The sequence below is a fragment of the Pseudomonas sp. No.117 genome (assembly GCF_054558395.1).
In genome coordinates, this window is record NZ_BAAJNP010000005.1 from 280377 (window position 1) to 336730 (window position 56354).

Here is a 56354-nt window from a genome sequence, read left to right on the forward strand (position 1 = left end):
CTTGGCCTGCTCCGCCAGTTGCTGCAGCAACAACCGTTGCAGGGCTCGCCGGTGCTGGTAGGTGGCCTCGGCCTGGGTGGCGAAGCGACCTTCGCGCACCGTGCCCTGCTCGTCCACCAGCGCCGGATAGACCGTCATCGACAGCCCGGCCACCTGCTGCTGGGTCTTGGCCGCCACCTGGGCGAAGGCCTTGGCCTCCACCGGGCGCTGCTCCTGGCGTTTCTGCGTTGGCAAGGCCAGCGCCGCCTGGCTTTCCTCGGTGAATCGCGCCGTCACCTCGGCCAGGTCGCGGCCTTCACCCAGGGGCTTGCCCTGGGCATCGACGACTTCGAGATTCATGCGCAGGTGGCGGTCGAGACCCGCCTCGGCTTCCGGCCAGGCCTCGTCGGGGATACGGGCGCCGGTCATGCGTTGTAGCTCGCGCCCCAAGGCCTCGTGCAGCGAGCCTTCGCCGAAGGGGATCTTGTCCAGCGCCGCGCGGACGAAATCCGGCACCGGCACGAAATTCTTGCGCAGCGCCTTGGGCAGGTTGCGCACCAGGGCCACGCAGCGGTCATAGAGCAGGCCCGGCACCAGCCAGTCCAGCCGCTGCGGCGGCAGCTGCGGCAGCAAGGGCGCCGGCACGCGCAGGGTGACACCATCGCGCGGATGGGTCGGGTCGAATTCGTAGGACAGCGGCAGCGTCAGCTCGCCCAGACGCAGGGTGTCGGGGTACTGGGCGGCGGTGACCTCGCTGGCCTCACGGGCGAGGACATCCTCCTCGCGCATGACCAGCAGGTCCGGCTGCTTGGCGCTCTCGCGGCGGTACCAGCTGTCGAAGGTGGCGGTCTGGTAGACGTCCGCCGGCAAGCGCGCGGCGTAGTAGTCGAACAGCGTCTCCTCGTCGGCGAGGATGTCGCGGCGGCGCGCCTTGGCTTCCAGCTCGTCCAGCCGCTCCAGCAGGGCGCGGTTGGCCGCTAGGCACTTGGCGCGGCTGTTGATCTCGCCGCGCACCAGGCCCTCGCGGATGAACAGCTCGCGGGCGGCGGGCGGATCTATGGGACCGAAGTGCACCGGACGGCGGCCGACCACGATCAGGCCATAGAGGGTGACCTGTTCATAGGCCACCACCTGGCCGCGCTTCTTCTCCCAATGGGGCTCCAGATGGGTCTTCTTGACCAGATGCCCGGCCACCGGCTCGATCCAGTCCGGCTCGATCTTGGCCACCATGCGGGCGAACAGCTTGGTGGTCTCCACCAGTTCGGCCGCCATGATCCAGGTGGGCTTCTTGCGGCCGATGACGCTGCTGGGATGGATCCAGAAGCGCCGTTGGCGGGCACCGAGGTAGTCGCCGTCCTCGCTCTTCTGGCCGATCTGGCTGAGCAGGCCGGCGAGAATGGCCTTGTGCAGGGCTGCATAGCCACGGGCACGTTGCGCCGCCTCGCTGGCCTCCGCCTGTTGCTGGGCCTTGGCATTGACTCTCTTGTCGGTGGTGAGCACCGGCTTGTCGCTGGCTACCGCGGCTGCCGGCTGGTCGGCCTCGGCCTTGCGCGCCTTGAGCCCGAGTTCGCGGCACAGCAGGGTCAGTTGGCGATGGGCGTCGCGCCACTCACGCAGCCGCAGGTAGTTGAGGAAATGCTTGCGGCACCAGCTGCGCAGGGCGTTGGAGCCCAGTGCCTGGCGCTGTTCTTCGAAGCCGTGCCAGAGATTGACCAGGGCGGCGAAGTCCGAATCCGGGTCTTTCCACTGGGCGTGGGCCTGGTCGGCCTGGGTCTGGCGATCCGCTGGCCGCTCGCGCGGGTCCTGCACCGACAGGGCACTGGTGACGATCAGCACCTCGGCCAGACTGCCCTGCTCCGTGGCCTCCAGCAGCATGCGCCCCAGGCGCGGATCGATGGGTAGCCGCGCCAGTTGCCGGCCCAGCGGCAGCAGCCGACCCTCGACGTCCACCGCCGAGAGCTCCTGCAACAGGGTGAAGCCGTCCTTGATCGCCTTGCCATCCGGCGGCTCGATGAAGGGGAAATCCTCGATCCGGCCTAGGCGCAGATGCAGCATCTGCAGGATCACCGCCGCCAAGTTGGTGCGCAGGATCTCCGGATCGGTGAAGGTCGGCCGGCCGAGGAAGTCTTCTTCGCTGTAGAGGCGGATGCAGATGCCCGGCTCAACCCGGCCGCAACGGCCCTTGCGCTGGTTGGCACTGGCCTGGGAAATGGCTTCGATGGGCAGCCGCTGGACCTTGGCTCTATAGCTGTAGCGACTGATGCGCGCCGTGCCGCTGTCGATCACGTAGCGGATACCCGGTACGGTCAGCGAGGTCTCGGCGACGTTGGTGGCCAGCACGATCTTGCGCCCGGGGCGCGGCTGGAAGATCTTCTGCTGCTCGGCCGGGGTCAGCCGCGCATAGAGCGGCAACACCTCGGTGAATTTCAGCTGGGCCTTGCGCAGCACCTCGGCGCAATCGCGGATCTCGCGCTCGCCCGGCAGGAATACCAGCACATCGCCCGGACGCTGGCCGACGCTGCGCTCGTGGGCCTCGATCTCGTCCAGGGCCTGGAGGATACCCTGGTCCACCGAGAGGTCGTCCACCAGGCGCTCGCCGTCTTCGTCCACCTCCGAGCTGAGGGGGCGGTACCAGGTCTCCACCGGATAGGTACGGCCGGACACCTCGACGATGGGCGCGCCGTCGAAGTGCTTGGAGAAACGCTCCAGGTCGATGGTCGCCGAGGTGATGATCAGCTTGAGATCGGGCCGGCGCGGCAGCAGGGTCTTGAGGAAGCCCAGCAGGAAATCGATGTTGAGACTGCGTTCGTGGGCCTCGTCGACGATGATCGTGTCGTAGCGTTCGAGGAAGCGGTCGTGCTGGGTCTCGGCCAGCAGAATGCCGTCGGTCATCAGCTTGATCAGGCTGGCGTCGGTGCTCTGGTCCTCGAAGCGCACCTGGTAGCCCACCAGCTCGCCCAGCGGCGATGCCAGCTCCTCGGCCACCCGGGCGGCCACGCTGCGCGCCGCCAGACGCCGCGGCTGGGTGTGGCCGATCAGGCCGCGCACACCTCTGCCCAGTTCCAGACAGATCTTCGGCAGCTGGGTGGTCTTGCCCGAACCGGTCTCACCGGCGATCACCACCACCTGATGCCCGGCGATGGCGCGCTTGATCTCCTCGCGTTTGGCGGCGATGGGCAGGGCGTCATCGTAGCGGATGGTCGGCACGCTGGCACGCCGTGCCTCGACCTTGGCGCAGGAGGCCTGGAACCGCTCCAGCCACTGGGCTTCACGGGCCGGGTCGGGTTGCTTCTGCAAGGCCTGGAGCTGGCGTCTCAGGCGATGGCGGTCGGCGTTGAAGGCCTGATCCAGGTTGGCGGCAAGACGGGCAACGGAGGGGGTATCGGTCATGAAACTCTTTCGACGGCGGTCGCTTGGACCGGTAAGTGTAAAAGAGTTGGGGGGTGCGGCGGGGCTTTACAAGAAGATGGCGGGGAAAAGAAGCGAGGAAAGCGCCCCGGCGCGACGGACGTCGCGCAGGGGCTGCCAGGGGTCAGCGCTTGGCCTGGGCGCTGGCCATATTCAACTTGGCGGGCGGCGTACGCAGGGCCATGTCCAGAGACTGCAGGGCCTTCCAGGCGTCCTGCTGCAGGTCGGCCGGGTCGGCGTGATCGAACTTGATCTTGTCCGCCGCCGCCGGCAACGGCGGGCGGGTACCGTAGATCAGCGCATAGAACACCGAAGCGGTCAGGTAGGTGCCGGTGAAGGACGGATGGCTGCCATCGGGCAGGAACAGCCCAGGTGCCGGCTGCTCGGCCAGGGCCTTCTGCCAGGCCTGGCCCACGGGCGCCAGCAGCGCGCCAGTTTCCTTGGCCAGGGGGGTGTAGACGCTGTCCAGCTGCGCCTGCATGGTGGGGTTGTTCTGCCGCGCCCAGGTCAGGTAGAGGATCGGCTGGGCGCCATCCTGGCGGGCCAGGTCAGCGATCAGGCGTACGTACTGGCGGGTGAGGTCGGGATTCTTCACCGGCATCATGCTGTGGTCCTGGATCACCACGTAGTCGTACTTGGCCTTGGCCAGTTCGTCCTGTACGTCGTGGCGTTTCCAGTGCTCCTCGAGGCTGGCACCGCTGAAGGTCACGTGCTTGACGTCCAGCGGGCGCGGCTGACCGGCATCGACGGACATTTGACGGACCATGGCCGGCAGGTCGTTGACGAAGGTGTAGCTGTTGCCCACGAACAGGACGCGGATGGGTTCACCGGCCTGCGCCTGGCCAAGCACGGTGGAGCCCAGCAGCAAGAGACCCAGCAAGGCCTGGCGTACGCGAATTCGCATGGTGTGTCCTCGAGAAGAGAGGTCGGAGGTCATGACGGCAAAATGCCGCCTGCGGTTTATACCCGAACCTCTTGCGAAAACCATGCTTGGTGAAGGGCCGTGCCGCTACCAGTCGACGAGAGGTAGCGGTACGGGGGACGTGCAGGCGCTCTGTTACGCCTTCTTGAGTTCGGCGTCACGCAGTTCGCGCCGCAGGATCTTGCCGACGTTGGTGGTCGGCAGGCTGTCGCGGAATTCCACCAGCTTGGGTCGCTTGTAGCCGGTGACATGGTCATGCATGTGCTTGAGCACCTGCTCGGTGGTCAGGGACGCACCGGGCTTGGGCACCACGAACACCTTGATCTTCTCCCCCGCGACCTCGTCGGGGAGGCCGATGGCCGCGCACTGCAGCACCCCGGGCAGCTGGGAGAGCACCTCTTCCAGTTCGTTGGGATAGACGTTGAAACCGGACACCAGGATCATGTCCTTCTTGCGGTCGACGATGCGCAGGTAGCCATCCGGCTCGATCAAGGCGATGTCGCCGGTGCGCAGCCAACCCTCGGCATCCAGCACCTCGGCGGTGGCTTCAGGTCTCAGCCAGTAACCCTTCATCACCTGGGGACCCTTGACGCAGAGTTCACCGGGGGTATCGAAGCCCAGGGCCACGCCGTCGGCGTCCACCACCTTGCAATCGGTGCCCGGTACCGGTACGCCGATGGTGCCCAGCCGGCGCCGCTCCAGCGGATTGAAACTCACCACCGGACTGGTCTCGGTCATGCCGTAGCCTTCGCAGATGCCACAGCCGGTCACCTCTTCCCAGCGCAGGGCCACGGATTGCTGCAAGGCCATGCCACCGGAGAAGGTCACCTTGAGCTGAGAGAAATCCAGCTGGCGGAATTCCTCGTTGTTGCACAGGGCGGCGAACAGGGTATTGAGGCCGACGAAGCCGTTGAAGCGCCACTGCTTGAGTTCCTTGACCAGCGCCGGCAGGTCGCGCGGATTGGTGATCAGGACATTGTGGTTGCCCTGGATCAGCATGGCCATGCAGTGAATGGTGAAGGCATAGATGTGATAGAGCGGCAGCGGCGCGATCATCACCTGGGCGCCATCGCCCAAGTACTTGGTCATCAGCACCTGGCACTGCAGCATGTTGGCCACCAGGTTGCGGTGGGTCAGCATGGCGCCCTTGGCGATGCCGGTGGTGCCGCCGGTGTACTGCAGCACGGCGACGTCCTCCCCCGCCGGATCGGCATCGACGAAATCGACGTGCTCGCCCTTGGTCATGGCATCGACGAAGCGGATGGAATGGGGAATGCGATAGGCCGGCACCATCTTCTTCACGTGGCGCACCACGGCATTGACCAGCAGCCGCTTGAAGGTCGGCAGCAGGTCGCCGACCTCGGTGACGATGACGTGGCGGATGTCGGTCTGTGGCAGCACCTGTTCGGCCAAATGCGCCATGTTGGCCAGGCAGACCAGCGCCCGGGCGCCGGAATCCTTGAACTGGTGCTGCATCTCGCGGGCGGTGTAGAGCGGGTTGGTGTTGACCACCACCAGGCCGGCGCGCATGGCGCCGAAGACCACCACCGGATACTGCAGGACATTGGGCATCTGCACGGCGATGCGATCGCCCGGTTGCAGGTCGGTATGCTTTTGCAGGTAGGCGGCGAACTGGCCGGATAGCGCATAGAGCTCGCGGTAGCTCAGGGTCCGGCCCAGGTTGCTGAAGGCCGGACGGTCGGCGAAGGTCTGGCAGGCCTCGCGAAATACCGCCAGGACGTTGCGATAGCGTCCCGGGTCTATGTCTGTCTGGATGCCCTCAGGATATTTGTCACTCCAGAAATTCGGCATCATGCAGCCCGCTCCTGCTCTTGGTTATTGTTCGTGGGAGAGTGCCGTGATCAGCAGTGAACCGGCCCTGCGAGCCTAGCAGCTTTGCCTTGCCCGCAACAGCATCAATATGCGCCCTTAACGTCATCTTATGACCGTATGGTCGATCTCGGTCATCCTATCTGTAGGCTTTTCCCCGAGCCGATTAGCCTCGGGCCCTGAGCCTGGGTAGAATGCCCGGCTTCGCGGCGTCTGCCGCCCTTTCACAGCTGCCGGAGCGCGTCATGAGCCTGACCGAAAACATCCCTTATGAAGCCCTGGAGATCGGCCAGAAGGTGTCCGTGACCCGCACCATCGAGCAGCGCGACGTCCTGTTGTTCGCGGCCGTCTCCGGCGACTGCAATCCGCTGCACCTGGATGCCGAATTCGCCGCCAAGACCCTGTTTCGCGAGCCCATCGCCCACGGCATGCTCAGTGGCGCCCTGATCAGCGCGGCGGTGGCCTGCAATCTGCCCGGCCCGGGCACCCTCTACGTCGACCAGACCATGACCTTCGAGAAGCCGGTCAAGCTGGGCGATACCCTGACGGTGGAAATCGAGGTGTTGGAAAAGCTGCCGAAATTCCGCGTCAACCTGGCCACCCGGGTGTTCAACCAGCATGGCGACAAGGTCGTGGACGGCGTGGCCAAGGTGGTCGCACCGCGCAAGGCGGTGCAGGTCCAGCAGGTGGAGCTGCCCCCCGTCACCGTCGGCTGAGACGCCCTTCTCCGCCTCAGCTCAGGTCGGCGAGGCCGCGCTGCAGCGGGGCCTGCAGGCTGAAGTCACTGAAGGCCACCTCCATGCCGCCGCGCTCGGGGGTCCCGCACACCGGACCGACCCGATATTCCGCCGCCGCCGGCACACTGGCCAGCCGCAACAGCGGCCAGCGCTGGCCATCGAGCGACGCCTGCACGCGCAGGGTGCCCTGGGTCAGGGTGATCCTCAGCCAGACCTCTTCCCGTTCGCCCAGCGGCGCACCCAGGGCCAGGTCGGAACGGCCCAGGGTCAGGACGCTCAGCAATTGCGGGGTGTCGTCGAAATAGCCGATGCCGGCGCGCAGCCAGTGCTGATCGTCGATCCGCACCATCAGCCCGGCATGATCGCCCTGGTTCTTGCAGCGCGCGGCGACCCGCACCTGGGCGGTGAAGCCGCTGGTGACCCGGGCGCCGAAGAAATGGCCGCTGTGGCGTTCGCCACCGTCATGGGTCTGGCGCCAGAAGTCACTGTGGCGATCGGTGATGACCCGCAACCGGTCGGCCTCGGCCAGCCAGGTTTCGGGTTCGTTGAGCCAGTGGCAGATGTCGAACATGGGGCTCTCCTTGCGTGCTGGCGCTTGGAGTGCGGATCGCCCCGCAAGTTCGTCTAGCAGCCGCCTTTGAGGATGGCCGCGGCGATCTGGTTCAGGCCGATTTCCTGCTCCACCGCGCCGAGCTTCATGGCTTCCTTGGGCATTCCGTAGACCACGCAGCTGTCTTCGTCCTGGCCCAGGGTACGGCCACCGGCGTCGCGTAACTCCTTGAGCCCCCGGGCACCGTCGTCGCCCATGCCGGTCATGATGATGCCGAGGGCATTGCTGCCGGCGGCGCGAGCCACCGAGCGGAACAGCACGTCCACCGAGGGCCGATGGCGGCTGACCGGTGGCCCGTCGATCACGTCCACCTGGTATTGGGCGCCGCTGCGCTTGAGCAGCATGTGGCGACCACCGGGAGCGATGAGCACGCGCCCGGGCAGTACCCGGTCGCCATGGCGGGCTTCGCGCACCTCCAGCTCGCAGAGGCGGTCCAGCCGCTCGGCGAAGGCGGCGGTGAAGCGCTCCGGCATGTGCTGGACCACCACCATGCCGGGGCAGACCCGTGGCAGCGTGGTGAGCACCGCTTCCAGCGCCTGGGTGCCGCCGGTGGAGGTGCCCAGGGCGACGATACGCTCGGTGGTACGCGCCATGGCCGGGCTACCGCCGGCCGGCAGGATGGCATCGGCGCTGAGCTTGGGCGGCGGCACCACCGGTGCGGCGCGCGGCGCCAGGCGCTTGGGATTGGCCCGGGCGGCCGCCTTCACCGCGCTGGTGAGGTCGTCCGAGGCATCCTTGAGGAATTGCTTGAGATTGGCCTGGGGCTTGGTGACGATGCTGACCGCCCCGGCAGCCATGGCCTGCAGGGTGGTGGCGGCACCCTTCTCGGTCAGGGTGGAGCAGATCACCACCGGCGTCGGGCGCTCGGCCATGATCTTCTTGAGGAAGGTGATGCCGTCCATGCGCGGCATCTCCACGTCCAGCACGATGACGTCGGGCCATTGCTTGCGCATCTTGTCCTGGGCGAACACCGGGTCGGCGGCGACGCCCAGCACCTCGATGGCGGGATCCTCGGCGAGACTCTGGGCGAGTACCTGCCGCACCACGGCGGAGTCGTCGACGATAAGGACCTTGATCTTGTTCATGGAGTGAGTCTCTTGAGCGGCGGGGCATAGCTTAGCCCCACCTGTTGCATGAGCACCTGGCCGTCGACGAGGTCCAGGGACAGTTTGCGATGGCCGACCCCGCGGACATGGCTATGGACGGGGTGCAATCCGGCCGCGGCGAGTTGCGCCAGGGCGGTGTCGACGTTGAGGTCGCCGATGTTCTTGACCCGCCCGTGCAGGAGCTGGGGAAACATGTTGCCGCCGCCATAGAGGCGCACCTGGTAGCCCGCCAGGTCGCCCCCGTGCCGGGCGATGGCCGCGCACATGAGGGCGAGGGATTCGTCGACGTAATGACCATCGGCCAGGGCGCCTGGCACGGGGCGCTGGCGATTGGGCAGCAGCGCATGGGTCATGCCGCCCAGCCGGCGACCGGGATGCCAGAACACGAAGGCCACGCAGGAGCCGAGGATGGTGCGGACGCGCAGCTCGCCCGCGCCGAAATACCATTCGCCAGGACGCAGGAAGAGCTCCGGCCGGGCAGACATGCCTAGAGCGGACGCTGATAGATGGAGGGACTGACCATCTTCAGGGAATCGGTCACTCCGTTCAGGCTTTCGGAATGGCTGACGAAGAAGTAGCCACCGGGGCGCAGATGGCGGACTAGCCGCGACACCACCTGGCGCTTGGTCGGCAGATCGAAGTAGATCATCACGTTGCGCAGGAAGATGATGTCGAAGGTGCCCAGTTCCGGCAGCGCGTTGTTCAGATTGATCTGCCGGAAGGCGATCCGCGCGGTCAGCCGCGGATCGACCAGGAAGGTGCCGTCGTTGTCGCCCACGCCCTTGAAGCAATAGCGCCGCAGCAGCGCAGGCGGGATGTTCTCGGCTTCCGCGAGCGGGTACTGGGCGCCGCGCGCCTTGGCCAGCACCCGGGTGCTCAGGTCGGACGCGACGATCTCCCACGGCCGCTCGCCCAGCCCCTCGGCCAGGGTCATGGCCAGGGTGTAGGGCTCTTCGCCGGACGAACAGGCGCCGCTCCACAGCCGCAAGGGCTGGCGGCGATCCCAGTTCGGCAGCACCTGCTCGCGCAGGAAGTCGAAGTGCTTGGGCTCGCGAAAGAAATAGGTCTCGTTGGTGGTCAGCAGATCGACCGCGATCTGGCACTCCGCCTGGTCGCGCTGGATCAGCTGGAAATAGGCATCGTAGCTGGGTGTGCCACGCTGGCGCACGCGCTTGGCGAGCCGGCCGCTCACCAGGGGGCGCTTGGCATCGGACATGCTGATGCCGGCGACCCGGAAGATGAAGCTGCGAAATTGCCGGAATTCGCTGTCGCTCAGGGCGGGTAGTTCCATGGGCCGGTACTCAGGCAGCCGTCACGGCGGCGAGCTGGGCGAGATCGTCCTCGCCCAGGACCCGGTCCATGTCCAGCAGGATGACGAACCCCGCACCCTGCTTGGCCATGCCGAGGATGAAGTCGGTACGGATGGCGGCGCCGAAGCGCGGCGCCGGCTCGATACCGTCGGCGGCGATCTCAAGCACCTCGCAGACGGCGTCCACGACGATGCCGAACACCTGCGGGTCGCCGTCGACCTGGATCTCCAGCACCACGATGCAGCTGCGTCGCGAGGTCTCGGTCACCTGGTGGCGAAAGCGCACGCCGAGGTCCATAACCGGCACGGCGGCGCCGCGCAGGTTGATCACGCCACGGATGGCGGGTGGCAGCATGGGCACCGTGGTGACCGCGCCGTACTCGATGATCTCGCGCACGCAAGCGGTGTTGACGCCGTAGAGATCACCGGCGAGCTGGAAGGTGAGGAACTGACGGGACAGCATCATGCATGCTCCTCGAAACGGGCGAAGCCGGCCGGTGCGCGGCCCTGCGGGACACGCCGCGAGGTGTCGAGCAGCGCCGAGGTGCGCTCGGCCAGGCTGGGGCCCGGACGGTTGTTGGCGGGACGCACGACCTGCTGCGTCACCGGCGCGCCGGCCAGGGTGAAGTATTCCATCAGTTGCTGCAGCTGCTCGGCCTGGCCGCTCATCTCTTCCGCGGTGGCGGCCAGCTCTTCCGACGCCGAGGCGTTCTGCTGGGTGATCTGGCTCAGTTGCAGCATGGCGCCGTTGATCTGCTCGACCCCAGCGCTCTGCTCTTCGGAGGCGGCGGTGATTTCCTGGACCAGGTCGGAGGTCTTGTTGATGGAGGGCACCATCTCGTCCAGCAGCGAGCCGGCACGCTCGGCCAGGGCCACGCTGCTCTTGGCCACGGTGCCGATCTCCTGGGCCGCCACCTGGCTGCGTTCGGCCAGCTTGCGCACCTCGGCGGCCACCACGGCGAAACCCTTGCCGTGCTCGCCGGCACGGGCGGCCTCGATGGCGGCGTTCAGGGCCAGCAGGTTGGTCTGGTAGGCGATGTCGTCGACGATGCCGATCTTCTCGGCGATGGTCTTCATGGCCACCAGCGTCTCCCGTACCGCCTGGCCGCCCTCCTCCGCTTCTCGCGCGGCCTTGCCGGCCATGCCGTCGGTGACCTTGGCGTTCTCGGTGTTCTGGGCGATGGAGGCGGACATCTGCTCGATGCTGGCGCTGGTCTCCTCGACCGACGCCGCTTGCTCGGTGCTGGCCTGGCTCATGCTCTGGGCGGTGGCCGAGACCTCTTCGGAGGCGCTGGCCAGGCCATCGGCCGAGCTGCGCACATCGCTGATGATCTGTGCCAGGGTGGTGGTCATGGTGCGCACCGAAGCGAGCATGCTGGAGGTGTCACCCGCGCGGGTCACCACCGCGACGCTCAGGTCGCCACGGGCGATGCGCTGCACCACCTCGGCGGCATAGGCCGGCTCGCCACCCAGCTGGCGCACCAGGCTGCGGGCGATCAGGTAGCCCAGCAGCAGGGAGACCAGCATGGCGACGGCGCCGATCACCATCATCAGGTTGCGGGCGTCGACATAGGCGGTGGTGGCCTCCTCACCCGAGGAAATCATGCGCTGGGCCTGGTGCTCATTGAGCGCACTGGCCGCGGCGACGAGTTCGTTATTGTTCGGTGCGAACACATTCAGCAGGAAATCCCGTGCCTGGCCGCGGTCGACGTCCAACAGACGGAAGAATTCGGTGTACTTGTCCTGCAATCGCTGGCGGGTCTCGATGATGGCGTTGAGCCGACGCTTGCCTTCATCGCTCTGCACTCTTTTGCCCAGCTCGGCGAGGATGTCGGAGTTCTCGGCCCGTATCCGCTTGATGTCTTCCAGGTTCTTGGCCCGCGCCTCGACAGCGTCCTGCAGCAGCAGGTTGCGCATCAGCCGTCCGGAATCCAGGGTATTGCGCGACAGCGTATTGGCCAGCACGGTGAGCGGGAAGTTGCGCTGCGACATGGTGTCGGCCGCCTCCTTCATCTTCTCCATGTTCAGGATCGCCACGCCTATCGTCAGCATCAGCATGAAGATGGCGGCTCCGAAGCCGATCGCCAGCTTGGTCGAAACGCGAAGTCTGTTCAGCATGGTGGAGGCGCCTCCGGCGCCGGTTGCAACGGTATCGAGAAAGAGGCGCCACCTGCGGTCGACGCCGGAATTCAGCTGGGCGGAGCGGTCAGGAGACAGCCTGGGCGAGGCTGGCCAGTTCGTGCACGTCCAGCACCCGGGAGACATCCAGCAGGGTCACGAAGCCGTCGGCGGACTTGACCATGCCGGCGATGAAGTGCGGCGCCAGGCGACTGCCGAAGGCCGGCGCCGGACGGATGTCCGCGGCGGCGATCTCCAGCACCTCGCTCACCGCATCCACCACCACGCCCAGCACCTGGGTATCCTCGGTATCGCTCACCTCGAGGATGACGATGCAGGTGCGCGGTCCGACGCGGGTCGGCGCGCCCCCGAAGCGCGCTTCCAGATCGACCACCGGCACCACGGCGCCGCGCAGGTTGATCACGCCGCGAATGCAGGCCGGCATCAGGGGCACCTGGGTCAGTTGGCCGAACTCGATGATCTCGCGAACCGCGAGGGTATCCACCGCGTAGGTCTCGCCCTTCACCACGAAGGTCAGGTGCTGGTGGCCCAGGTGTTCGTGAACGATGTCGCCAAGGGTCAGGGCATTCATGACGCCGTTACTCCGGGAAGCGGACGTAGCCGTCCGGCAGGCCGCCGGCGGCCAGCTGGGTACGGCGCGGGGCCGGCTGGGCCGTGCGGGCCACGACCGGCCGGGCCTGCTCGATGGCACGCTCGAGGTCCTGGACCACCCGGCCATCACCAGTGTTGAAGAAGCCCATCAGGCGCTGCAGCTGCTCGGCCTGGCCGCTCATCTCTTCCGCGGTGGCGGCCAGCTCTTCCGACGCCGAGGCGTTCTGCTGGGTGATCTGGTTGAGTTGCAGCATGGCGCTATTGATCTGAGTGACTCCGCTACTCTGTTCTTCGGACGCCGCGGCGATTTCCTGTACCAGATCGGAGGTCTTGCTGATGGACGGTACCATTTCGTCGAGCAGCGACCCGGCGCGCTCGGCCAGGGCCACGCTGCTCTTGGCCACGGTGCCGATTTCCTGGGCCGCCACCTGGCTGCGTTCGGCCAGCTTGCGCACCTCGGCGGCCACCACGGCGAAGCCCTTGCCGTGCTCGCCGGCACGGGCGGCCTCGATGGCGGCGTTCAAGGCCAGCAGGTTGGTCTGGTAGGCGATGTCGTCGACGATGCCGATCTTCTCGGCGATGGTCTTCATCGCCACCAGGGTCTCACCGACCGCTTCGCCACCTTCGTTGGCCTCCCGCGCGGCCTTGCCCGCCATGCCGTCGGTGACCTTGGCGTTCTCGGTGTTCTGGGCGATGGAGGCCGACATCTGCTCGACGCTGGCGCTGGTCTCCTCGACCGAGGCAGCCTGTTCGGTGCTGGCCTGGCTCATGCTCTGGGCGGTGGCGGAGATCTCTTCCGAGGCACTGGCCAGGGCGTCGGCCGACAGCCGCACGTCGCCGATGATCTGGTTCAGCTTGCCCACGGTGCCATTGACCGACTGCTTGAGGTCCAGCAGCTGGCCCTGGTAGTCCCCGCGCACGGTACGGCTCAGGTCGCCCTGGGCCAGGCCGGCCATCACGTCCATGGCCTCGCTGACCGGCGCCACGATGGCGTCCAGGGTGCCGTTGATGCCGGCGACGATGCGGCGGAAGTCACCCTGGTGGGCGCTGGCATCGGCACGGGTGTCCAGGCGCCCGGCCATGGCGGCCTGGCTCAGCTGGTTGGCGTCCTCCACCAGGCGCTGGATGTTGCCGCGCACTTGCTCGAGGTTGTCGTTGATCACCGCCTTCTGGCCGGGGAAGCGTTCCAGGGCCACCGACAGGTCGCCCTCGCCGAAGCTCTTGACGCAGGCCATGGCCTTGCTGGAGTCGCTGAGGTGTCCGGCGACCATGCCGTTGACCCCCTCGGCCATGTCGCGGAAGGTGCCCTGGAAACGCTCGGCCGGGATGCGCACGGCGGTTTCGCCGCGGTCATGGGCCGCGGACATGCTGCTCATCTCGCTGATCAGGCCACGCAGGGTGGTGACCATGTTCTGCATGGCCGCCATCAGGCTGGTCTTGTCGTCGGCGCGCAGCTTAATGTCGTCGGGCAGGTCGCCGGCGGCCACGCGGCCGGCCAGGGTGGCGACCGCGGCGGGTTCACCGCCCAGCTGCCGCAGCAGGTTGCGGGTGATGAAGAAGCCCAGCAGCGCGACGGCGAGCAGGGTCGCCAGGGCGATGGACAGCGCCAGCCAGGTGGCCTCGACCTTGGTCTTCTGGGCCAGCTGCACGCCCTGTTGCGCCAGGGTCTGGTTGTAGGCGACGTGCTCGTCGATGGCCTTGTTGATGGTGGCGAGGACGTCGCGGCGGCTGGTCATCAGCGCCTGGGCGTCTTCGTTGCGATTCTGCCGCGACAGGGCGACGACCTGTTCGCCCAGGGCGAACAACGCCACGAAGCTGGCGCGATCGGTGGCCAGCAGCCCGCGGTCGCGGTCGTCGGACACCAGCGTCTCGTACCTGTCCAGGCTCTGGCCGATACGGTCCTTGGCGCTGGCCAGGTCCTGCTCCACCGAGCTCATGCCATCGGCACTGGTGGAGAGCACGTGGCGATAGATGCCCGCCACGTAGTCGGAGCGGCTGTCGTTGACATCGCCGAGGGCCTTGAGGCTGGGGACGGTGTTGTCGTTGCCATAGTTGGCCGCCTGGAACACCTGGTCGATCTCGTATTGCCCGGTGCCGGCCAGCACCAGGATGCCGAGGAGCGCAGACAGCACCAGCAGCAGCATTTTCTTGATGACGGTCATGTCGATGGTCTCGAAAAAGGCCACCCAGGGGGGAGGCCGCAAGGTAGGGAATCAGGAGTCGAAGGGCACGTAGCCTTCGGGTGCATTACCGGAGGTGCCATTGCGTAACGCTTTGCCGGAGGCGCGTGTCACCCTGGGCCGCGAAGCCTCCAGTGCCCGCTCCAGGTCTTGCACGACCCGGCCTTCGCCGGTGTTGAAGAAGCCCATCAGGCGCTGCAGCTGCTCGGCCTGGCCGCTCATCTCTTCCGCGGTGGCGGCCAGCTCTTCCGACGCCGAGGCGTTCTGCTGGGTGATCTGGCTCAGTTGCAGCATGGCGCCGTTGATCTGGCTCACCCCACTGCTCTGCTCTTCGCTGGCGGCGGCGATTTCCTGCACCAGGTCCGAGGTCTTGCCGATGGAGGGCACGATCTGGTCCAGCAGGTTGCCGGCGCGCTCGGCCAGGGCCACGCTGCTCTTGGCCACGGTGCCGATTTCCTGGGCCGCCACCTGGCTGCGTTCGGCCAGCTTGCGCACCTCGGCGGCCACCACGGCGAAGCCCTTGCCATGCTCGCCGGCACGGGCGGCCTCGATGGCGGCGTTCAGCGCCAGCAGGTTGGTCTGGTAGGCGATGTCGTCGACGATGCCGATCTTCTCGGCGATGGTCTTCATCGCCACCAGGGTCTCACCGACCGCTTCGCCCCCTTCGTTGGCCTCCCGCGCGGCCTTGCCGGCCATGCCGTCGGTGACCTTGGCGTTCTCGGTGTTCTGGGCGATGGACGCCGACATCTGCTCGACGCTGGCGCTGGTCTCCTCGACCGACGCCGCTTGCTCGGTACTCGCTTGGCTCATGCTCTGGGCGGTGGCGGAGATCTCTTCCGAGGCACTGGCCAGGGCGTCCGCCGACAGTCGCACGTCGCCGATGATCTGGTTCAGCTTGCCCACGGTGCCGTTGACCGATTGCTTGAGGTCCAGCAGCTGGCCCTGGTAGTCACCGCGCACGGTACGGCTCAGGTCGCCCTGGGCCAGGCCGGCCATCACGTCCATGGCCTCGCTGACCGGCGCCACGATGGCGTCCAGGGTGCCGTTGATGCCGGCGACGATGCGACGGAAGTCGCCCTGGTGGGCGCTGGCATCGGCACGGGTGTCCAGGCGCCCGGCCATGGCGGCCTGGCTCAGCTGGTTGGCGTCCTCGACCAGGCGCTGGATGTTGCCGCGGACCTGCTCGAGGTTGTCGTTGATCACCGCCTTCTGGCCGGGGAAGCGTTCCAGGGCCACCGACAGGTCACCCTCGCCGAAGCTCTTGACGCAGGCCATGGCCTTGCGCGAATCCTCCAGGTGGCCGGCAACCATGGCGTTGACGCCCTCGGCCATGCTGCGGAAGGTGCCCTGGAAGCGCTCCACGGGGATGCGCGCGTCGGTTTCACCACGATCATGGGCCTGGGACAGCTGCACCATCTCCGCGACCAGCTGCTGGATGTTGCCGCGTACCTGTTCGAGGTTGTCGTTGATCACCGCCTTCTTGCCGGGGAAGCGTTCCAGCGGCGCGGCCAGATCGCCTTCACCGAAGCTCCGTACGCAGGCCATGGCCTTGCTGGAATCGCTCAGGTGACCGGCGACCATGGCGTTGACGCCCTCGGCGACGTTGCGGAAGGTGCCCTGGAAACGTTCCAGCGGGATGCGCGCATCGGTCTCGCCGCGGTCGTGCTCGGCGGCCATGGTGGTCATTTCCTGCACCAGGCCGCGCAGGGTCAGCACCATGCGCTGCATGGCCGCCATCAGGCTGGAATCGTCGCCCTCGCGCAGGCGCAAGTCATCCGGCAGATCGCCCGCTGCCGTCCGGTTGGCGACCTTGGCCACCGCGGCTGGCTCACCGCCCAGCTGGCGCAGCAGGTTGCGGGTGATGAAGAAGCCGAGCAGGCCGACCGCCAGCAGCGTCGCCAGGGCGATGCCGATGGAAAGGACGGTGGCCTGGCTCATGGTATGGCCGGCAATCTGCGCCTGCTCGCTACCCAGCTTCTGGTTGTAGCCGCGGTGCGCATCGAGGGTATCGCCGACATGGTCGACGATCTTGCGCTTCTCACCGAGGATGCGTTTGACCTCCTCGTCCTGGCTGGCTCGCGACAGCGGCAATACCAGGGCGACCAGATCGTTCAATTGCGCGATCGCCTGGCGATCGTCCTGCAGCATGCGCCGATCGGTCTCGTCGGAGATCAGCGGCTCATAGTCCTTGAGTGCCTTCTCGGTCAGTTGTTGCGCCTCGGTCAACTCCTTCTCGACATCGCGCGTTGCCGCCTCGCCGTCCGCCGCCAGATGGCGGTAGATACCGGTGATGATGTCGGCGGAATGGGCGTCGATGGCGTCAATACCCAGAATGGAGGGCACGGTGTTGTCGTTGCCATAGTTGGCACGCTCGTACACCTGGCTGAGTTGCTGGTAGGCGATGCCCGCCAGGAGAATGATCCCCAGCAGCGCGGAGAGGACCAGCAGGGACATGCGTTTGGTGACGGTCATGGGTCGACTTCTCGGAGGCGATCAGGCCAGCGCCGGAGCGTGGGTGGCCAGGGTGGTGGAGGACGCCTCGCCGATCAGGCCGGGCACGTTCAGGATCAGGGCCACCGCACCGCTACCGAGGATGGTGAAGCCCCCCAGACTGCGGTTGTGGCCGAACAGCGGGCCGAGCGGCTTGATCACGGTCTGGAATTCGCCGAGCAACTGGTCGACCACCAGGCCGGCGCGCTGGCCGGCATAGCGCACCACCACCACGTTCTGCCGCCGCGGCGGCTCTTCCTCGATGGCGAACAGCTGGCGCAGGCGCAGCACCGGCAGCACCTCGCCGCGCAGGTCGAGATAGTCGTTGCCGCTGGCCTGGACGCTGGCCGCCTCGGTCAGCTCGATGCACTCCTCCACCGCCTCCAGCGGCACCACGTAGGTGGCCTTGCCGACGCCGATGAGGAAGCCGTCGATGATCGCCAGGGTCAGCGGCAGGCGGATGGTCACCTTGGTGCCCCGGCCTTCCTCGCTGGTGAGGTCGACGCTGCCGCGCAGAGCGGTGATGTTCTTCTTGACCACGTCCATGCCGACGCCGCGACCGGACAGGTTGCTGATCTGCTCGGCGGTGGAGAAGCCCGGCTCGAAGATCAGGTTGAACACGTCCTTGTCGGCCAGCACCTGGCCCTCGGCGATCAGGCCGCGCTCGGTCGCCTTGCGCAGGATGCGCTCGCGGGCCAGGCCGCCGCCGTCGTCGGTGACCTCGATGACGATGCTGCTCGACTCGTGATAGGCATGCAGACCGACGGTGCCCTGGGCCGGCTTGCCGCGGGCCAGGCGCAACTCGGCCGACTCGATGCCATGGTCCATGGCATTGCGGATCAGGTGGGTCAGCGGATCGCCGATCTTCTCCACCACGGTCTTGTCCAGCTCGGTCTCGCCGCCGCTGATCTGCAGGGCGATGTCCTTGCCGATCTCCTTGGAGACGTCCCGCACCACCCGTTGGAAACGGTTGAAGGTGGTGCCGATCTGCACCATGCGCAGGGTCAGGGCGGTGTCGCGCACCTCCTCGACCAGCCGCGAGAGCACCCCGGTGGACTCCACCAGCGCGGCCAGGCCGCTCTGCTGGGCGATGAGCTGGGTGCCGGCACCGGCGATGATGAGTTCGCCGATCAGGTCGATGAGCTGGTCGAGCTTGGTCGCGTCGATGCGGATCAACTGGCCATCGCCGGCGCTGCCGCTACGTTGTTCCTTGACCTTGCGCTGCTTGTTCAGCGCCGCGTCCACCACCGGCGAATTGACCAGGTGCGCCTCGACCAGGGCCTCGCCGATGGGCTTGCGCGGTGTCGCCGGATCGGCCTGGCGGCGCAGGACCTCGTCCAGCTCGGTGGCGGTCAGGGTGCCGCAGCGCACCAGGATCTCGCCCAGGCGCAGGTCTTCTTCGGGCAGCGCCTCGATCAGCTGGCAGTAGTCACTGCTGCGGCTGTGCGGCGGCAGGATACGGATCTGGCTGTCCTCGCGGACGAATTCGAAGGCCGCCTCGATGGTGTCCTTGTCGGCATCACTGTCGAAGGCCACCTCGAACCCCAGGTAGCAGGTCTCCGGGTCCATCTCGGCGGCCGCGGGGATGGCATCGGTCAGGGTGACGATAGTGACGATGCGACCGAAGCTGTTGAGATAGCGCACGAAAGCCAGGGGGTCCATGCCGTTGCGCAGCATGTCCGGGCCGAAGCGCAGCGACAGGTGCCAATGACCGGCCGCCACGCCATCCGCGGGCGGCAGCGCGGCGCGGGCGGTCGCGGCGGGCTCGAGGGCCTTGGCGCTGGGTTGCAGGTAGTGTTCGAGGCGCTGCACCAGGGCGGCGCCGGCCGCCTGGAATTCGGCCTCGGGCTCGCTGCCGGAGGAGACCCGGGCGATCAGGCCGTTGAGGTGATCGCAGACCTCCAGGAAGAGCGCGGACAGGGTGTCGTCGAAGGCCAGCTCGCCGCTGCGGATGCGGTCCAGCACGCTTTCGGCGACATGGGTGAAGGCCACCACGTGATCCAGGCCGAACAGGCCGGCCGAGCCCTTGATGGTATGGGCGGCGCGAAAGATGGCGTTGATCAGCTCGGCGTCGTCCGGCGCCTGCTCGATCTGCAGCAGCGCGGCCTCCATCTGCTGCAGCAGCTCCTCGCTCTCGGCGATGAAGGTCTTGAGGATCTCGTCCAGATTCATGCCGCGACCCCTTCGGCCGCCGTGGCCGTGAAGAAATCGGCGAGGCCGGCCAGCGCCAGCAATTCGGTGATGGCCGGGCTGGGATCGACCAGCTCGAGGCTGCCACCCAGACGTTGCGCTTCCCGGTGGGCCAGCAGCAGCAACTGCAGCCCGGCCGAATCGAATTCGTCGACCTCGGCCAGCTCCAGCGCCACGGTGACCCCGGCGGAGAGGGGCTCCATCAGCAGCGGCTTGCTGTCCGCCGCGGTATAGATGGTCAGCGGCCCGACGAAGGGCAACCGGGTACGAACGACGTCGTTCATGGGGGTAGCCTCCGGGGCTATCAGGGCATGATCAGCTTGGAAACGGCCGCCAGCATCTGCGCCGGCTGGAACGGCTTGACCATCCAGGCCTTGGCACCGGCGGCCTGGCCGGCGGCCTTCTTGGCGGCGTCGGATTCGGTGGTGAGCATGATCACCGGGGTGAATTTGTAGGCCGGTAGCTTCTTCGCCGCAGCGACGAAGGTGATGCCGTCCATGTTGGGCATGTTCACGTCGCTGATGATCAGGTGGACCTTGCGACCGTCCAGCTTGGTCAGGGCGTCCCGCCCGTCGCAGCCCTCGATGACGTCGTAGCCGGCGCTTTTCAGCGTCATGGACACCACCTGACGGATGGAGATGGAGTCGTCGACGATCAGAATGGTCTTGTTGCTCATAGCAGCTTCCTTAGAAGAACGTGATATCGGATTCAGCGGTGGCGGCCGGTCGCTTGCCGTGGTGCACGGCGACCTGCTCGGCCATGGTGTAGGTACGGGCCAGGGCGGCGAGCCAGGCCTTGGTGTCGAGGGGCGGCAGCGGCTGGCCGCTGGCGGCCAGGGCACGGCGTTCGACCACCAGGCGCTCGAGGCGGGCCTGGTCGTCACGGATATGGCCGAGCATCTGGCTGACCCGGTCCTGGAATTGCAGCGCCACCAGCACCTCGCCGATGGTGCCGCCGACCGCCGCGGCGTTCTCGGCCAGGGCGTCGCTGCGCTCCACCACATCGCGCGTGGTGCCGCCGAAGGCGCCGATGACCTGTTCGATGGTCTCGCCGGACTGGTTCAGGGTGCCGGTGTCTCGCTCGGCGTGGCGTTGCGACAGCTCCAGGGTGCGGGCAATGGCGCCATTCACCGTTTCCACGGTTTCGCCGATCTTCTGCCCGGTATCGCCGGAGAGGGTGGACAGCTTGCGGACCTCGTCGGCGACCACGGCGAAGCCGCGCCCGGCTTCACCGGCACGCGCCGCCTCGATGGCCGCATTGAGCGCCAGCAGGTTGGTCTGGCGAGCCACGTCACCGACGTCCTTGGCCATGCTCTTGAGCTGCTCGGTGAGCCCGGCGAGGCCATTCACCTCGTTGAGCAGGGCACCCTTGCTGGACAGCGCCTCGCGCAGGGACTGCAGGATGCCATCCAGCTGGTTCTGGCTGCTGGCCATCAGGTTGACCAGGCGATCACCCGCGCCCTGATCGTTACCGGTCACGCTCTCGATGCGCCCCGCCAGCTCGGCGAAGCGGCTGGTCAGGCTGACGATCTCCTGCTCGGTATGGGCACGCGCCGCCTCGATCTGCTCGGACCACACCGGCAGCACCGCCACACAAAGGGCTTCGAGGGCTTCGTCACGGCCGCTGGCCGGACCCTGGGCGGCGAGCATTCCGACCGGATGCTCGGCCTGACGCGCCTGGGCGCGACGCAGCTGCCAGAAGCCGAGGCCGACCGCCAGGCCGCCCTGGGCGGCGCCCAGGGCCAGGGTGGTCGGATTCAGGCCACCGGTGAAGAGAATCGCCGCGGCGCCGCAGGCACCGAGCAATGCAGGCGCGAAGGTAAGGTCGACGAGCGAGGGGGAAGAAGAGGCGTTTTCCACAGGAGGATACCGGTCTAGACGCCTGCAAAGGCGGGAAGGTCTGACCGGGTTATCAGCGTCGAATCGCTAAACTTTAGCCGCGGACGAAGAAGTTATTGCGATAGCCTAGTGCCACCATGCAATATTTTGCCACACTTCTTCAGAAATCTTCCCGCCGTTTCGCCCGTGCTAGACGCCCTGCCATGGCGCCCGCTTCCTCCAATACCTCTCGCACATAGCCCAGGTGCAGACTGGCGGCGTCGCGGGCGCGCTCGGCTTCGCCAGCGACGATCGCCAGGTACAGCGCCCGGTGCTGCTCCAGCAGCCGCTCGCGGGTTTCGCCACGCTGGGCCTGCATGCCGCCGATATTGGTGACCATGTGATGCCGCAACAGCTCGAACAGGCTGCGGATGCTGTGCAGGTAGACGGCGTTGTGGCTGGCCTCGGCGATGGCCAGGTGGAAGGCCGCGTCGGCCTCGCCCTCCTCTTCGCAGGTCAGCGTCTCGCGTCGCTGGTAGCAGGCCTCCAGTCGCTCCCAGGCCAGGGTCAGGCGCGCCAGGTCCGGCTCGGTGGCCCGCTGGGCGGCGTAGTAGGCGCAGGCGCTTTCCAGGGTATGGCGAAACTCCAGCAGATCGCGGCGGGTTTCCTCGCGGCTTTCCAGCAGCGGCAGCAGGGGATCGGTAAAGGCGCTGTTGAGCGCCTGGGTGACATAGGTACCGCCGCCCTGGCGGCTGGTGAGCAGGCCGCGCGCCACCAGTTTCTGGATCGCCTCCCGGAGCGAGGGCCGCGAGACCCCGAAACGCTCGGCCAGGGCACGCTCGGCCGGCAGCCGTTCACCGGGCCGTAGGGAGCCCTCGGCAATCAAGGCTTCCAGGTGCTTGACGATATCGTCCGACAGACGCCGCTGCTTGACCGGTTGGAACTCCATGAAACCCCTCAAGAAAGCCTTCGGATGCCGCTTCGCACGGGTATGGCACGACCGTTTGGACGACTAAAGTCGCACGATAACCCGTTTGACAGCCGCAAAGACCCCGCTTAACGTGCGGGAAGTCGCCCTTGTAAATTGGTCTTACCAATTTTTGCCACAGGTCGCGATGCTGTGCAACCCCGTCCTGCCGCTTCCCTACAAAAACAATCAAGGAGCACCCGATGGAAACCTGGCAACAGCTCTATCTTCCGCTCGGCAGCCTGGGCCTTTCGGCCTTCGTCGCCGCCCTGCCGATCCTGTTCTTCTTCATCGCCCTGGCCGTACTCCGTCTCAAGGGGCATGTGGCGGGCGCCCTGACCCTGGCGATCGCCCTGCTCATCGCCCTGTTCGTCTACCACATGCCGGTGGACAAGGCGCTGGCGGCGGCCGGCTACGGCTTTCTCTACGGCCTCTGGCCCATCGCCTGGATCATCGTCACGGCGGTGTTCCTCTACAAGCTGACGGTCAAGTGCGGCCAGTTCGACATCATCCGCAGCTCCGTCCTCTCCATCACCGACGACCAGCGCCTGCAGGTGCTGCTGATCGGTTTCTGCTTCGGCGCCTTCCTGGAGGGCGCGGCCGGCTTCGGTGCCCCGGTGGCCATCACCGCCGCCCTGCTGGTGGGCTTGGGCCATAATCCGCTGAAGGCGGCCGGGCTCTGCCTGATCGCCAACACCGCACCGGTAGCTTTCGGCGCCCTGGGCATTCCGACCATCGTCGCCGGCCAGGTCACCGGCATCGACGCCTTCAAGATCGGCGCCATGACCGGTCGCCAACTGCCCTTGCTGTCGCTGCTGGTGCCGCTGTGGCTGATGTTCATGATGGATGGCATGCGCGGCCTGCGGGAAACCTGGAAGCCGGCGCTGATCTGCGGCGGCACCTTCGCCGTCTTCCAGTACCTGACCTCCAATTTCATCGGTCCGGAACTGCCTGACATCACCTCGTCGCTGGCCGCCATGATCGCCCTCACCAGCTACCTCAAGCTGCGCCAGCCGCAGCACGCCACCGCGGGTGCGACGGCCGTGGTTGGTGGTGGTGGCGGCGCGGCCATGCTGGGCGGCGGCGCGGGCTTTGGCAGTGGCGGTCGCCTGCCGCCCGAGCATTCGCTAGGCACCGTGATCAAGGCCTGGTCGCCGTTCCTGATCCTCACCGTGGTCGTGACGATCTGGACCACCAAGGCCTTCAAGGCGCTGTTCGCCAGCGGCGGTGCCCTCTATGCCCTGGTGATCAACGTGCCGGTGCCCTATCTGGACAAGCTGGTGCTCAAGGCGGCGCCCATCGCAGCCACCCCGACGCCCATGCCGGCGGTCTACAAGCTCGACCTGCTGTCCGCCTCGGGCACCGCCATCCTGATCTCGGCGCTGATCGCCATGGCCATCTTCCGCATCAAGCCCTCGACCGCCCTGGGCGTGTTCAAGGAAACCCTGGTGGAGCTGCGCAAGCCGATCCTGTCCATCGGACTGGTGCTGGCCTTCGCCTTCGTCGTCAACTACTCGGGGATGTCCACCACCCTGGCCCTGCTGCTGGCCGGTACCGGCGCGCTGTTCCCCTTCTTCTCGCCGCTGCTGGGCTGGCTGGGAGTGTTCCTGACCGGTTCGGATACCTCGTCCAACGCCCTGTTCGGCTCGCTGCAGGCGACCACCGCACACCAGATCGGCGTTTCCGACACCCTGCTGGTGGCCGCCAACAGTTCCGGCGGAGTGACCGGCAAGATGATCTCGCCGCAGTCCATCGCCGTGGCCTGCGCGGCTACCGGCATGGTGGGCAAGGAGTCCGACCTGTTCCGCTTCACCGTGCGCCACAGCATCGGCTTCGCCGTGCTGGTCGGCTTGATCACCCTGGCGCAGGCCTATGTGTTCACCGGCATGCTGGTGCACTGATCACGCGGTTCCCGGCGGCGGTTCAGGCCGTCGCCGGTCCTCTTATTACCGGGCCAACCCGGAGTGACGCCTGATGAACGACCTCTTCCACAACGCCGCCCCCAACGCCACCCGCACCGCGCCACCCCTGGCGCCGCCGCGGACCTATCCGCAGCAGAAGCCATCCCAGGTCTATCTGTTCGGCACCTGCGTGGTGGACCTCTTCTATCCCGAAGCCGGCATGGACAGCATTCGCCTGCTGGAGCGCGAAGGCCTCCGCGTGCATTTCCCCCAGGCGCAGAGTTGCTGCGGCCAGCCGGCCTATACCTCGGGCTATACCGAGGAGGCCCGCGCCGTGGCCCGTGCCCAGCTGGCGCTGTTCGCCGAACCCTGGCCGGTGGTGGTGCCCTCCGGCTCCTGCGCCGGGATGCTGCGCCATCACTATGCCGAACTGTTCGCCGACGACCCCGAGACCCTGCGGCAGGTGCAGGACCTGGTCGGGCGCACCTATGAGCTGGCCGAATTCCTGCTGCACGTCTGCCAGGTCGACTACCAGGACCGCGGCGCCCCGACCAAGGTGGCGCTGCACACCTCCTGCAGCGCCCGCCGCGAGATGCAGACCCACCTGCACGGCCGCGCCCTGCTCGGCCAGCTAGCGGCTGTGGAGCGCGTCGACCATGACCACGAGAGCGAATGCTGCGGCTTCGGCGGCACCTTCTCGGTGCGGATGCCGGACATCTCCGGCGCCATGGTGGCGGACAAGACCCGCGCCCTGCAGGACAGTGGCGCCGCCCAGCTGATCACTGCCGACTGCGGTTGCCTGATGAACATCAACGGCGCTCTGGAGAAACAACGTGCCGCCCTGCGTGGCGAACACCTGGCCAGCTTCCTCTGGCGCCGTATCGGAGGTGCCGCATGAACGAGATGCTCAAGATCCCCCTCACCGACGTGAGCGAACCACCACCCTTCAAGGCACGCGCGCGTCGGGCCCTGGGCGACGACCAGTTGCGGCGTAACTTCCGCACCGCCATGGATTCGCTGATGACCAAGCGTCTGGCCAGCATGAGCGATGCCGACGAACGCGAGCGGCTGCGCGAGCTGGGCAATCGCATCCGCGCCCGGGCGCTGTCCAAGTTGCCCGAGCTGCTGGAGCGCCTGGAGGCGAATCTGACGCGCAATGGCGTCCAGGTACATTGGGCCGAGACCACGGCCGAGGCCAATGCCATCGTCCAGCAGATCGCCGAGCGCCACGAGGCCAAGCTGCTGATCAAGGGCAAGTCCATGGTCAGCGAAGAGATGGACATGAACCACGTCCTCGGCGCCCAGGGCATCGACTGCCTGGAGTCGGACATGGGCGAGTACATCATCCAGCTCGCCGCGGAGAAGCCATCGCACATCATCATGCCGGCCATCCACCTCAACCGGCAGCAGGTGGGCACCCTCTTCCACGAGCACCTGGCCGAGCCCTACACCACCGACGTCGACGAACTCATCCAGACCGGGCGGCGGGTGCTGCGGCGGAAATTCTTCGAGGCCGATATCGGCATCTCCGGGGTCAACTTCGCCGTAGCCGAGACCGGTACCCTGCTGCTGGTGGAAAACGAGGGCAATGGGCGGATGTCCACCACGGTGCCGCCGGTGCACATCGCCGTGACCGGCATCGAGAAGGTGGTGGAGAATCTGCGCGACGTGGTGCCCCTGCTGTCGCTGCTGACCCGCTCCGCCCTGGGCCAGCCGATCACCACCTACGTCAACCTGATCTCCGGTCCGCGCAAGGCCGAGGAACTGGACGGCCCGCGCGAGGTGCACCTGGTGCTGCTCGACAATGGTCGCAGCCAGGCCTTCGCCGACAGCGAATTACGCCAGACCCTCAACTGCATTCGCTGCGGCGCCTGCATGAACCACTGCCCGGTCTACACCCGCATCGGCGGCCACGCCTATGGCGAGGTCTATCCCGGCCCTATCGGCGCCATCATCACCCCGCATCTGGTGGGTCTGGAGCGTGCGCCAGACCACCCCAGCGCCTCGTCGCTGTGCGGCGCCTGTGGCGAGGTCTGCCCGGTCAAGATCCCGATTCCGGCGCTCTTGCGCCGGCTGCGCGAGGAAAACGTCAAGGCCCCCGAAGCCGAGCCGCACCTGCTGCGCGGCCAGGGCAGCAAGTTCTCCGCCCGGGAGCGCTGGACCTGGCATGCCTGGCAGAATCTCTACACCTCGCCGCTGCTCTATCGTGGCTTCAGCTACCTGGCCACCCGTTTCGGCCGCTTCACTCCTGGCCAACTCGGCCCCTGGACGGAGCACCACAGCGCCCCCAAACCGGCGCGGCGCTCGCTGCACGAACTGGCCCGCGAACACCTGGAGAAACGCCCATGAGCGCCCGCGACAACATCCTCGCAAAGCTACGCGGCAGTCTGCAGGGTACCCAGCCGCTGACCGACGACTTCGACGAAGCCCTGGTGACCGAACCCTGGCGCTATCCACCGGAAGAACGTGTCGCCCGCCTGCGCACCCTGATGGAAACGGTGCACACCGAAACCCATCTGACCACCACCGCGGACTGGCCAGCGCTGGTCGATCGCGTCCTCGCCGAACGGGGTCTGGACCAACTGCTGATCGCCCCTGGCACGCCCCACGGCGCGCGGCTGGTGGAGCGCTGGCAGGGCGACGGCCAGCCGCGCTGGAAGGCCTATGACCGCCCCGTTGAGGAGTGGAAGGCCGAACTGTTCGACGACACCCCGGCCAGCCTCACCGGCACCCTCGGCGCCCTGGCCTCCACCGGCAGCCTGGTGCTCTGGCCGGATCGTCAGGAACCACGCCTGATGAGCCTGGTGCCGCCGCTGCACATCGCCCTGCTCAGGGCCAGCACCGTGGTCGACAACTTCTACGAGTTGCAGCAACAACAGGACTGGCGCAGCGGCATGCCGACCAATGCGCTCTTGATCTCGGGACCGTCGAAGACCGCCGATATCGAGCAGGTACTGGCCTATGGTGCCCATGGGCCTAAGGATCTGGTGGTGCTGATCGTCGAGGATGAGTGAGAGCTTTGCCTATCCCCCTCACCCCAACCCTCTCCCTCAGGGAGAGGGGGCAGTTTCGTGAAGTGCGAGAATCCGGCGATAAACCCGCGTGGAAAACGCTACGCGGTTTTCCACCCTACGGCAGAGGCATGCGTAGGATGGACAACGGCGCAGCCTTGCCCACACATGCGCAGCTCAACCAACAGCAGCGAAACCTGGCAGGCCAACCTTTCCCCTTACCCTCAGAGAGAGAGTAAGGAACTGCATGAGCCGGGCGAACTCGGCGGCAACCCCCGCGTGGAAAACGCTACGGAGCAGGCATGCGTAGGGTGGACAACGGCGCAGCCTTGTCCACGAATTCGGTCTTCCGCGCGCAGCCGAGGCTAGCAATCCGGCCTTACTCCACCTTCCCGATCCGCTGCGGATCCGGCCAGAACAACGCCGCCTGACCCAGCCGCGCACCTTCGACATCGATCAGATTCCACACCACGCCCGCATGGATCTGGAAGGCCTCCCCCGCCTTGTCGACTCGCCAGCCTTCGTAGCCACTGGCATAACCCTGGCGTCCCACCGCTTCCATCAGCCGCTGTCGCTCGTCCCGGTCCTTGGGTGAGGCGCTGAACCTTGAGGGCATGCCGATGAACTCGGCGTGCGGATAGCCAAAGCAGCGCGAGGCCTGCTCGTTGGCGTAGCAGAACAGGGGATCGCTTTCGTTGCCGTGGGCCAGCAAGGCATAGGGCGCTCGCTCGTGCAGCCAGGTCAAGGCCTCAGCCTGGGGTAACCCGGGCGGACGCGGCAGAGACTGGCCGAGCCAGTGGCGATAGGAGGCTTCCAGCAGAGGAAGCAGGGTGAGATCGGTGGCGGACAAGCGTGCTCTCCTCGAAAACCGCGACAGGCATCATCGCATTCAAGAGCACGCAAGCGGGCTTGGGAAGCCCTGTCCGCCCCGAAGTGGTCCGCAGCGCGCGGCGGACCACTGCTAGACCGGTTTTATTTGATCGCGGTCAGGTCGATGCGCACCACGCTTTCCGGCGCGGTATTCATGTATTCCTTGTCGAAGGGCGTCTTCACCGTGGCGTACAGCGTCTGGCCATCCGGGCTGACCAGCAGGCTGTTGGGATTGGGCTTGAGGTCGTAAGCCTTCTTCTCGGCGTAGGTGGTGGCGTCCAGGATCAACAGGCGGCCGGTCTCACGTTGGGTGATGTACAGCTCGTTGCGCTGGGTGTTGAGCTTGATCGCCAGGGCATCGCCCACTGGCAGGCGCTTGATGACCTTGCCGGTGCGGATGTCGAAGACCAGCACGGTCTTGGCCTCGGAATTGTCGGTGACGAACAGTTGGTGGTTCGCGCGATCCTCGGCCAGGTTGAGCAGCAGGTACTTGCCACCGTCACCGGGGGTCCAGCGGTGCTCGATCTTGCGGGTACGCGGATTGATCACCAGCACCTCGCCACCACCGTTGGCGGCATAGAGGCGCTGAGTGTCCTCGGAGTACAGCAGGCCGGTCACCCACTTGCCGGCATTGGGGATACGGGCCTTGAGGGTCAGGGTCTTGGCGTCCACCACCCAGATCACGCCCGGATCGCCGACGCCACCGACGTACAGCAGGCCGTCATGCAGGATGACCTGGCGCGGATTGACCGGATGGCCGTCACGACCCATCTCCTTGAAGGCGAGCCGCTTCTCCACCTTGCCGGTGCGCAGGTCGATGCGGCTGAGGCCGCCGTCCAGGGAGTTGGTGACGAACAGCGTCTCGCCACTGGCATCGGTGGTCAGGGCGAAGTTCTTCAGATCGGTGTGGATCTGCCCGGTGATGGCCAGGGTAGCCGGATCCAGCTGGTAGATCACCCCACCGGTGACGCCCTTGGTCAATTGCGCGGTAGCGGCGTAGACCGACTGCTTGGCCGGGCTGTAGGCCAGCTCGTAGACGCCATAACCCAGCTCGATGCGCTTGAGTTCGGCGGGGGACTGGGGCGCTGCCGGCTGGGCGGCGACCGGAGCCGGTGCGGGGGGCGGCGGGGGCGTCGGTGCCTCTGGGCGAGCGGAGCACGCCGCTACTGCCAGCGACAGCAGCGCCACGGCGCCCAGCGTGGAAACCTTGTTCAAAGACACCGCCATTTGCTTCTCCTACGGATGAGCTGCGAGAGGTCACCATGACCCCTGGAATGATAAACGTTCGCACTATGCCCAAGCAGAGCGAACCAGACAAGGCCGACGCACGCGGCGCCCTACCCTAGCGCTGGACGGAAAGTACCGCTGCGCCGCTCTGGTCCAGGGCTTTCAGCCGCCCCTGGCGATCCAGGCGAAAACGCGAGAAATCCTCGGCCAGGTGCAACTCACCGTGGTAGCAGGCGGCCGCCTCCTGGCGCAGCTCCTCGATGGACGGCGAGCGTGCCGGATCGGCCTGGTAGCGCGGACTGAAATGGGTGAGCAGCAGCGCTGGCAGGCGCTGGGCCGCGGCGAAGCGGGCGATGCCGGCGGCGCTGCTATGGCCCCAGCTCTGCCCGGTCCTGTCGATGTGCGCCTGGGCATAGGTGGCCTCGTGGACCAGCAGCTGGGCCCCGCGACAGGCTTCGGCCAGCAGCTCGGGACGGTCGTTGTCGCCAGCCACCACCAGCCGCCGCTCCTCATGAGCCGCCTGCAGGAAGTCGGCACTGCGTAGCAGGCGTCCCTCATGCAGCACGTCTTCGCCTGCGTGCAGACGCCCCCACAGCGGCCCGTGCGGGACCCCGGCCGCGGCCAGGGCCAGCGGGTCCAGGCGTTGCGGCCGGCGGGTCTCGCGGAAACGGAAGGCCTGGCTGGGCACCCGGTGGGACAGCGGAAAGGCGTCGATCTCCCAGGCGCCCAGTGCAACGCCCCTGAAGGTCTCGAGGGCGTGAAACTGCAGTTCGAAGGGCAGGTGCAGCGCGGTCAGCGCCTGGGTGGCGGCGAGCCAGTCCTGCACCGCCTGGGGTGCGATCAGCGCCAATGGCTGGCTACGGCCGGTCATGGCGGCGCTGGCCAGCAGCCCTGGCAGACCATAGCAGTGATCGCCATGGACATGGGTGATGCAGATGGCGCGCAGGTCCGCCACCGAGAGCGGGGTGCGCAGGAGCTGGTGCTGGGTGGCTTCGCCGCAGTCGACGAGGAACCAGCCCTTGCCCTGATCCTCGATCAACGCAAGGGCCGCGACATTGCGGCGACGGGTCGGCACCCCGGCCGAGGTGCCGAGAAAGAGCAGGTCCATGGCGACTCCGTAAAAGCCCCAGTCTAGCCTGCCGGGCACCACTGTCGCCTGGGCAACAGTGCCCGGGCAGCCTGCTGCCATCCGGACAGCCCGGGCTAGGCAAAGCCCGTCGGGACGGGCATTCCAGGCTGGCAACGCTCTTGCAAAGGCCCTGGCGTCGACCGTTCACCCGCCGAGGATCTTCCATGAATCTGCCCGCTCGCCATCTACCGCCGACCCTCACCGATGCGCCTGACTACGAGCGCCTGGCCGCCCGCTTCCGCCCTGTCTTCGCCCGCATCGCCGAAGGTGCCCTGGAGCGCGAGCGCTCCCGCACCCTCCCCTATGCGCCCGTGGCCTGGCTCAAGGAAGCCGGCTTCGGCGCCGTACGGGTGCCGCTGGAATTCGGCGGTGGCGGCGCCAGCCTGCCGCAGCTGGTCCGGCTGCTGATCGAGCTGGCCGCCGCCGACAGCAATCTGCCCCAGGCCCTGCGCGGCCACTTCGCCTTCGTCGAGGATCGCCTCAACGCCCATGCCAGTGCGTCCCAGGCGGTGTGGTTCGAACGCTTCGTCGCGGGCGAACTGGTCGGCAATGCCTGGACCGAGATCGGCACCGTCAGGCTCGGCGAGGTGATCACCCGGGTCAGCCAGCAGGATGGCGAATGGCGCCTCAATGGCGCCAAGTACTACAGCACCGGCAGCCTGTTCGCCGACTGGATCGACGTCTACGCCCAGCGCGACGACACCGGCGGCGACGTCATCGCCGCCATCCGCACCGACCAGCCGGGCGTCCGCCAGTCCGACGACTGGGACGGCTTCGGTCAGCGCACCACGGCCAGCGGCACCTCGGTGTTCGAGGGCGTGCGGGTGGAGCCGGAAAACCTGATCGATTTCGCCACCCGCTTCAAGTACCAGACCGCCTTCTACCAGTTGGTGGTGCTCGCCGTGATCACGGGCAGCGGCCAGGCGGCGGTCAGGGAATTCGCCCAGGAGGTGCGGGGCCGCACCCGGGTCTACAGCCATGGCAACGCCAGTGCGGCCAGCGATGATCCCCAGGTGCAGCAGGTGGTGGGCAAGGCCTCGGCCTTCGTCTACGCGGCCGAGGCGGCGACCCTGAGCGCCGCCGCTGCGGCCCAGGTCGCCTTCGAGGCCCGCTATGGCCAGGATGCAGCCGCCGAACACCGCGCCAACGTCGCGGCCGAACTGGAATCCGCCCAGGCCCAGTCGGCGGTGGCCGACCTGGTGCTGCGCGCCACCAGCGACCTGTTCAACGCCCTGGGCGCCTCGGCCACGCGCGCCGCCAAGGGTCTCGACCGGCACTGGCGCAATGCCCGTACCGCTGCCTCGCACAATCCGCTGATCTACAAGGAGCGCATCGTCGGCGCCTGGGAGATCGACGGCAGCGAGCCGCCCTTCGTCTGGCAGATCGGTGGTGGCAGCAAGCAGGGCTGACCCTGCCGGTGACCCCCTGCAAAACGGCAGCCCTGGGGCTGCCGTTTCGTCAAGCTCAGAGTAGACGTGCTCGGATCAGGTCGAGAGCTGGCGGGCGAAACGCCCCACCGCGCCGACCACCCGCTGGGCGCCGTCCTGGATCTCCACGATCACCTGTCCAGCCTGGCCCGCCAGCTCCAGCCCCTGCTCGGCCTGGCGGCGACCGTTCTCGATGACCTTCACCGCGTCGCTCGCCAGCTGCTGGTTCTGCTGGACCACGCCGACGATCTCCTCGGTCGCCTTGCTGGTCCGCGAGGCCAGTTGCCTGACCTCATCGGCCACCACGGCGAAACCGCGGCCCTGCTCGCCAGCGCGCGCGGCCTCGATGGCGGCGTTGAGCGCCAGCAGGTTGGTCTGCTCGGCGATGCCGCTGATGGTCTTGATGATGGTGCCTATCACCTGGGACTGGTTGTCCAGCGCCTCGATACCCTTCACCGCCTCCTGCATCTGGTCCGCCAGGGCACGCATGACGTCCACCGTCTGCTGCGCCACCACGGCGCCCTTGCGCGCGGTATCGTCGGTATGCCGGGACTGCTCGAAGGCCACACCGGCCGCCTCGGATACCGCCTGTTCCTGGTGGACCTGATCGGTGATCACGGTGGCGAACTTGACCACCTTGTACAGCCGATCATGGGCATCGATCACCGGGTTGTAGGAGGCCTCCAGCCAGACGTCGCGCCCCTGCGCATCGAGGCGCTTGAAGCGGGCGACGACGAATTCGCCACGGCGCAGGCGCGCCCAGAATTGCTGGTAGGCCTCGGAGCTGGCCTCGGCAGGTTCGCAGAAGATCCGGTGGTGCTTGCCCTTGATCTGGGCCAGGGAATAGCCCATCGCCTGCAGGAAGCGATCATTGGCGTCGAGCACCTCGCCCTCGAGGTTGAATTCGATGACCGCCGTCGACCGGCGCAGGGCCTTGAGCAGGCTCTCGTGCTCGCGGGACGTCTCGATGGTGCGGGTCAGGTTGTTGCAGAACAGCCGGAAGCGCTGCACCCGCCCCTGGCTGTCATGGAAGGGATGCAGGATGCCGCGCAGCCAGGCTTCCCGCCCGTCGCCACGCAGCAGGCGCAGGGCGCCACTGAAGTGCGTGCCCTGAGTCAGGCTCTGCTGCAGCCGCCGACTATACTCTTCACCCTTGGTGTGGGCGGGGATGAGATCCACCAGCGGGCGCCCGAGCACATCGGCGGCGCGGACCCCCATTTCCCTTTCGAAATTGCCGTTCACCGCGCTGATGCGGCCCTTGCCGTCCAGCTCGACGCCCAGCATTTCCTCGTCGAGCTCGGCCTTGAGCTGCTTGAAGGAATCGACCTGCTCGCGCAGGCGCTGCAGTTCTTGTTTTAGTCCCTTGTTGAACATGGCACACCCCTGCTCAGAGGTTGGAGTTAGACCTATAACGGCAGGTCCGCATGGAATCTTTAGCCCAATAACCGAAAAGTGACCGGGCGGTCGCCTGAGAAGATAGAAGGCCATTACCTAATAACAAAAAAATATTTCGTATCGGGGTTTAACCGGCTTTACGTTCTAACGCCTGCCGTACTTCTCAAAGATAAGAGTCCTTCATGTCCGATTCGCTGCTGGAACCTCTCACCCCCCTGCTGGCGACCTTCGCCGCCTCGGCCGCCGAGCGCGATCGCCAGGGCGGGACGCCCAAGGCCGAACGAGATGCCCTGCGCCAGAGCGGCCTGCTGGCCCTGAGCATTCCACGCGAGCTGGGCGGCCTTGGCGCCACCTGGGACGAGACCCTGGAAGCAGTGCGCCGGCTCGCCCGGGTCGACAGCTCCCTCGCCCATGTCTTCGGTTTTCATCACCTGCTGCTGGCGACCGCCCAGTTGTTCGGTCAACCCGCGCAGTGGCGCCCCTGGCTGGAGCGCACCGCCCGCGAGGCCTTGTTCTGGGGCAATGCGCTCAATCCCCTGGACCGTCGTACCCTCGCCCGCCGCCAGGGTGACGCTTGGCAGGTGGACGGTCAGAAGAGCTTTTGCAGCGGCGCCCTGGACTCCGACCTGTTGCTGCTGTCGGCGCTGGAAAACGACGACAGTGGTCGCCTGCTGATCGCCGTGGTCCCGACCCGGCGCGCCGGTATCGAGTTGTTCGACGACTGGGACAACAACGGACAACGCCAGACCGACAGCGGCAGCGCCTGCTTCGACGGCGTGCGTGTCGAACAGCAGGAATGGCTGCTCGATCCCGGTCCGCTGAGTACGCCCTTCGCCTGCCTGCGCCCGCTGCTGGCGCAACTGATCTTCGCCAACATCTTCCTGGGGCTCGCCGAAGGGGCCTTCGCCGAGGCCCGGCGCTATACCACCACCCAGTCCCGCCCCTGGTTCAAGTCGACCGCCAGCAGCGCCACTGCCGATCCCTACGTCCTCCGGCACTACGGTGAATTCTGGGTCGCCCTGGAAAGCACCCGGCTGCTGGTCGAGCGCGCCAACACGGCCTTCGCCGCGGCCTGGCGCCAGGGCACCGAGCTCACTGAAACCGCCCGGGGTGAACTGGCGATCGCCATCGCCACGGCCAAGGTCGCCGCCAGCCGGCACGGCCTCGACCTGGCCAGCCGCCTGTTCGAGGTCGGCGGCGCCCGGGCCACCGCGGGCGCGCTGCGCCTGGATCGCTACTGGCGCAACCTGCGCACCCAGACCCTGCATGACCCGGTGGATTACAAACTGCAGGAACTGGGCGACTGGGCGCTCAACGATGCTCTGCCCACCCCCAGCTTCTACTCCTGAGGAGCCTGCGATGACGCTGCTGACCCTGACGCGCACGCCCGCGGTCCCCCGCTACCGGGCGACCGCCCAGGTCTTTGCCGACCCCAAATCCCGCGAACTGCTCGCCCACCTGGAGAAGATCGCCCCCAGCGACGCCAGCGTACTGGTGATCGGCGAGACCGGCACCGGCAAGGAACTGATCGCCCGCCACATCCACGCCCTGAGCCACAGACACGCCGGTCCCTTCGTGGCCGTCAATTGCGGCGCCTTCGCCGAAAGCCTGGTCGAGGCGGAACTCTTCGGCCATGAGAAAGGCGCCTTCACCGGTGCCCTGGCCACCCGCGCCGGCTGGTTCGAGGAGGCCAACGGCGGCACCCTGTTCCTCGACGAGATCGGCGACCTGCCGCTGTCGGTACAGGTCAAGCTGCTGCGGGTGTTGCAGGAGCGCGAGGTGGTGCGCCTCGGCTCGAGACGCAGCGTGCCGCTGGATGTGCGCATTGTCGCCGCCACCAACGTCCCCCTGGAGCGGGCGGTAGCCGAGGGCAGCTTTCGCGAAGACCTTTGGTATCGCCTCAACGTGGTCAGCCTGCCGCTGCTGCCGCTACGCCAGCGCCAGGGCGATATCCTGCCGCTGGCCCGGCACTTCCTCCACGCCTATGCTCAGGCATCGGTGTCCCTGAGCGCGACGGCGGAGCGCCGGCTGCTGGAGCATCCCTGGCCCGGCAACATCCGCGAACTGGAGAACACCCTGCAGCACGCCCTGCTGCTTAAGCCCCAGGGCCTGCTCGAGGCCGCGGACCTGAGCTTCGTCCAGCGTCCCAGTCTGGTCCCCGCAGCGCCGCGACCGACCGCGGCGGCGCCGGTGGACAACCTGCTGACCGAGGCCTTCGCCCAACTGTTCGAGGAGCAACCGGAAGCCCTGCACGAGCGCGTCGAAGATGCCCTGGTGCGCGCCGCCTACCGCTTCTGCCATCGCAACCAGGTACACACGGCGCGGCTGCTGGGGCTGAGTCGCAACGTCACCCGTGCCCACCTCATCCGCATCGGTGAGCTGGTGGTCAATCATCGCCGCCCGAGCCTGCAACGGCCGGAGCGAGAGGTACGCTTCTCCATCTAAAGGGCGGTCGTCCACGCCGGGTACCCGTCCGGCGTGGGTGCCTCTACACTGACGCTTTGCGTTCGCGAGGCCCCGCATGACCACCCGTACCCTGCTGCACCGCCATTCCGCTCGGCGTGACGACATCGGCGACCTCCAGACCCGCCGGCCGTTGCCGGGTCCCGGCCTGCCCCACCTCGACCCCTTCCTCTTTCTCAATCATCACGGTCCCCAGGTCTATCCGCCGCACAACGCCGGCCTGCCCTTCGGTCCCCACCCTCACCGGGGCTTCGAAACCGTGACCTTCATCCTCGCCGGCTCCCTCGCCCACCGTGACAGCGGCGGCCACGAGAGCGTCATCGAGGCCGGTGGCATCCAGTGGATGACCGCTGGCAGTGGGCTGGTCCATGCCGAGCTGTCGCCGGCCGCCTTCAAGCGCGAGGGTGGTGATCTGGAGATCCTGCAGCTGTGGGTCAACCTTCCCGCCCGTCTTAAGTTCACGCCGCCGGCCTACCATGGCGTGACCGCCGAAGCCATGCCACTGATCGAAGCCGACCAAGGCCGAGTGCGCATCCGCCTGGCCTCCGGCACCCACGATGGCGTCCAGGGCGCCGTGCAGACGCCGACGCCCATCACCCTGATGACCGTCGAACTCGCCCCCGGCGCCACCGCGATCCTGCCCGCGCCGCCTGGCTCGACGATCTTCTGCTACGGCGTGCGCGGCACCCTGCAGCTCGCCGGACGCGACGAAGCCCCCTGGCAGCTCTTCGAATTCGCCGACGATGGCGACCAGATCGAGATCGCCAGCCGCGATGGCGCCGTACTGCTCTACGGCCATGCCGCCCCCTTCGCCGAGCCCATCGTCGCCCATGGGCCCTTCGTCATGAACAGCGCCGAAGAAATCCGCCAGGCGATCCGCGACTACCAGGCCGGTCTGTTCGGCGACGTGCCGGACTGACGCCCGCCCTAGCGGGCGGCGAACAGCCCTCGCACCTGCCGCTCCGCGCCTTGCAGAATCTCGAAGGCCGCGTAGCGGCGCCGGTGCTCTTCGGCGAGTTCGCCCTGCACCGGGCTGAACACCCGGTCGAGGCGTGCCATGCGGCCCATGGCATCCAGTAGCGAAGTGCTATCGGCAGCCGCGACCGCCCCCAGCATCGCCGCGCCCCGCAGTACCGGCTCATCCGTATCGCTGACGGCTACAGGCACGCCCGTAGCATCGGCCAGCAGTTGCCGGACGAAATCGCTCTGGGCGGCGCCACCGCTGGCGACGATCAATTCGATAGCGATGCCATTCCGCGCCAGGGCTTGGAGCAACTGGCGCAGACCATAGGCGATGCCGCAGAGGCCGGCGACGTAAAGGGCCGGCAATCCGTCCACCTCACGGTCGAGGGTCAGACCGGCGACTACCGCGCGGGCATCGGGATCGGCGAAGGGGGAGCGATTGCCGAGGAATTCGGGGACCACGTGCAGGCCTTCGGCCAGGGTTACCGCGGCACTGCCCCGGTCCGCCACCTGGGTTTCGAGCCAGGGGAGCAGCGCCTGCCCCTGACGCTCGGCCACCTCACGCGCCGCCGCCACGGCGGGATGCAGGGAAACCAGATGGTCGATGGCTGACCCCGCTGCCGACTGGCCACCCTCGGTGAGCCAGAGCCCGGGCAGCATGGCCGAGTAATAGGGCCCCCAGACGCCATCTACGTAGGCAGGCTGCTCGTTGGAGGCCATGGAGCAAGCCGAGGTACCGAAGATGTAAGCGAGGCGCTGGGTCACCGCCGTCCGCCTCTGATTATCCGCGCCGCCGAGGGAGCCGACGCCCCCCGCATGGGCGTCGATCAGCGCCGCCCCCACCGGTGTGCCAGGCAGCAAGCCCAGGTCGGCCGCAGCAGCGGCACCGAGGCCCTGGCCCAGCGGCGTACCCGGCTCGACGATGCGCGTGCCGATCCGGGCGAAACCCTCGGTGACCAACTCGCCCAGGCCTATGGTCTCGAAATAGGAAGCGTCCCAGCGCTGTTCGTGGGCGAGATAGGTCCACTTGCAGGTGACCGTGCAGGCCGAGCGGGCCAGATCTCCGGTTGCGCGCCAGGTCAGGTAGTCGGCGAGATCGAAGAAGTGTCCGGCTCGGGCGAAGGCTGCGGGCAGATGTCGCTTGAGCCAGAGCAGCTTGGGCGTTTCCATCTCCGGAGAGATGCGCCCCCCCACGTAGCGCAGCACCGGATGGCCACTGGCGGTGATCTCGTTGGCTTCCTCGGTGGCGCGGTGGTCCATCCAGACCATGACGTTGCGCTGGTCGTCGCCGGAGTCGCCGACCCCGACCGGACGGCCGTCGGCCGCTACTACCACCAGCGAGCAGGTAGCGTCGAAGCCAAGGCCAGCGATGGTCTCCGGTGCCACTGTCGCCTCAGCCAGAGCGCCGCGCACGCTGCTGGCGATGGCCTGCCAGATCTGCTCGCCGGATTGCTCGACCCGCTGGCCTGGCCCGTGCCAGGTTTCCACCGACGTCTTGGCCACGCCCAGCAAGCGTCCACTGGCGTCGAAGACTCCCGCGCGGGCGCTGCCGGTTCCCACGTCGACCCCTATGAAATGCCGGCCCATGGCGTTACAGGTCCACGCTGGTGGGCATGATGATCAGATCGCGGATCACCACGTTGCGCGGTCGGGTCAGCATGAACACCACTGCTTCGGCGACCTCGCTGGCTTCCATAAGCGCTCCGGATGCCATGGCTTCGTCGAGCTTGGATTGCGGCCAGTCGCTGATCAGCGCCGTGACCACCGGCCCGGGTGCCACCGCACCCACGCGGATATCATGCTTGATCAACTGCCGGCGTAGGCTGTGGGTGAAGGCCTGGATGGCATGCTTGGAGGCGGTGTAGATCGGCTCCCAGACCACCGGGATCAGCCCGGCGATGGAACTGGTCATAAGAATGTCGCCACTGCTGCGCTCGACCATGTGCGGCAGCACTGCATGCACCGAGCGGAAGGCAGCGTTGATGTTGAGATTGAGCATGCGATCCCACTGATCCGGATCGCCCTCTACCACCTCGCCGCCAATGTAGGCCCCGGCGTTGGCGTGGAAGATGTCCAGGCGGCCGAAGCGCTCGAGGATCTGCGGCAGCATGGTCTTGACGCTGGCCGGATCGAGCAGGTCGATCACCACTGGAAAGGCCTCCGGGCCCAGCTCGGCGCAGACCCTTTCCAGGTTCTCGCGAGAGCGGTCGACCAGGGCCACCTGAGCGCCGGCGGCAAGCATTTCCTTGGCGCAGGCCAGGCCGATGCCGGAGGCCCCCCCGGTGATGGCGGCGACTTTCTGGAACAGTTTCTTGTTCATGTGTTCACCCCTGAATTCGGAAAAGGAACGGCAGGCCTCAGGCCCGTCCGTGGGAAGCCCGCGAACGACGCGCAAGGGCGTCGATGATCACCGCCAGGGCCAGCACGGCGCCGGTGATCATGTAGCGCAGCGCGGATGACAGGTCGAGCATGGTCAGGCCGCTGGCGATGGACTGGATGACGATCACCCCGAGCAGTGCGGAATAGGCACTGCCACGCCCGCCGAACAGGCTGGTGCCGCCGATCACCGCCGCAGCGATGGCATTGAGGTTGACGTCACCGGTCCCCGCCTGCTGGCTGGCCGAGGCCAGGCGCGCTGCGGCGAGGATGCCGCCCAGGGCGGCGAAGGTGGCGCACAGTACGAAGGCCGAGGTGTAGAGACGCCGCACGTTGATGCCGGCGCGACGGGCCGCTTCGCGGTTGCCGCCCACCGCGGCCAGGCTGCGCCCCCAGCGGGTACGGGTGAAGGCGTAATGCATCGCCGCCACCAGGGCCATGAAGAAGACGAAGATCCACGGCACCCCGCGGTCCTGGTTGAGGTAGTAGGCGACGAAGCCCAACAGCGCCGTGAGCGCCAGGGATTGCAGGGCCACCCCGGCCAGCGAAGGCGTCGACAGCTGGGCCTGGCGCCGCCGCTGATGGGCGCGGTAACCCAGTAGCAAACGCACCAGTCCACTGACGGCGGCGAGCAGATAGGCCAACAGCGGCGGTAGGGTATCGAGCTGGCCGAAGCTCACCAGGAAGGAGTCGTATGGCAGGTTGATGGACCCGGCGTTGCCCAGTAGATAGAGCTGTAATCCCAGTACCGCCAGCAGGCCAGCCAGAGAGGCGACGAAGCTGGGCATGCCCAGGCGGGTGAACAGCAGCGAATAGAGGCTGCCGATCAGCGCACCGGCCGCCAAGGCGGCCAGGATCGCCGCGCCCACCGGCCAACCCTGGTTGACCCAGAGGATACCGACCAAGGCCGAGGCGAAGCCGCTGATGGAGCCGACCGAGAGATCGATCTCCCCCACCATCAAGACGCAGACCACGCCGAGGGAAATGATGCCGACAGTGGCAGCGTCGAACAGCAGGTTGGCCAGGTTGGCGCTGGACAGGAACACTGGGTTGAGAATGCCGAACACCGTCCAGATCACTACCAGGCCGATTACCACCGGTAGCGGGCCCAAATCACCGGAACGGATGCGCTCGGCCGTGGCCTTGAGACTGGCGGCTAGACCCACGGTCTGGCTGACGCGGCTGTCGCTGCGGTCGAGCAAGGCGGCCGATTCGCGGGGCTGGCTCATAGCGACTGCTCCTGAGTGGTTTCGAGGGACGCGGCTTGGCGTCGACGAGCGCGCCGCGAGACCGAATTGTCATCGGCGCCGGTAATGGCGCCGATCAGCTCCTGGGCGCTCACGTCCGGGGCGAAGATGCCGTTGTTGCGGCCCAGGCGTAGGACGGCGATCCGGTCGGCTACCGCCCGGACGTCTTCCATGTTGTGACTGATCACCACTACGGCCAGGCCGCGGTCGCGCACTCGCTCGATGAGGTTGAGCACCTCGGCGGTTTGGGCCACGCCTAGGGCGGCGGTGGGTTCGTCGAGCAGGATGACCTTGGGTTCGAGCAGCAGCGACCGGGCGATGGCCACGGTCTGACGCTGACCGCCGGAGAGCGCGGCGATGGGCAGCCGTACGCTGGGGATGCGCGCCGACAACTCGCTGAGCAGCGTCCAGGTGCGCACCTCCATGGTGGTCTCGTCCAGCGCCCAGGGCTGCAATTCCCGGCCAAGGAACATGTTGGCGACCACGTCGAGGTTCTCGCATAGCGCCAGATCCTGGAACACCGTGGCTATACCCAGAGCCTGGGCCGCGGCGGGGCTGGCGAGGCTCACCTCCTGGCCCGCCACCTTGAGCGAGCCGGACGTCGGCTGGTGCACGCCGGAGATGATCTTGACCAGAGTGGACTTACCGGCGCCGTTGTCGCCCACCAGGGCCACCACCTCGCCAGGATAGAGATCCAGGTCGATATCGGCGAGCACCGAGATCGCACCGAAACTCTTGCAGATGCCACGCAAGCTCAGCACGGGCTCGCGCGGGGCCGTCGGGCCGGACTGTTCAGCCATGTTCGACTCTCTATTGTTGTTGTGGGCGCCTGGGGCGCCGGTCGTCAGAAGGTCCAGCCGAGCGAGCGACCCGGGCAGGCGCGGCGTATCGCCCGCCCTGCCCCGGCCGCCCGCCGCGGCTCAGGGCTGAATACCGAGCTGCTTGCAACCCTCGGCATAACGATCGGTGCACAGCTGAGCCGCGGTCTGGATCGGCTGGCCGGCCACCTTTTGATCGATAATCTCCGCCTTGAGATTCTTGGCGGTGACCAGGTTCGGCACGAACAACCGCGAGGGCGCGTCGTACAGGGTGGTCTCGGGCTTGGGCGTCTTGCCCGCGAGAAACTCGCCGGCCACGTCCGCCGCCGCGCTGGCGACGATCTCGCTGGGCTTGGAGATGGTGTTGTACTGGTCACCGGCGATGATCAGTTGCAGGCCCGCTACCGTGGCATCGTTGCCGGTGATCGGCGGTACCGGATTGACGCCAGCCGCCTTGAACGCCGCCACCGCACCGCCGGCGGTGCCATCGTTGGCCGCCACCACGCCGAGGATGCGCTTGCCGAAGCGGGTGATCTGGCCACTGGTCCATTGCTGAGCCTTGGACGGCGCCCACTCGGGAGTGTCGTACTCCGCCAGGATCGAATAGCCACTGTTGGCGAGGCCCGCCAGCATGCCTTTCTTGATCAGCCCGGCCGCCGCATCGGTAGGCGAACCGCCGATTACCAGCAAGCCACCGCCCTTGGGATCGACCTTTTCCGCCTGCAGATGCTCGACCAGGGAGGTGGCGATGGCCTTGCCGATGGCCTCGTTGTCGAAGGAGACGTAGTAATCGACCGGCACCGAGGTGACCGGACGATCATAGGCGATAACCTTGACGCCCTTGGCATGGGCCATGCGTACCAGCGACCCGGCAGCCTTGGAGTCCACCGGGTCCAAGACGATCACCTTGGCGCCCTGGGCCAAGGCGGCGTTGAATTGCTGCTGTTGCCGCGAGGCATCGCCATTGGCGTTCTGATAGATCACCCGGCACTCCGCGCAGACCGTCTTCATCTGCCGCTGGAAGCCTGGCAGGTCGTGCTCTTCGTAGCGGGTGGAACTCTGGTCTGGCATCAGGAAGGCCACAGGTGCCGGGGTGAGCGTCGCAGCCTGAAGACCGGAGACGGCCAAACCCGTACCGACGGTCGCGGCCAGGAGAGTTCGGGTGAATCGGGATAACGTGGAGATTCGCGCCATTTTCTTGTTGTCCTTGGATAGGGCTTCGAACCGGACACTTCACTGACCGCGGTTCCGCCGGTGGGCGGAGCTGCTGCGATGGGGACTACCTGGATCGCTATAATCCCCACCGACAGCGCGCATCCAACCGGCGCAGAGCACGAGACCCGACGACTGATGGATACGGCCAGCGGCACAGCCTTGCAGACCGGATTGCAATCCCCTCGAAGGTGCTACACACGCTGCACAATCGATGGTGCAAATAGAATTACTCCGCGAAATCCACTACTGTCAAGTGGCTCGACGACCAATGGAAAGCTCTACCATGCCGCCTAGTGGCAAGAAAAAAGCGACTATCTACGATCTCTCCCAGCTGTCAGGCAGCTCCGCGTCCACGGTCAGCGCCGTGCTGAATGGCTCCTGGCGCAAGCGGCGAATCAAGGAAGCCACCGCCCAGCTCATCCAATCCCTTGCCGAGGAACATGGCTACAGCGCCAATCTGCAAGCGCGCGGACTTCGCCAGTCGCGGTCCGGGTTGGTGGGACTGATGCTGCCGCTGTACGACAATCGCTTTTTCTCGGCCCTGGCTCAGGGTTTCGAGGCGCGCGTGCGGGCCCGTGGGCTCTGCCCGCTGGTGGTCAGTGGCTGCCGCGATCCCGAGCTGGAGCGCAGTACCGTGGAGTCGCTGCTGGCCTACTCGATCGACGAGTTGTTCATCGCTGGCGCCACCGATCCTGACAGCATCCACAGCGCCTGTGCACACGCCGGGGTACGACATCTCAATCTCGACCTGCCAGGCAGCCTGGCGACCTCGGTGACCAGCGACAACTACGCCGGCGCCTTCGAGCTGACCCAGGCGATCCTTGGCGAACTGGCCAGCCATCCAGATCTCGTCGCGGCGGATCTCTGCCTGTTCGGCGGCTATTCCGACTATGCCAGCCGCGAGCGCATCCGTGGCTTCATCGCCGCCAAACGCGCGCATTTCGGCAGTTCGGCCAGTGAAGACGTCTTCAGCGCCGCCGGCTATTCACCGACGCTTACGCGCCAGGCCCTGGCGAGCTACATCCAGCGTGAAGGGCGGCTACCCCGCGGCGTCTTCATCAACTCAACCATCAATCTGGAGGGTCTGCTGGGCGTGCTGCCACAGCAGTCGGCAGAGGTGCTCAACGACCTGGTGGTGGGCTGCTTCGACTACGACCCCTTCGCATCCTTCCTGCCCTTCCCCGTCTACATGATGAAGCAAGACGTCGACCGCGTACTGGATCTTGCCTTCACCCTGATGGACCAGCCCGAAGCCGCGGTGCGCCTGCATAAGGTGCCGCCCTTGCTGGTACCGCCGCGCACGGCGCTGCCCAGCCCGCTGGATCATCCCACGAGCGGCAGAGAGCGGGTGCAATTGCCTGATATACCGGACGAGCATTGACGCGGCGCCGCTGCGTAGCTCCGTACGCCCCGTTAGAATTTGGGCTTTCCGGCAAGGGGGACTAACGATGGACGAGACATTGCAGATCGAAGACCTGGTGACCGGCGACGGCAAGGCCGTGGTCAAGGGCGCGCTGATCACCACCCATTACGAGGGCTGGCTGGAGGATGGGACGCTGTTCGATTCGTCGCGGGCTAAGGGCCGGCCGTTCCAGTGCGTCATCGGCACCGGGCGGGTGATCAAGGGGTGGGACCAGGGCCTGATGGGCATGCGGGTGGGCGGCAAACGTCGCCTGGCGGTGCCGGCGGCGCTGGCCTATGGCGAACGCCAGGTCGGCGCACATATCAAGCCGCATTCCAACCTGAGGTTCGAGATCGAATTGCTGGAAGTCCTGACGCGGGACGATTGACCGGCCGAGGGTCGGCAGCTGTTGCTCAGCCCGGTGTCTTGGTGTTGTTGCGCACCAGTTCGAGCTGGGCTTCGAGGACGCTCAGCCGAGCGAATTTGCGGCTGTAGATGACGAATTGTTCCTGAACGTGCTGCCGGCTTTGCGCGAGTTCCTGCCGGTGGCTCCGGATCTGCTCTTCGAGGCTCTGCAACCGTTGCTGGGTGGTTTGCGTCATGGCACCTACTCCCTGTGCTTGAGGTTTCAATCGGACTCTACCCGTGTGCCAATAAGTCGAGCTATAGCCGTTCGTCGTCCACGCGATAGCTGTTCCAGAGCCGTTTCGGTGACCCGATCGCCCTGGCGCAGCCATGGAAAGTCTGACTCTCGCCTGGCAGGTAGATGAACGAGGCGGCGGATCGCCAACGCCCTCCGCCGCCCTGCCCAACCCGCCGCCGCGTGCTCAGCGCGGCCCTATCGCCGTGCAGCTGTTGCTGGCGTCGACGTACTTCTTCAGCGTCGGCCACTGCGGGCGTTCCACGCCGTTCACCGGCTCCACCGCCAGGGCCGAGGAGCCCCAGCCAGGGCCGGCCGCCCAGTAGGTCAGTGGCATGCAGTTCTGCTGCAGATAGGCCAGCAGGTTGTCGGTCGCGGTCAGCCAGCGACTGTCGCCCGCCGGCACGCCGAACTCGGCGATCATGCCCCGCTTGCCATTGCGCTTGAGCCACTCGACGAAGGGCTTGACGCGATTGACCCCCACCTGCGGATCGAAGCTGGCCATGTTCTGCGCGGCGTAACTGCCACTGCCGTCCTGATCCAGGTAGACGTTGGCCGCATAGATGATGTTGTTGGCCGGATCCTTGAGGCCCAGCAGGGCATTGCTCACGCCCGGCCAGTTGGCCGCGCTGCCCCAGCTATTACCCTGGACGATCACCGGGTGGGTACGGTCCATGGTGCGCACCCCATCGATGCCCGATTGCGCCGTCACCGGCCAGCCGCTGTCCGCGCCATTGGGCTTGCCCATGATGTCGTAGCCATAGAGCGCTGCATGGTTGCCCCACTGGTAGGCCAGGCGATACATCAGGTCCCAGTAGTTGAAGTTGGTGACGGTTCCGGTGCCGATCAGGGTGCCCTTGTAGCGACCACCGTTGTCCAGCGCCAGGATCACCTTCATGTTGTACTTCTTGGCCAGCTCCAGCACCTGGGTGACCTGCTGGGTGTAGGCCGCCTCGAGGCTGCCGAAGAAGCGGGTCTGCAGGCGTTCCCAGATCACCGGGAAGCGAATCAGCCGCACGCCCTTGGCACTCCACTGCTGGAAATGCGCTTCGCTGGGCATGACGTAGTTGACGTTGAGCACGCCGGGCAGGTTCTGGGGAGCGAAGGCGGCGCCCGAGAAATTCAACCCGACCAGGTTGAGCTTGGCGGAGTTGGCCGGCGTCGACGAAGACCCCGACGGCGTCGTGGTCGAGCCACTCGAGGTACCACTACCGGTGCTGGGCTTGGTTTCGGTCGCCGGTACCGTCACCGCCGAACCGGCGTTGCCGCTGGTGCTGCCAGTACCGCCGGTGCTGCCGGTGCTGCCAGTGCTGCCGGTGCTGCCGGTGCTGCCGGTGCTGCCGGTGCTGCCGGTGCTGCCGGTGCTACCGGTGGACCCGCTCGAACCCGTGGTGGTGCCCGGGACGGTGACGGTAGTGCCAGAGGTGGTGGTACCGGTGCTCAGTGTCTTGGGATAGCCGAAGGCGTTGCCATCGAGCTGGGCGCTCTCGATGAACACGCTCATGTTGCTACCCACGACCTGGGCGTAGGTCACCTTGTAGCTCTTGCCATCGGCCGGCGTGACCTGCGCGCCCACCTTAAAGGCCCCCACGTTCGCCGTCGACGCCGGGATGGAGAAGCCCGCCGCCTTGCGATAGACGCCGTGCAGCCAGTCTTCGTTGGTGAAGTCGTTGATCGAGGTCGTCACTCCGGTCGTGGTCGAGCCGCCACCGCTACCGGTAGTACCGGTACCCGTGGAGGAACCCGTTCCGGTGCTACCCCCGTTGCTCGCGCCGGCGTTGCCACTGCTGGAACCCGCCGAGCCGCCGCTGGATCCGCCGGTGGTACCCGAGCCGCTCGCCGGCGTGGTACCGCTGCCACTGCCCAACGGGCCGATCGCGGTGCAGCTGCTGTCATCGATGTACTTGCGCAGGGTCGGCCACTGCGGCCGGTCGACGCCGTTGATCGGCTCCACCGACAGGAAGTAGTTGCCCCAGCCCGGGCCCGCCGCCCAGTAGGTGGCAGGGATGCAGTTCTGCTTGAGGTAAGCCAGCATCCGGTCCATCAGCGGCAGCCAGCGGGGATCGTTATCCGGTACGCCGAACTCGCCGATCATGCCCTTCTTGTTGTTCTTCTTCAGCCATTCGACGAAGGGGCGCACGCGCTCCACGCCGTAGTCCTGGCTGAGCTTGCCGACGTCGATGCCGGTGTAATTGCCGCCGGCGCTCTCGTCGAAATAGGAGTGCGCCTGGAAGATCAGGTTGTCGGACGGATCCTTGAGTGCCAGCAGGGAGTCGTTCCACAGCGGCCAGCGGGTAGCCTCCGACCAGCCGTTGCCTTCGATCATGATGGGCTTGGTCTTGTCGACGGCGCGCACCCCATTGATGCCGTACTGGGCGGCGATCGGCCACTGGGCCATGGAGTCGTGCGGCTCGTTCATGATGTCGTAGGCGTAGAGCGACGGCTGGCTGCTCCAGCGCTGGGCGATGCGGGTCATGATCTCCTGATAGCGATCATAGGGCACCGCGGCGCTACCGATGACCGACCCGCGATAGAAGGTGTAGTTGTGCAGGTCGAGGATGATGCGCATGCCGTACTTCTGCGCATTGGCGAAGGTCTGGTCGATGAGCGCGGCATAGGTCGGATCCAGGGCCCCGCCCAGGACGGGCTGCAGGCGCTCCCAGATGACCGGGAAGCGGATCAGCTTGATGCCCTTACCACTCCACTGCTTGAAGTAGGCCTCGACGGGAAAGATGTAATTAGTACCGTTTACGCCCGGTAGCACCTGGCCGGCGAAACCCGCTCCGGACAGGTTCAGGCCCACCAGGTTGACCTGTTCGGCTTTGGCTCCGGAAGCGAGTGCCAAGGCGGTTATGAAGGGTAGAGCTTGAGCTACCCGACGGGAACACTTGAGGAAAGATGCTTTCATCGTCACCAACTGCGCTAGATCGATACGAGAACGCTCTCCTTGAACACTCGCCGACATGAAGTGAGAGAAGGGCCTCGCTGAGAGTGTTCAGCGAGGCGATGCCTCCAGGCGCATCGATCCATACAAGCCATATGCCAACTTTCGGCTTAATTCGCCATGGCCACCATTTTGATATTACTTAATTTATATATAAATCTTTGATTTTATTGAATTTTTATAAAATTGCCGTTCGTCAATCCATCGCTTCTTACGTACGTATTGCAGACGGACGACGGTAATAGGAGCGCCTTTCGTCAAATTTATCGCCTCGCTATAGGCCAAATAGCCAAAAAGTTCCCTAAGGTGCCAAAAAAAGTAAGTCGCAAAATAACGAGAACTGATTCACATAATTCTTGATAGAGGAACTGCACAGTAGTTGCGCCGGTCAGGACTAGGTCTTTCGAAGGAGCGCCAGATGACCGCCCTCACCCTCGCGACCTATAACGTCAATGGCATCCGTGCCCGGCTACCCATCCTGCTGCAATGGTTGGCGCAGGAGCAGCCGGACATCGTCTGCCTGCAGGAGCTCAAGGCCAAGTCGGCTGATTTTCCCCAGGCCGAGCTGGCGGCGGCAGGCTACGGAGCGCTCTGGGAGGGGCAACCATCCTGGAATGGCGTAGCCATTCTGGCGCGTGATGACGAGCCCCTGGCCATCCACCGCGGCCTGCCCGGCATGGAGGACGACCCCCAGCGTCGCTATCTGGAGGCGGCGGTGAAGGGGGTGGTTGTCGCCAGCCTGTACCTGCCCAACGGCAATCCCTGGCCGGGCCCCAAATTCGACTACAAGCTGGCCTGGTTCGAATGCTTCATCGACCATGCTCGCAGCCTCATGGACAGCGGTCACCCCGTGGTGCTCGCGGGTGACTACAACGTGGTGCCCACCGACCGGGACATCTACGATCCCAAGTCCTGGCGCAAGGACGCCCTGCTGCAACCGGAAAGCCGCGCCGGCTTCCAGCGCCTGCTCGACCAGGGGTGGCTGGACGCCCTGCGTGAGCGTCATCCGGATGAAGCCATCTACACCTACTGGGACTATTTCCGACAGCGTTGGCAACGCAACGCCGGCCTGCGCATCGATCATCTACTGCTGAGTCCGGCGCTGCAGCCCGCCCTGCAGGAGGCGGGCGTACACCGCTGGGTGCGGGACCTGGAAAAGACCAGCGACCATGCACCGACCTGGATTCGCTTCGCCGCCCCGGGCTGAGAGCGCTCAGGTATCGCGCAGCAGGTCGTTGGCGTTGAGCAGCTGGAAGAGAACGTCCGGATGCTGGGCCAGGCCACGCCGTACGGCCGCCGGTATCGACTGATGGAGCTTGCGACACAGACCAGGCCGCGGCTGGATCTCGATCAGCATGCCCCGGGCGCTGCGCACCTCGCCGGGTCCGGGCCGGACCTCCAGGCGAATGCCCAGCTGCTCCTGCAGTCGCTGCTGCAGGCGTTGCAGATCCGCCGCGCTGGCGATGGCCGCCAGCCGTTCCAGCAGCCGCTGCTCCTCCTGTCGATTGAGCAACAGCGCCCGGGCATCCGCGCGAGGGTCGGCCAAGACGGCTTCGCGTTCGCAGGTACAGACTCCAGGGGGACAGGGAGCTCGCAGAGACGCCATGGAGTCGGGTTTCCTCGGTAATGGCGAAGGACGGGACGGCATTTTGAACATTGACCCGCTAGGGGCTGGCTGGCGCAGCTCCGCTATACCGCCAGGCTGCCGCGCCCCTGCTAACGGTACCCGAAGGATGGCGGTTCGCCCTACCGCCTATCGTGAGCTGACCCAAGCCTCTAGGCCGCCAAGCTGGGATCTTAACCACACTTAAATAACCAGAGGTGATCAAAACATAGCGAAAGCGTATTTTTAGCTATAAACCAGCCGCGTTAGCATAGGTGCTCTCAAAGCTCGTGACGTTGCCATGCCTACCACCTCGCCCGACCTGCTGATCGTCCCCGCCGATCAGCGCAGTACCCTGACCATCCGTGCCAAGGCGCTGGCCTTTGCCGATCCCCGCTCACGCGAGTTGCTGGAGCACCTGGATGAACTCGCCCCGGTGTCGCGCCCGGTGGTGCTAACAGGGGAATGGGGTACCGGGCGGGAATTGCTGGCGCGGCGGCTGCACGAACGGAGCGGCCGTACTGGCCTGTTCAGCAGCCTGAATTGCGCGTCGCTCAGCCCACGCCACGGGGCCGCCGAGTTGTTCGGCTACGTCCCGCGTGCCTATGCCGGCACCTCGGGCAGCCGAGTGGGCTGGTTCGGCACGGCCCACGAGGGCAGCCTCTATCTCGACGAAATCGCCGACCTGCCGCTGGAGCTGCAGGAGGAGTTGGTGCAAGTGCTGCAGCAGGGCAGCATCCTGCGCCTGGGCAGCAGTCAACGTACCCCGGTCGAGGTACGCCTGATCGCCGGCTCCAGCGTCGATCTGCCGCGCGCGGTCGAAGCCGGCCATTTCGCTGAGCGCCTCTGGCAACTCCTCGCCCCGGGACAGGTACTGGTCCCGCCGTTGCGCGAGCGTCCGGCCGACCTCCTGCCTCTCGCCCGTCATTTCCTGCTGCAGCACGCCGAGCGCCTGGGCCGTGCCCCTCCTCCCCTCACGTCGGCGGATGAAGCGGCGCTGCTCGCCTATCGTTGGCCGGGCAATATCCGCGAACTTGAACAGGTTCTCCATACCGCCCTGCTGACCGCCTCGACGGCAGGCCTCGAGCTTGGCAAGCTGCTGCCATCCTCCCTCGGTACGCGCTGAACTCCGCCGACGAACGGCAGTCCTAGCCGCATACCCTTGATCGAGTTTGACCATGACCGCTTCGTTCTCAAAGTCGATGCCCACTCCGCCATAGCCAGCGGCTGACCTCTTTCCTCAGGAAAGAGGACCGGAAACCCGAGTTGTCGCCAGAGGCGGCAGGCGGTGTTTCGTGCGGGAAAAGCCACGGCTTTTCAGGAATCGACGTTCAGAACGTGCGCCTTCGCTCGAAGGCGTTCAGGCATGGTTTCATGAATATTGTGATCACTGGCCGTTCCGGCCAGGTTTCGCGCGCCTTGCAGCGCGAGCTCGGCAGCACCCATCAATTGACCATTCTCGGGCAGGCGGAACTGGACCTCGCCCAGACCGGGCGGCTGCGCGCCGCCTTCGCGCGGCTAACGCCCGACCTCATCATCAACGCCGCGGCCTATACCGCTGTGGACCAAGCGGAGGAAGACCGCGAGCGCGCTTTTGCCATCAACGCCGAAGCGCCCGGAATACTGGCCGAACTGGCACGCGAGCGGGATATTCCCTTCGTGCACTATTCGTCCGACTACGTCTTCGACGGCAGCGCTGACCGCCCCTATACCGAACACTGTGATCCCGCCCCCCTGAGCGTCTACGGCCGCTCCAAGCTGGCGGGTGAACAGGCCGTGCTGGCGGCCGGTGGACGCGCCCTGGTCCTGCGTACCTCCTGGGTCTATTCCCACGACGGCCAGTGCTTTTTCAACACCATGCGCCGCCTGCTGGCCGAGCGCGACGAGTTGCATGTGGTGGACGATCAGCGCGGTGCCCCTACCTGGGCCCCAACCATCGCCGCGGCGACTCGCCAACTGGTCGAGCGACTGCTGCAGCGAGGCGACGTCGGTGGCCTCTATCATCTGACTAATGCGGGCCAGACGTCCTGGCATGGCTTCGCCGCCGCCATCGCCGAGCGCCTGGAGCGTCGAGGCGAGTTGCGCGCCCGCCTCTATCCCACCACGACCGACAACTACCCCACCCCCGCCACGCGGCCGCGCTTTTCCTGTCTCGACTGCAGCAAGGTCGCGGCAGTGCTACCGGCCGCCCTGCCCGACTGGCAGGCAGACTTCGAACGCTGCTGGGCGCTGTTCGAGCGCAGCGAATGGCTGCATTGATCGCGGCGCCAGCCCTGGCGGAGATCTTCACCAGGGCTGGCGTTGGCTCGCTCGCTTAGCGGGTTTCCCGTTCGCCGCCCTGGTAGGTGGATACCGCCACGTCCTCGTTGGGCGCAGGATGCCCTGGCAGATTCGGCAAGGCCTTGGCCTTCTCCAGGTCGATGCCGGCGCCTACCGCCACGCGCGTGCCGTAGTCCGGATCGCAGTGCCAGAAGTGCCAGACCATCCGCAGCTGGATGTCTTCGGGACAGGCCCGTAGGTCGGCGACGAGGTTGGCGATGAGGTCGTCCCGCTCCCATGCCTCGAAGGAGCGATAACGCGCGCCGGTCTGCTGATAGTCCGCGGCGGTCTTGCGCGACTGATAACGCCCCAGGTGCCCTTCGATCCATTGCCGATATTCATGCTGCGGCCGCGGCGCCTCGCTCAGGCCGCCCTGGGAGCTCGGCTCGTAGTTCACATGGGGATTGCTACCACTGCGGTCCACCTGCAGGGCCATCTGGCCATCGCGCTGGTTGGTGGCATAGGGACAGCGGGGCGCATTGATCGGCAGCTGCAGGTAATTGGCCCCGACCCGGTAACGCTGGGTATCGGAATAGGAAAGGGTGCGCCCCTGCAGCATCTTGTCGTCGGAGAAGTCGATCCCCTCCACCAGTACCCCAGTACCGAAGGCCGCCTGTTCGGTTTCGGCAAAGACGTTCGAGGGATTGCGATCCAGCACCAGCCGGCCCACCGGCAGCAGGGGAAACTGATCCTCGGGCCAGCGCTTGGTGTCGTCGAGGGGATCGAAGGGCAACTCGTCGTGCGCCTCGTCCGTCATGATCTGCACGCACATCTCCCACTCGGGATAGTCGCCTCGGTCGATGGCCTCGTAGAGATCACGGGTGGCATGGCCCACGTCGTACTTCTGGATCTCGGCTGCCTGCTCGCTGGTGAGATTCTTGATGCCCTGCTTGGGCTCGAAGGAGAACTTGCACAGCACGGCGACGCCCTGGTCGTTGACCAGCTTGTAGGTGTTCACGCTGGATCCCTGCATGTGCCGGTAGTCCGCGGGGATGCCCCAGGGGCTCTTCACCCAGGTCACCATGTGCAAGGCTTCGGGGTGATGCTGGACGAAGTCGTAGAAGCGCCAGGGCTCCTGGCGGTTGGTGATGGGATCGGGCTTGAAGGCGTGGATCATGTCCGGAAACTTGATGGCGTCGCGGATGAAGAACACCTTCAGGTTGTTGCCCACCAGGTCCCAGTTGCCGTCCTCGGTATAGAACTTGATGGCGAAGCCACGGGGATCGCGCGCGGTTTCCGGTGATTCCTTGGCGCCGATGACCGTGGAAAATCGCAGGAAGACCGGCGTCTTCACGCCCGTCTTGGTCAGCACCTTGGCGCAGGTATAGCGACTGGCCGGTTCATCGCCGATGGTGCCATAGGCCTCGAACCAGCCATGGGCGGCGGTGCCTCGGGCATGCACCACCCGCTCGGGTATCCGCTCGCGGTCGAAGTGGGTGATCTTCTCGATGAATTGGTAGTTTTCCAGCGTCGCCGGGCCCCGCTCTCCCACACTGCGCAGGCTTTGATTGTCCCGTACCGGATGGCCTTGGCGGGTCGTGAGAGTGATCTTGTCGTCGCTCATGGTGGTCTCCAGGCTGTTCACGTCGAACACAGCAGTGACCGGCCCTGCCTGACGCCGTTTTCCTGTGCCGGACGAGCTGCGCGCCAACGAAACGGCGGATCAGCCGCTTGCGCTGACCATCCGTAGCTCTAGCTGGTACCTCTTGTCCGTTGGGCGGAAAAAATCGATGATCGCGCTATCGACCTCATCCAGACTCTTCATCGACGGTCGATACCCTTCACGGCAATACTCAAACAAGAACGCCTGCCGGAGCCCCCCATGTCACAAGATTACGAAAGCGATTCGAACCCCCTCGCCAAACCCGGGCGGGCGGCGGATTTCAACGAGATGGCCGCTGCCGTTGCGGCAGCCATCTGCGTGTGGGCGGTGGCGACCCTGGTCGCCGTGGTGGCGGGCTACCACGGCAGTGGCCCGACCAACACGATCAATCTGCTGACGGTACTGGCGGCGGCGGTGGGCTTCGTCGGACGACGCTGGCAGCTCGGACGCCGCTGAGGCATAGGGCGCAGCGGGTCCGCGCCTGGCCAAAAAATATGCCTACTGGTTCTCACAGGCGGCCGGACTGGCTACTATGCCAGTCCTGAAATCATGGCAGGGATGCTCATGTCTTATCTGGTCCTGACGCGTCGCCCCGACGAAGTCATCAATCTATCGCTCAAGCCGGGCGCCAATGAAGAATAGGTGCTCGATCAGCTGTTCAACGGTGGTATCAATATCCGCATCGTCAAGCTGCAAGGCGATCGGGTGCAGGTGGGCATCCAGGCCCCCGCCGACATCAACATCATGCGGCAGGAGCTGCTGCCCTTCTAACCACTACGTCGCCAGCGATGACCGGGCTCACGGCAGCTTGCGGTTGCGCACGTACTCGAAGCGCCCTTCCAGGCCTTGCCATTCCACGCCCTGCCAGAGTTCGGGTGACAGGGTCCCTTCGGCTTGCAGATCCGCTCGGTAGTGGGCGAAGAAGGGTTGTCCGTCACGCAGGACGATGACGTTGTGGCGTTCTTCGATCTGCGCGATGAGATCCAGCACCGCCTCGGCCGATCGTCCACCGCTGAGGCAATAGCAACTCCCGTATTGGTGGAGCATGCTTTCGAAGCGATAGCGGTAGAGGGTGCAACGATCGGTTTCGAGATGGATGCGTTGGCCCTTGGCATCCTGCAGGGCGTGATGCACGCAGTGATCGCAGTCTTCGAACTCCTGCCGCGATTCCACCCACTCACCGAGAAACTGCTTCTTCCACCGCCAGACCAGTAGCCCACGATCTTCAGGCCTTGAATACACGCTGACCTTATAGAGCATCGCTCGACTCCTCTTTTATTGTTATGTGCCGAAGCCCCATCCCCCTGGTCGCGCCTCTTGGTCAGGCCAGAGGATGGTCGTACGCTCTGGGGCGTACGTTTCCAGCATCGCTCCATTTACCCGACGCGTCCAGCCATTCACAGGCCTCCGGTACTACCGCTCGACGGCGCCCAGCGGCAGGCGCATCGCTGCGCGAGCCGACCCAATAGCCGCGGCTTCGTCCAACTTCCATACAGGTATGGCGCTGCCCACCGGGGTTCTATTAGCCGCCCTATTCGTAGGGAAACAGCCGGCCTAGAGCGAGATACAAGTTGCGTACAAGTTCTGCTACCGCCGATCAGGCCGTGATTAAAAGCCGGTTGAGCGCAATTCAACTCGACTATATTCAGCCAATCCGGGTGGTTGCCAGGTGCAGAAAGCCTAGCGATTACAGGAGCTTGAGCAACTTCGAGAGGGATTTTAGTGCAACTCGATCTTGCACTGTTCAAAGCGTGGCGGCGCTAGCAACTATAAGCGCCGAGTTACTCACGTTGATGAAAACCGAGGGCAATGACCTCTGGAGCAGCGCCACGTGCAGGACCATCCATTACAACTCTTACCTGTTTAAGGATTCGTCATGCCTGGTCTGGAGAGCGACTATAGAGAGGCGCTGCGTTACGCCATCAGGAACTGCCCTGCCCGCACGACAGGACAGTTGGCAGCCATCGACTACGCCGATAGAGCCATCCGCCAGGGCCTGGAGACCCTTACCTCGCTGGAGCGCAAAACCCTGATCCTGGAGCTGGGCTTCTGGCTGACCCATTACCGGCGGCTACAGGAATTCGCCGGGCAAGAGAACGTCGCTACCGACACGCCACCCACCACTACGCCAGCAGACACCAACGCCCGCGATAACCGGGCAAGCAAGGCCACCTAGCGAGCCAGGACCGGTATACCCAGAGGAGACCTCGTCCCGTACAGGGCGCTCTCGGGGAAAGGGCGAGGCCGCGTGCGTCCTTGCGGCCATATCTTCAGCGGGCGAGTAATCGAGCGGAGTGTTCGGTACTCCGCCGACCTTACGGTAGCCACCTACGGCAGGTCTACCTTGCTCAGGTTGCACGGCAGTTCACCTTGGCCCTTGCCAGTCGTCCTATGGCCAACTGATCTGGTGCTCCGCATTCCAGCCTCCCGCCCCCTTTCGCTGCTCCACTTGAGCGCCTCTCGCTGTCGAGCACTCCCCCGACCTGAGGAAAATGCCACCCCTGGCCCAAAAAGATCCTGGTCCAAGCAGCACCAGACCGCCCTACTCCTGGAACGGGATTGTCTGGCACCAACGTAAATCGCCAAACGTTTGCTCCAGAAACGAAGCGGCCTGCCGAAAGCCTGGAATCCCTCCTCCAGAGCCTTTCGCCATGTCACTTCGCTCACTGTCCATAGCCAACCGCACGCTGTCATGTTTTGGCCTCCTGGTCGTACTGGTGGTCAGCCTGGGCCTGTTCGGCCTGCTGCAGCTGTCGCAGCTGCGCAGCCACGGCGTCATGATCGAGACCCACAACGTGCCCAGCATCGTCGAAGCCGACAACCTCGCCTTGCAGCTGGCCCGTACCCGTACCGAGGTGCTGCGCCTGCTGGCCATGACCGATGCGCCCACCGTTGCGGCCACGCGCGAGAAGATCAAGGAGATCGATGCCGAGGTGCAGGCCGGCTTCGGTCGCTACGAGAAGATGATCGACTCGGATCGCGAGCGACAGGCCTTCGACAACCTGCGGCAGGTGCATCGCGATTATGTCCGCGATACCGAGCAGGTGGCCGAATTGGTCGGGGCAGGCAAACTCGATGAGGCGCGGAGCTTCGTCCAGAGCAACATGGCCCAGCTCGGACCCAAGATGAACGATCAGACGGAAGTCCTGCGCAAGGTCAATCAGGAAGACATCCAGGCTGCATCCCAACAGTCCGACCACACCTATGCCCAGGGCACCTTCGTCACCTGGGTCGCCATCGGCCTGGCCCTGGGCCTGACCCTGCTGCTGGCCTGGCGCCTGACCCTGAGCCTGACTCGCCCCATCGCCGCGGCAGTAAACGCCGCCAAGACCATCGCCAGCGGTGACCTGACCCAGACCCTGGATACCCAGGGTCACGACGAAGCCGCCCAGTTGCTGCAGGCCATGCAGCAGATGCAGACCAACCTGCGCGACACCCTCGGTCACCTGGGCCATTCCGCCACCCAGTTGGCGTCGGCCGCCGAAGAAATGACCGCGGTGATGCAGGAGAGCGCCAAAGGCCTGCA

At 66.1% G+C, this 56354-nt stretch carries 49 protein-coding genes and 1 pseudogene (2 of these 50 cut by a window edge); 18 read left to right on the forward strand and 32 right to left on the reverse strand.

Going from position 1 to position 56354, the window contains the following annotated elements; all coding sequences use genetic code 11:
• The 3 genes from hrpA to ACYJP6_RS14110 all read right to left on the reverse strand — a co-directional run.
• A protein-coding gene (hrpA, locus tag ACYJP6_RS14100) for an ATP-dependent RNA helicase HrpA (RefSeq protein ID WP_459475629.1) crosses the window boundary here: on the reverse strand, positions 1–3369 show its 5' portion. 657 nt of this gene lie to the left of the window's left edge; the window shows 3369 of its 4026 coding nt (coding positions 1–3369); its start codon is at positions 3367–3369; the stop codon falls past the left edge of the window.
• Positions 3370–3511: 142 nt separating this feature from the next.
• Positions 3512–4291 (reverse strand): SGNH/GDSL hydrolase family protein, encoded by a 780-nt coding sequence (locus tag ACYJP6_RS14105; RefSeq protein ID WP_459475630.1) that lies wholly within the window; start codon positions 4289–4291, stop codon positions 3512–3514.
• A gap of 153 nt (positions 4292–4444) precedes the next feature.
• Positions 4445–6124: an AMP-binding protein gene (locus ACYJP6_RS14110; protein WP_459475631.1), complete on the reverse strand. Its 1680-nt coding sequence runs from the start codon at positions 6122–6124 to the stop codon at positions 4445–4447.
• 260 nt (positions 6125–6384) lie between these two features.
• On the opposite strand from ACYJP6_RS14110, the gene ACYJP6_RS14115 reads away from it, so the two are divergent.
• Positions 6385–6855, forward strand: a complete 471-nt coding sequence (locus tag ACYJP6_RS14115) for a MaoC family dehydratase (protein WP_459475632.1) — start codon at positions 6385–6387, stop codon at positions 6853–6855.
• A gap of 16 nt (positions 6856–6871) precedes the next feature.
• Here the strand turns inward: ACYJP6_RS14115 and ACYJP6_RS14120 are convergent, their stop codons facing one another.
• The 14 genes from ACYJP6_RS14120 to ACYJP6_RS14185 form a co-directional block, all read right to left on the reverse strand.
• Entirely contained in the window at positions 6872–7447 is a 576-nt protein-coding gene (locus ACYJP6_RS14120) for a DUF1349 domain-containing protein (RefSeq protein WP_459475634.1), read from the reverse strand.
• A gap of 53 nt (positions 7448–7500) precedes the next feature.
• A complete protein-coding gene (locus ACYJP6_RS14125; RefSeq protein WP_459475635.1) occupies positions 7501–8571 on the reverse strand; it encodes a protein-glutamate methylesterase/protein-glutamine glutaminase in 1071 nt (356 codons plus the stop codon).
• The gene (locus ACYJP6_RS14130) at positions 8568–9077 is read right to left on the reverse strand and encodes a chemotaxis protein CheD (RefSeq protein WP_459475636.1); all 510 of its coding nucleotides are present in this window, start codon (positions 9075–9077) and stop codon (positions 8568–8570) included. Before ACYJP6_RS14130 ends, ACYJP6_RS14125 begins: the two co-directional genes overlap by 4 nt.
• A gap of 2 nt (positions 9078–9079) precedes the next feature.
• On the reverse strand, positions 9080–9883 hold the full coding sequence (locus tag ACYJP6_RS14135) for a CheR family methyltransferase (protein ID WP_459475637.1): 804 nt from the start codon (positions 9881–9883) through the stop codon (positions 9080–9082).
• A 10-nt stretch (positions 9884–9893) separates the two neighbouring features.
• Positions 9894–10364 (reverse strand): chemotaxis protein CheW, encoded by a 471-nt coding sequence (locus tag ACYJP6_RS14140; protein WP_459475827.1) that lies wholly within the window; start codon positions 10362–10364, stop codon positions 9894–9896.
• On the reverse strand, positions 10364–12019 hold the full coding sequence (locus ACYJP6_RS14145) for a methyl-accepting chemotaxis protein (protein ID WP_459475638.1): 1656 nt from the start codon (positions 12017–12019) through the stop codon (positions 10364–10366). Before ACYJP6_RS14145 ends, ACYJP6_RS14140 begins: the two co-directional genes overlap by 1 nt.
• A gap of 88 nt (positions 12020–12107) precedes the next feature.
• Positions 12108–12611, reverse strand: coding sequence for a chemotaxis protein CheW (locus ACYJP6_RS14150; protein ID WP_459475639.1), 504 nt, complete (start codon positions 12609–12611; stop codon positions 12108–12110).
• A gap of 7 nt (positions 12612–12618) precedes the next feature.
• On the reverse strand, positions 12619–14793 hold the full coding sequence (locus tag ACYJP6_RS14155; RefSeq protein ID WP_459475640.1) for a HAMP domain-containing methyl-accepting chemotaxis protein: 2175 nt from the start codon (positions 14791–14793) through the stop codon (positions 12619–12621).
• A 51-nt stretch (positions 14794–14844) separates the two neighbouring features.
• Positions 14845–17283, reverse strand: a complete 2439-nt coding sequence (locus ACYJP6_RS14160; RefSeq protein ID WP_459475641.1) for a methyl-accepting chemotaxis protein — start codon at positions 17281–17283, stop codon at positions 14845–14847.
• 21 nt (positions 17284–17304) lie between these two features.
• The gene (locus ACYJP6_RS14165; protein ID WP_459475642.1) at positions 17305–19473 is read right to left on the reverse strand and encodes a chemotaxis protein CheA; all 2169 of its coding nucleotides are present in this window, start codon (positions 19471–19473) and stop codon (positions 17305–17307) included.
• Positions 19470–19775 (reverse strand): STAS domain-containing protein, encoded by a 306-nt coding sequence (locus ACYJP6_RS14170; protein ID WP_459475644.1) that lies wholly within the window; start codon positions 19773–19775, stop codon positions 19470–19472. The genes ACYJP6_RS14165 and ACYJP6_RS14170 overlap by 4 nt, the downstream gene beginning before the upstream one ends.
• Before the next feature lie 20 nt (positions 19776–19795).
• The gene (locus ACYJP6_RS14175) at positions 19796–20167 is read right to left on the reverse strand and encodes a response regulator (protein WP_145013022.1); all 372 of its coding nucleotides are present in this window, start codon (positions 20165–20167) and stop codon (positions 19796–19798) included.
• 10 nt (positions 20168–20177) lie between these two features.
• On the reverse strand, positions 20178–21140 hold the full coding sequence (locus tag ACYJP6_RS14180; protein ID WP_459475828.1) for a methyl-accepting chemotaxis protein: 963 nt from the start codon (positions 21138–21140) through the stop codon (positions 20178–20180).
• 349 nt (positions 21141–21489) lie between these two features.
• Positions 21490–22257: a GntR family transcriptional regulator gene (locus tag ACYJP6_RS14185; protein ID WP_459475645.1), complete on the reverse strand. Its 768-nt coding sequence runs from the start codon at positions 22255–22257 to the stop codon at positions 21490–21492.
• 221 nt (positions 22258–22478) lie between these two features.
• Between ACYJP6_RS14185 and ACYJP6_RS14190 the strand changes: the two genes are divergently transcribed.
• The 4 genes from ACYJP6_RS14190 to ACYJP6_RS14205 all read left to right on the forward strand — a co-directional run bounded on the left by ACYJP6_RS14190 (position 22479) and on the right by ACYJP6_RS14205 (position 27190).
• Entirely contained in the window at positions 22479–24176 is a 1698-nt protein-coding gene (locus ACYJP6_RS14190; protein WP_459475646.1) for a lactate permease LctP family transporter, read from the forward strand.
• A 73-nt stretch (positions 24177–24249) separates the two neighbouring features.
• A complete protein-coding gene (locus ACYJP6_RS14195) occupies positions 24250–25074 on the forward strand; it encodes a (Fe-S)-binding protein (protein ID WP_459475647.1) in 825 nt (274 codons plus the stop codon).
• On the forward strand, positions 25071–26525 hold the full coding sequence (locus ACYJP6_RS14200) for a LutB/LldF family L-lactate oxidation iron-sulfur protein (RefSeq protein ID WP_459475649.1): 1455 nt from the start codon (positions 25071–25073) through the stop codon (positions 26523–26525). Before ACYJP6_RS14195 ends, ACYJP6_RS14200 begins: the two co-directional genes overlap by 4 nt.
• On the forward strand, positions 26522–27190 hold the full coding sequence (locus tag ACYJP6_RS14205) for a LutC/YkgG family protein (protein WP_459475650.1): 669 nt from the start codon (positions 26522–26524) through the stop codon (positions 27188–27190). The genes ACYJP6_RS14200 and ACYJP6_RS14205 overlap by 4 nt, the downstream gene beginning before the upstream one ends.
• 376 nt (positions 27191–27566) lie before the next feature.
• On the opposite strand, the gene ACYJP6_RS14210 is transcribed toward ACYJP6_RS14205, so the two are convergent.
• The 3 genes from ACYJP6_RS14210 to ACYJP6_RS14220 form a co-directional block, all read right to left on the reverse strand.
• On the reverse strand, positions 27567–28037 hold the full coding sequence (locus ACYJP6_RS14210; RefSeq protein WP_459475651.1) for an MEKHLA domain-containing protein: 471 nt from the start codon (positions 28035–28037) through the stop codon (positions 27567–27569).
• Positions 28038–28159: 122 nt separating this feature from the next.
• Positions 28160–29284: a hypothetical protein gene (locus tag ACYJP6_RS14215; RefSeq protein ID WP_459475652.1), complete on the reverse strand. Its 1125-nt coding sequence runs from the start codon at positions 29282–29284 to the stop codon at positions 28160–28162.
• Between the two features lie 115 nt (positions 29285–29399).
• Positions 29400–30392, reverse strand: coding sequence for an MBL fold metallo-hydrolase (locus tag ACYJP6_RS14220; RefSeq protein WP_459475653.1), 993 nt, complete (start codon positions 30390–30392; stop codon positions 29400–29402).
• Positions 30393–30577: 185 nt separating this feature from the next.
• On the opposite strand from ACYJP6_RS14220, the gene ACYJP6_RS14225 reads away from it, so the two are divergent.
• The gene (locus ACYJP6_RS14225; protein ID WP_459475654.1) at positions 30578–31822 is read left to right on the forward strand and encodes an acyl-CoA dehydrogenase family protein; all 1245 of its coding nucleotides are present in this window, start codon (positions 30578–30580) and stop codon (positions 31820–31822) included.
• A gap of 75 nt (positions 31823–31897) precedes the next feature.
• Here ACYJP6_RS14225 and ACYJP6_RS14230 read toward each other — a convergent pair whose 3' ends face one another.
• Positions 31898–32329, reverse strand: coding sequence for a methyl-accepting chemotaxis protein (locus tag ACYJP6_RS14230; protein WP_437179316.1), 432 nt, complete (start codon positions 32327–32329; stop codon positions 31898–31900).
• Between the two features lie 108 nt (positions 32330–32437).
• Positions 32438–33328: pseudogene (locus tag ACYJP6_RS14235) on the reverse strand (PAS domain-containing protein); the annotation flags it as partial.
• 89 nt (positions 33329–33417) lie between these two features.
• On the opposite strand from ACYJP6_RS14235, the gene ACYJP6_RS14240 reads away from it, so the two are divergent.
• From ACYJP6_RS14240 to ACYJP6_RS14250, 3 genes are all read left to right on the forward strand, one after another.
• Positions 33418–34584, forward strand: coding sequence for an acyl-CoA dehydrogenase family protein (locus ACYJP6_RS14240; protein ID WP_459475656.1), 1167 nt, complete (start codon positions 33418–33420; stop codon positions 34582–34584).
• A gap of 10 nt (positions 34585–34594) precedes the next feature.
• Positions 34595–35680, forward strand: a complete 1086-nt coding sequence (locus tag ACYJP6_RS14245) for a sigma-54 interaction domain-containing protein (protein ID WP_459475657.1) — start codon at positions 34595–34597, stop codon at positions 35678–35680.
• A 76-nt stretch (positions 35681–35756) separates the two neighbouring features.
• Entirely contained in the window at positions 35757–36617 is an 861-nt protein-coding gene (locus ACYJP6_RS14250) for a pirin family protein (protein ID WP_459475658.1), read from the forward strand.
• 8 nt (positions 36618–36625) lie between these two features.
• Here ACYJP6_RS14250 and ACYJP6_RS14255 read toward each other — a convergent pair whose 3' ends face one another.
• From ACYJP6_RS14255 to ACYJP6_RS14275, 5 genes are all read right to left on the reverse strand, one after another.
• Positions 36626–38248, reverse strand: coding sequence for an FGGY-family carbohydrate kinase (locus ACYJP6_RS14255; RefSeq protein WP_459475659.1), 1623 nt, complete (start codon positions 38246–38248; stop codon positions 36626–36628).
• 4 nt (positions 38249–38252) lie between these two features.
• Positions 38253–38981 carry an SDR family oxidoreductase gene (locus ACYJP6_RS14260; RefSeq protein ID WP_459475660.1) on the reverse strand — a complete coding sequence of 243 codons (729 nt, stop codon included), beginning with the start codon at positions 38979–38981 and terminating at the stop codon, positions 38253–38255.
• A gap of 37 nt (positions 38982–39018) precedes the next feature.
• Positions 39019–40266 (reverse strand): sugar ABC transporter permease, encoded by a 1248-nt coding sequence (locus ACYJP6_RS14265; protein ID WP_459475661.1) that lies wholly within the window; start codon positions 40264–40266, stop codon positions 39019–39021.
• Complete coding sequence (locus ACYJP6_RS14270) at positions 40263–41084, reverse strand: ATP-binding cassette domain-containing protein (protein WP_459475662.1); 822 nt, start codon at positions 41082–41084, stop codon at positions 40263–40265. Before ACYJP6_RS14270 ends, ACYJP6_RS14265 begins: the two co-directional genes overlap by 4 nt.
• A 120-nt stretch (positions 41085–41204) precedes the next feature.
• Positions 41205–42173, reverse strand: a complete 969-nt coding sequence (locus tag ACYJP6_RS14275; protein ID WP_459475663.1) for an ABC transporter substrate-binding protein — start codon at positions 42171–42173, stop codon at positions 41205–41207.
• A 427-nt stretch (positions 42174–42600) separates the two neighbouring features.
• Here ACYJP6_RS14275 and ACYJP6_RS14280 point away from each other — a divergent pair, with 427 nt between their 5' ends.
• Both ACYJP6_RS14280 and ACYJP6_RS14285 read left to right on the forward strand, forming a co-directional pair.
• Positions 42601–43698, forward strand: a complete 1098-nt coding sequence (locus ACYJP6_RS14280) for a LacI family DNA-binding transcriptional regulator (protein WP_459475664.1) — start codon at positions 42601–42603, stop codon at positions 43696–43698.
• 67 nt (positions 43699–43765) lie between these two features.
• The gene (locus tag ACYJP6_RS14285; protein ID WP_459475665.1) at positions 43766–44107 is read left to right on the forward strand and encodes an FKBP-type peptidyl-prolyl cis-trans isomerase; all 342 of its coding nucleotides are present in this window, start codon (positions 43766–43768) and stop codon (positions 44105–44107) included.
• A 25-nt stretch (positions 44108–44132) separates the two neighbouring features.
• Here the strand turns inward: ACYJP6_RS14285 and ACYJP6_RS14290 are convergent, their stop codons facing one another.
• Together ACYJP6_RS14290 and ACYJP6_RS14295 are read right to left on the reverse strand one after the other, a co-directional pair.
• On the reverse strand, positions 44133–44321 hold the full coding sequence (locus ACYJP6_RS14290) for a hypothetical protein (protein WP_459475666.1): 189 nt from the start codon (positions 44319–44321) through the stop codon (positions 44133–44135).
• A gap of 225 nt (positions 44322–44546) precedes the next feature.
• Positions 44547–47267: a glycoside hydrolase family 5 protein gene (locus ACYJP6_RS14295; RefSeq protein WP_459475667.1), complete on the reverse strand. Its 2721-nt coding sequence runs from the start codon at positions 47265–47267 to the stop codon at positions 44547–44549.
• Between the two features lie 454 nt (positions 47268–47721).
• On the opposite strand from ACYJP6_RS14295, the gene xth reads away from it, so the two are divergent.
• Positions 47722–48510: an exodeoxyribonuclease III gene (gene xth, locus ACYJP6_RS14300; RefSeq protein WP_459475669.1), complete on the forward strand. Its 789-nt coding sequence runs from the start codon at positions 47722–47724 to the stop codon at positions 48508–48510.
• A 6-nt stretch (positions 48511–48516) separates the two neighbouring features.
• Here xth and ACYJP6_RS14305 read toward each other — a convergent pair whose 3' ends face one another.
• Entirely contained in the window at positions 48517–48909 is a 393-nt protein-coding gene (locus tag ACYJP6_RS14305; protein ID WP_459475670.1) for a hypothetical protein, read from the reverse strand.
• A 298-nt stretch (positions 48910–49207) separates the two neighbouring features.
• On the opposite strand from ACYJP6_RS14305, the gene ACYJP6_RS14310 reads away from it, so the two are divergent.
• Positions 49208–50032, forward strand: coding sequence for a sigma-54-dependent transcriptional regulator (locus ACYJP6_RS14310; RefSeq protein WP_459475671.1), 825 nt, complete (start codon positions 49208–49210; stop codon positions 50030–50032).
• A 248-nt stretch (positions 50033–50280) separates the two neighbouring features.
• Positions 50281–51165 (forward strand): dTDP-4-dehydrorhamnose reductase, encoded by an 885-nt coding sequence (gene rfbD, locus ACYJP6_RS14315; RefSeq protein WP_459475672.1) that lies wholly within the window; start codon positions 50281–50283, stop codon positions 51163–51165.
• A 55-nt stretch (positions 51166–51220) separates the two neighbouring features.
• On the opposite strand, the gene ACYJP6_RS14320 is transcribed toward rfbD, so the two are convergent.
• Complete coding sequence (locus ACYJP6_RS14320; RefSeq protein ID WP_459475673.1) at positions 51221–52789, reverse strand: catalase; 1569 nt, start codon at positions 52787–52789, stop codon at positions 51221–51223.
• Between the two features lie 258 nt (positions 52790–53047).
• On the opposite strand from ACYJP6_RS14320, the gene ACYJP6_RS14325 reads away from it, so the two are divergent.
• Positions 53048–53284, forward strand: a complete 237-nt coding sequence (locus ACYJP6_RS14325; protein WP_459475675.1) for a hypothetical protein — start codon at positions 53048–53050, stop codon at positions 53282–53284.
• A gap of 186 nt (positions 53285–53470) precedes the next feature.
• Complete coding sequence (locus tag ACYJP6_RS14330; RefSeq protein WP_459475676.1) at positions 53471–53599, forward strand: carbon storage regulator; 129 nt, start codon at positions 53471–53473, stop codon at positions 53597–53599.
• A gap of 27 nt (positions 53600–53626) precedes the next feature.
• Here the strand turns inward: ACYJP6_RS14330 and ACYJP6_RS14335 are convergent, their stop codons facing one another.
• Positions 53627–54088 carry a hypothetical protein gene (locus ACYJP6_RS14335; protein WP_459475677.1) on the reverse strand — a complete coding sequence of 154 codons (462 nt, stop codon included), beginning with the start codon at positions 54086–54088 and terminating at the stop codon, positions 53627–53629.
• A 616-nt stretch (positions 54089–54704) separates the two neighbouring features.
• On the opposite strand from ACYJP6_RS14335, the gene ACYJP6_RS14340 reads away from it, so the two are divergent.
• The gene (locus tag ACYJP6_RS14340; protein ID WP_459475678.1) at positions 54705–55004 is read left to right on the forward strand and encodes a hypothetical protein; all 300 of its coding nucleotides are present in this window, start codon (positions 54705–54707) and stop codon (positions 55002–55004) included.
• Positions 55005–55479: 475 nt separating this feature from the next.
• A protein-coding gene (locus tag ACYJP6_RS14345) for a methyl-accepting chemotaxis protein (RefSeq protein ID WP_459475679.1) crosses the window boundary here: on the forward strand, positions 55480–56354 show its 5' portion. Its footprint extends 751 nt past the window's final position; only the first 875 of its 1626 coding nucleotides appear in the window; its start codon is at positions 55480–55482; the stop codon falls past the right edge of the window.

Coding starts and splice junctions, on each gene's coding strand:
- ACYJP6_RS14240 (WP_459475656.1), top strand. CDS start 33,418: ATGTCCGATTCGCTGCTGGAACCTCTCACCCCCCTGCTGGCGACCTTC.
- ACYJP6_RS14215 (WP_459475652.1), bottom strand. CDS start 29,284: ATGGCGGTGTCTTTGAACAAGGTTTCCACGCTGGGCGCCGTGGCGCTG.
- ACYJP6_RS14290 (WP_459475666.1), bottom strand. CDS start 44,321: ATGACGCAAACCACCCAGCAACGGTTGCAGAGCCTCGAAGAGCAGATC.
- ACYJP6_RS14265 (WP_459475661.1), bottom strand. CDS start 40,266: ATGAGCCAGCCCCGCGAATCGGCCGCCTTGCTCGACCGCAGCGACAGC.
- ACYJP6_RS14280 (WP_459475664.1), top strand. CDS start 42,601: ATGCCGCCTAGTGGCAAGAAAAAAGCGACTATCTACGATCTCTCCCAG.
- ACYJP6_RS14260 (WP_459475660.1), bottom strand. CDS start 38,981: ATGAACAAGAAACTGTTCCAGAAAGTCGCCGCCATCACCGGGGGGGCC.
- ACYJP6_RS14135 (WP_459475637.1), bottom strand. CDS start 9,883: ATGGAACTACCCGCCCTGAGCGACAGCGAATTCCGGCAATTTCGCAGC.
- ACYJP6_RS14205 (WP_459475650.1), top strand. CDS start 26,522: ATGAGCGCCCGCGACAACATCCTCGCAAAGCTACGCGGCAGTCTGCAG.
- ACYJP6_RS14145 (WP_459475638.1), bottom strand. CDS start 12,019: ATGCTGAACAGACTTCGCGTTTCGACCAAGCTGGCGATCGGCTTCGGA.
- ACYJP6_RS14185 (WP_459475645.1), bottom strand. CDS start 22,257: ATGGAGTTCCAACCGGTCAAGCAGCGGCGTCTGTCGGACGATATCGTC.
- ACYJP6_RS14170 (WP_459475644.1), bottom strand. CDS start 19,775: ATGAACGACGTCGTTCGTACCCGGTTGCCCTTCGTCGGGCCGCTGACC.
- rfbD (WP_459475672.1), top strand. CDS start 50,281: ATGAATATTGTGATCACTGGCCGTTCCGGCCAGGTTTCGCGCGCCTTG.
- ACYJP6_RS14175 (WP_145013022.1), bottom strand. CDS start 20,167: ATGAGCAACAAGACCATTCTGATCGTCGACGACTCCATCTCCATCCGT.
- ACYJP6_RS14150 (WP_459475639.1), bottom strand. CDS start 12,611: ATGAATGCCCTGACCCTTGGCGACATCGTTCACGAACACCTGGGCCAC.
- ACYJP6_RS14220 (WP_459475653.1), bottom strand. CDS start 30,392: ATGGACCTGCTCTTTCTCGGCACCTCGGCCGGGGTGCCGACCCGTCGC.
- ACYJP6_RS14125 (WP_459475635.1), bottom strand. CDS start 8,571: ATGAACAAGATCAAGGTCCTTATCGTCGACGACTCCGCCGTGGTGCGG.
- ACYJP6_RS14340 (WP_459475678.1), top strand. CDS start 54,705: ATGCCTGGTCTGGAGAGCGACTATAGAGAGGCGCTGCGTTACGCCATC.
- ACYJP6_RS14130 (WP_459475636.1), bottom strand. CDS start 9,077: ATGTCTGCCCGGCCGGAGCTCTTCCTGCGTCCTGGCGAATGGTATTTC.
- ACYJP6_RS14115 (WP_459475632.1), top strand. CDS start 6,385: ATGAGCCTGACCGAAAACATCCCTTATGAAGCCCTGGAGATCGGCCAG.
- xth (WP_459475669.1), top strand. CDS start 47,722: ATGACCGCCCTCACCCTCGCGACCTATAACGTCAATGGCATCCGTGCC.
- ACYJP6_RS14195 (WP_459475647.1), top strand. CDS start 24,250: ATGAACGACCTCTTCCACAACGCCGCCCCCAACGCCACCCGCACCGCG.
- ACYJP6_RS14320 (WP_459475673.1), bottom strand. CDS start 52,789: ATGAGCGACGACAAGATCACTCTCACGACCCGCCAAGGCCATCCGGTA.
- ACYJP6_RS14285 (WP_459475665.1), top strand. CDS start 43,766: ATGGACGAGACATTGCAGATCGAAGACCTGGTGACCGGCGACGGCAAG.
- ACYJP6_RS14310 (WP_459475671.1), top strand. CDS start 49,208: ATGCCTACCACCTCGCCCGACCTGCTGATCGTCCCCGCCGATCAGCGC.
- ACYJP6_RS14155 (WP_459475640.1), bottom strand. CDS start 14,793: ATGACCGTCATCAAGAAAATGCTGCTGCTGGTGCTGTCTGCGCTCCTC.
- ACYJP6_RS14160 (WP_459475641.1), bottom strand. CDS start 17,283: ATGACCGTCACCAAACGCATGTCCCTGCTGGTCCTCTCCGCGCTGCTG.
- ACYJP6_RS14270 (WP_459475662.1), bottom strand. CDS start 41,084: ATGGCTGAACAGTCCGGCCCGACGGCCCCGCGCGAGCCCGTGCTGAGC.
- ACYJP6_RS14275 (WP_459475663.1), bottom strand. CDS start 42,173: ATGCCAGACCAGAGTTCCACCCGCTACGAAGAGCACGACCTGCCAGGC.
- ACYJP6_RS14230 (WP_437179316.1), bottom strand. CDS start 32,329: ATGCGTGCCCTGGCGGACCAGATGCAGGAGGCGGTGAAGGGTATCGAG.
- ACYJP6_RS14120 (WP_459475634.1), bottom strand. CDS start 7,447: ATGTTCGACATCTGCCACTGGCTCAACGAACCCGAAACCTGGCTGGCC.
- ACYJP6_RS14335 (WP_459475677.1), bottom strand. CDS start 54,088: ATGCTCTATAAGGTCAGCGTGTATTCAAGGCCTGAAGATCGTGGGCTA.
- ACYJP6_RS14225 (WP_459475654.1), top strand. CDS start 30,578: ATGAATCTGCCCGCTCGCCATCTACCGCCGACCCTCACCGATGCGCCT.
- ACYJP6_RS14140 (WP_459475827.1), bottom strand. CDS start 10,364: ATGCTGTCCCGTCAGTTCCTCACCTTCCAGCTCGCCGGTGATCTCTAC.
- ACYJP6_RS14165 (WP_459475642.1), bottom strand. CDS start 19,473: ATGAATCTGGACGAGATCCTCAAGACCTTCATCGCCGAGAGCGAGGAG.
- ACYJP6_RS14200 (WP_459475649.1), top strand. CDS start 25,071: ATGAACGAGATGCTCAAGATCCCCCTCACCGACGTGAGCGAACCACCA.
- ACYJP6_RS14190 (WP_459475646.1), top strand. CDS start 22,479: ATGGAAACCTGGCAACAGCTCTATCTTCCGCTCGGCAGCCTGGGCCTT.
- ACYJP6_RS14250 (WP_459475658.1), top strand. CDS start 35,757: ATGACCACCCGTACCCTGCTGCACCGCCATTCCGCTCGGCGTGACGAC.
- ACYJP6_RS14180 (WP_459475828.1), bottom strand. CDS start 21,140: ATGCTCGCCGCCCAGGGTCCGGCCAGCGGCCGTGACGAAGCCCTCGAA.
- ACYJP6_RS14325 (WP_459475675.1), top strand. CDS start 53,048: ATGTCACAAGATTACGAAAGCGATTCGAACCCCCTCGCCAAACCCGGG.
- ACYJP6_RS14245 (WP_459475657.1), top strand. CDS start 34,595: ATGACGCTGCTGACCCTGACGCGCACGCCCGCGGTCCCCCGCTACCGG.
- ACYJP6_RS14105 (WP_459475630.1), bottom strand. CDS start 4,291: ATGCGAATTCGCGTACGCCAGGCCTTGCTGGGTCTCTTGCTGCTGGGC.
- ACYJP6_RS14110 (WP_459475631.1), bottom strand. CDS start 6,124: ATGATGCCGAATTTCTGGAGTGACAAATATCCTGAGGGCATCCAGACA.
- ACYJP6_RS14295 (WP_459475667.1), bottom strand. CDS start 47,267: ATGAAAGCATCTTTCCTCAAGTGTTCCCGTCGGGTAGCTCAAGCTCTA.
- ACYJP6_RS14255 (WP_459475659.1), bottom strand. CDS start 38,248: ATGGGCCGGCATTTCATAGGGGTCGACGTGGGAACCGGCAGCGCCCGC.
- ACYJP6_RS14305 (WP_459475670.1), bottom strand. CDS start 48,909: ATGGCGTCTCTGCGAGCTCCCTGTCCCCCTGGAGTCTGTACCTGCGAA.